This is a genomic window from Sphingobium olei (genome assembly GCF_042678845.1).
GTDB classification, from domain to species: Bacteria; Pseudomonadota; Alphaproteobacteria; order Sphingomonadales; family Sphingomonadaceae; genus Sphingobium; species Sphingobium olei.
Window position 1 is genome coordinate 1 of sequence record NZ_JBHTLS010000009.1, and the last position, 52,916, is coordinate 52,916.

Consider the following 52,916-nt stretch of genomic DNA (forward strand, 5'->3'; position numbering starts at 1 on the left):
GCGCGGCTATGATGCGCGCGGGCGGTCGGGTTCCACATGATGGTTTCCAAAGTTGGTGTCGCAACCCCTCGGAATCATATCGAAACTCGGCCGTCCACCGTTACGTCAGCGTTCTGACACAGCCTCTAAGGCAACGAGTGCGCGCATATTTTCAACGGCAAACTTCATATTGTGCTATCGGGCGTCGTCTTCAGCTAAACCCCTACGGCGGGTTTTCGCACTTAAAGGTTACGACGCCGCATACTCTAAAGTACTTCAGGACCGAGATGCGCCAATTGAAGACTGGACGTGGACCAGTCTAGCGGATGAGTGTGCTATGCGGCAGGGCTATCCGAGTTCTAAAGAGGCGAAAAAGAAACTTGGAGACTTGTTTGATCAGCTTGTCGGGGAGCTTGCGGTTGAACTTGCTCGCCGTGTGTTTCGAACTGCTGCGATTGGAGGAGGCGCAGGCATCAAGCGTCGTGATACTATCCTGCGGTCTCGAGCTACCCGCGATAGCGTGATGCAGCACCCAGGTGAAGATGTCGAAAATTTCTATATCCTGAATGGCGAGCAAATGATCTTTTATGAAGATCGATTGGTTGAAATTGATGGTATGACCGTTCCAGGAGAAATCATTACGGACGTATGGACGGATATTGGTTGGACTGGCATCGCGCGGGAAGGCGATGTCGAATTTAAAAACGGTAAGAAGCCCGAGGCTTTAATCAAAAGGATCCTCGAACTCGCGACCAATCCAGGTGATTTGATCCTAGATTCCTTTGGCGGGTCCGGCACCACCGGTGCCGTTGCGCATAAGATGGGCCGTCGCTGGATCATGGTGGAGATCGGGGATCACGCGGACACCCACATTGTCCCGCGCCTAATCAAGGTGGTCGACGGGAAGGACCAAGGCGGTATTTCCAAGGCGGTCGGTTGGGAGGGCGGCGGCGGGTTTCGCTATTTCACGCTCGCTCCCTCGCTGCTGGAGCGCGATGCTTATGACAACTGGGTGATCGCGCCTGAGTACAACGGACCAATGCTGGCGCAGGCGATGTGCAAGCATCTTGGCTTTACCTACGATCCCGCGCAGAGTGGCGACGGCGACGAACGCGACGCCGAATGGTGGCGTCATGGCCGATCGAGCGAGCGCGACTTCCTCTATGTCACCACGCAGGCGCTGACGCAGGATGCCTTGCGGCTGCTGTCGGAAGAGGTCGGGCCGGACCGCTCGCTGCTGATCTGCGCGCGCGCGTTCTCGGGCAACATCGACGCGTTCGAGAATCTGACGTGCCGCAAGATTCCGGCCAGCATCCTGAGCAAATGCGAATGGGGCCGCGACGATTACTCGCTGAACATCGCAGCGCTGCCGGAACGGGAAGCGGCCGACGACGCGCCGGACGCCGGACCGCTGTTCGCGGGAGAGCCGGCCAATGGCTGACCTCACTCGCGACGATCGCCTTCGCCGTCAGGTCGCGCAGCGCCTGAGCCTGCGCAAGCCGCAGGAAGAGGCGCTGCGGATCCTCGCCGACGTGGCGGGGCGGCTGGATTGGGATGCCGCGGCCGACCCGGCGGCGCTGCTTTCCGAGATCCGCGCGACCTACCCCTCGGTCGAGAGCTTCGAGCGCGCGTTCCCGTCGCTCGCCTTCGCGCTGGCGACGGGTGTCGGCAAGACGCGGCTGATGGGTGCGTTCATCGCCTGGCTGTATCTGACCGGCCGGTCGAAGAACTTCTTCGTCCTCGCGCCGAACACCACGATCTATGACAAGCTGGTCACCGATTTCTCGCGCCAGTCGTCGCCCAAATACGTCTTCCGCGGCATCGCCGAGTTCGCGCAGACCCCGCCGATCATCGTCACCGGCGACACGTGGGAGGAAGGCCGCGGCATCCGCGGCTCCGACCTGTTCGGCGGCGAGGCGATCATCAACATCTTCAACGTCGACAAGATCAACAAGGAGAAGGGCCGCATCCGCTCGTTCCGCGAGACGCTGGGCGAGAGCTATTTCGATTATCTGTCCCGCCTGCCGGACCTCGTCATGCTGATGGACGAGGCGCACCGCTATCGCGCCAAGGCAGCGGCGAATGCGGTGTTCGAACTCAACCCCCGTCTAGGTCTGGAACTGACCGCCACGCCGAAGACGGTCGGCGCGTCGCCGAAGGATTTCAAGAACGTCATCTATTCCTACGGCCTCGGGGAAGCGATGGCCGATGGCTACGTCAAGGAACCGGCGGTGGCGACGCGCGCCGACTTCCGGCCGGACGGCGTCGCTGCCGACGAGCTGGAGCGGATCATGCTCGCGGATGGCGTGACCTATCACGAGCACGTCAAGGTCGAGCTGGACCTCTACGCCCGCCAAAGCGGGCGGCCGAAGGTGCATCCGTTCATGCTCGTCGTGGCGAGGGACACCGCGCACGCGGGCGCAATCCGTGCCTATCTCGAAAGCGAGGACTTCCACGGTGGTGCCTATCGCGGTCGCGTCGCCGAGGTCCACTCCAACCAGACTGGGGAGGAGTCGAACGAGGCGATGGCGCGCCTCGTCGGGCTGGAACACGACGCGCAGACCGACATCGTCGTCCACGTCAACAAGCTGAAGGAAGGCTGGGACGTCACGAACCTGTACACGATCGTGCCGCTGCGCGCGTCGGCGTCGGAGATCCTGACCGAACAGACGCTGGGGCGCGGGCTTCGCTTGCCTTACGGCACGCGCACCGGCGTCGAGGCTGTCGACACGCTGACGGTCATCGCCCACGACCGTTTCGACGAGGTCATCAGGCGCGCCCGCGAGCCGGGCTCGATCGTCAAGCTGAAGGAGATCACGATCGGCGAAGGTGGCGACGTGACGCCGGACGCGCGCGAGGTGATGACGGTGCCGACCGTGGTCGAAGCGATGTTCACCGGGCGCGTTCCGATGGCAACCGTCGTGCGCGAAGGCGACGAGCCTGCGCCCTATACACCGCCTTCGCCGGAGCAGGTTGCGATCGCCGACGCCACGCTGGCCTTCATCCGCGAGCGCGAGCGCTCGTTGCCTGGCGGCCTGGCCGACCTCAAGAAGCCTGAGGTGCAGGCGGCGATCGCCGCTGATGTTCGCCGCGCGACGGCCGCGGCTCAGGGCAGCTTCGACGCAGTGATGCAGCCGCCCGCCGTCGAGGCGCTGGTGGCGGAGATCGCCGTCGGCATCGCTGCCAACACCATCGAGATCCCCGAGATCGTTGTGTTGCCGAGCCGCGAGGTGAACTTCTGGTTTGACGACTTCGACCTTGAGGGACTGGACGGCATCCGTTTCCGCCCGTCGAGCGACACGATCCTAATCCGCAACCTGCGCGACGACAGCCAGCGCGAACTCGCCCGTGAACGCGCCGGCCCGCGAGAGCGGCGGCCGGAGGATTACATTATCCGCCACCTGATCGACTATCCGGAGGTCGACTATGACAGCCACGCTGACCGGCTGTATAAGTGGGCGGGACAAGTGATCGCTCGGCTGCGCGGCTACCTTGCCACCGAGGAAGAGGTCGAAGCGGTTGCGCTGGAGCACGGTCGCGCGCTCGCCCGCTTCGTATTCGAGCAGATGCGCCGCCACTATCGCGAGACGCCGGTAGAATATCGCGCCAAGCGGGTGCGCTCGTTCAAGACGCTCAAGCCCCAGCAGCTCGGCGTGACGCTCGACAAGCGTCTGCCGCTGACAGAGGCGGCCAATCCACTATCCGCGACGCCGGGCATCCTGTTCTTCGGCTCGCAGAAGAGCCCGTATCAGTTCCACAAGTTCGACAGCGACCCGGAGCGCCGCTTCGCCGCGCTGATCGACAGCGACAAGATGCCTGCTGTAATCCGCTGGCTGCGGCCGGCGGCGGGGCAGTTCGATATCGAATATGATCGCGGACGCCGATACGAACCAGACTTCGTCGTCGAGTGCATCGACCGCAAGCTGATCGTCGAGGTGAAAGCGGAACGCGATCTTGCCGATCCGGTCGTCCAGGAGAAAGCCCGCGCGGCGCGGGCCTGGGTCACCAATGCAAACACATTCGCGGCCGAAGGAGATGGCAAACTCTGGAGCTATGCGTTGCTGTCTGAGCGGGACGTCACCGAAAGCCTCACCATGGCAGGGGTGATGGCGAAGGCGACGTGATCGTTCGTGCGCATCTTATCCGTCCATACAGGCGGCGACGAACATTATAGACATCGTGATCGTCACCTGATGCGGCTGCGGACCTGATCCAAGAAATTGTCCCAGAAATAGGCGGCGGCACCAGCGGCGTCGAGCGGTCCATCCGGTCGCACATGGGACATCGCATTACGCGCGCCGAACGCGAGACCGTGGGGGGTGTCCTCGATCGGCAGCCAGTCATTCATCGAGTTTCGCGTGCTCGTCGCCGTATCATAGCTCAGGCATAGCGCGTTCCGCCACATATCGCCGCCATGCCAGATGCTGACCTGGCCGACGCGCTTGCCATCAAGATAGGCGCTGGCCGCAAACGAACGGCTGTCGATCCGCTCGAAGTCCGTGTCGATGCGGGGGTCGGATGCCTTCAGTTCGGCGAGCTTCTGTTCGAACAGCGCTGCCGTTGTCTGAAACCCCTCACGCAGGAAGCGGTCGCGATCAAGGTCCGTCGGCTTAGCGGCGATGCCGAGCAGGTTGGAGGCGTTCGCTGGCCGGGGCGTGGAAATCGCGGTATTCGGCTGGAGCGTTCTCGCATCGGTGGTCCGGGCACTGCGCGCCCGATCAGCCTTCAGCATATCGCGGATAGCACCAACGGCGTTGTCGAACGCCGTGTCGGCATCGGGCCAGCTGATGACGGGCTTGCCGTCCTTAGGCAGCGCGACGAATTCCGACAAGGTTTGACCATCGCCGACCGGCACGCCTTTCCACTGGCAGGGTCGCAAGAAGATCGAAACCACGCGCGCCGTGCCGTCACGCTGGCGTGCGAAGGCGCGCATCATCTCCTGCTCGTAGCAATATTCGGACGCAACGAAGGCCGCCGACAAGAGCAGAATGACAAGATCAGAAGCGGCCAAGGCTGCCTGCACGGCTGGATCGAGATGCTCACCTGGGCGGAGCATCCCGTCATGCCAGATGTCGATCAGCCCCTCGCGCTGCAGCGGCGCGAGGTGTTGCACCAGTTGTTCCTTCAACGCGGTATCGGCGTGGGTGTAGGATATGAAGCCCGTCGTCATTTCCAAGGTTTAGCGTGTCAAGGCGTGCGAGACCACGCCCGCCGCACGGTCGATGATGATAGCGCCGCTATCGTTCATGCCGGCCGACAAAGTCGTGTCAGCGTTCATTTTGCTACGACCTTCTTGCGGATCGACGGCGCTTGTTCTAAATACGTTCCGTCCGGGTCCTGGAATGGGCCGGAGGTAGAGTCGATGCTCGAACCAAGCGCTGCGACGCTTAGAGCTGAGGATGGCCTCACCCGGATGTGCGGTGTCTGGTGCACAACCAGTGAAGGTGTAGGTGCAGCGCCTTCCTTGCGGGCCCCATGGTGGGGTGCAATGTCGGCAGCGGGGTAAATCCGCTCCTGGCTTGGGGTGTCAGACCTCCAGGTCGTTACGACAGTCGATCATGATCGACTGCTCGGGCGATTCTGGAGGAAACCGATGCCCGATCTTCTCTCTACAGATAATGTTGCGAACGATCCCGTCGTGCAGGGCAAAGGCAAGCCGGCACGTGTGGCCAAGGCGTCGAAGGGCGGTGCGAGCGCAACAGGCAGCGCGCGGAAACGCGGGAGTGGCCAAGCCGAACTAAAATACGGCGGCGCACTGACGTCGGCCCTCGCACAGGCGCTCGCGCTCGAACCGCAGACGAAGACCAAGGATCAGCTGGCCGCGAGCGTTCTCGCTGACGTGATCGCCGCGATGAACGCCTTCCCGGGCGTGAAGCTCAAGAAGCTGTGGCCGCTGCTCAAGGAACTCGGTGCCGAGAATGACGGGGCTACCTTCCGACGGGCGCTCGTGCGCGCGTTGAAGGAGGAGGCGGAACGCCAGCCCGTGATCGCGCTGTCCCTCCAGACCCGCGCGCCTCGCGTCGATGAGGCCACGCGAAAGTCGGCGAAGCCGGATGTGGCTGCGGCGAAGCAGCCCGTCGAACCGGCGGCCACGTCAGGCACATCCACGATCGAACAGGAACTGCGCGGCCTGCGCGCGCCTGGGTTCTGATCGCCAACCCGCAACCGCGGAACGCGGCAACAATCGTCCATTCAAAACGGATCGGCGGGGTAGCCCGCCCGAAAGGTATTCATCATGGTCATCAAGTCATTTCGCAGCAACCCGAACAAGCCCGGCACGGTCGGCAACGGCCCGCAGGCTGGCGGCATCGCAAAGTCAGCCGGCGTGATACAGTCCTCGGCCATCGCGCTGCTCGCCGGACTGCGGGTCGGGTTCATCGACGCCGACAGTACGACTGCGGCGACGTCGTCACTGGTCGATCAATCCCGTCACACCGTCCTCAAGCTCACCGACGATGCCGATTTCACCGACCTTGCGCAGCGGACCTTTGCCGGGTTCGACTTGGTGTTCATCGACTTCGGCGCCGCCCAGCTGTCGAACCCCGAGACGATCCTACCAACGCTCGGCATCATGGATGCGTTCGGCGGCGCGGCGAATTGCGCGCTCATCCTCAATCAGATCCCGCACAAGACCGGGCTGACGGCGGATCTCAACCGTATCGGCAGCTTCTTCTCGCCACGTGCCCAGATCCGCATTGCCCGACACAATATCGATGGCACGGGAAAGTTCGAGGACCTGCCCGCCGCGCTGGCGAGCTTTCCGGTTCATTACGTCGATAACTTCCCTCCCAATGTCGATGACCTGTGGCGTTCCCGCCACCTCCTCCCTTCTGACCTGATCGACGCGCCGCCGCCGGGCTATGAATTGGCGACAGCCAAGATTGCGCTGCATCTGCTGCGGATCGCGGAATCCGGGAACTTTGCGGAGTGGCTCGGCGCCAGTGCCGCGATCCCCAAGCTGCGAGCCGCTGCCGAGGACGCGCTCAAATACACCCCGCCGCTGCCCGCCGAGCAGCTCACCAATGCCGTGCTGACCGCATACGATGGATTGCAGCGCGCGATGCACAAGGTTCTGCACGCGCACTCCGACGTCGACTGCGTCACATCGGCAAGAGAGGCTCAGCACTACGATCGCGAGTACCGCGCGGCGAGAGCCTGACCCGAGCGCGTCGGCTCGCTGGTTTACCTGCCAGCGTCGTTCGAATCGGTGTCGTACGGCGCTGGCGTTCCAAAGCCACAAATGTCGGCGCTGCGCGTGATCTAATGTCAGATCTACCCGATCGCCTTTCTGAAGTCGGTGGAGGGGAAAAGTGCAGGATGGGCCCGGTTAACCGGGCCGGCAGGTCGCCATTCCGCGCTGCGCTTGTCACGGCGACCTGAGGAAGCAGATGATGGCCCTTAGCCCGAACAAATCTATCGCATCGTCGCCCCAGACCCTGACGGTCGGCGCACGCATGACGCTCGACGAAGTCGAGAAGATCGACGCAGCCGCCCGCGCAGCGCACCTCGACCGATCGGCCTATATCCGCCGCGTGCTGAAAGGGCGCGCCATCAGGTTCTACCCCATGGAGATGCTGCTCGCCGAGGCCGTCGCCTTGTTCTGCACGATGCGGATCAGCGTTGAGCTCGGCCGCCCGGATGGTCTCGCAGACGCGTTCGACCGGCTCGACGCGCTGCTGGATCGGTTGTGCGTCCTGAGCATGGAAGAGCCACGCCCGTGATCGGAAAGAGCATCGGCCTGAACAACCGGCGTGCGCGGCGTGCCATCGATCGTGAACTCAGACGGAAGGGATTGCCGGCGACGATCGTCTCGCCCGAGCAGGTGCGCGGTCGCGCGGCGGCCTTGACCGATTATCTCCGGGATGCAGATCCGACGCAGCTGCGCCGACTGGAACTGGCGGGTGAGGAAAGCCATGCTGCGCTGGTCTACATCGCCGACGTCGCGGCGACGATTGCTGAACTGCAGCGCGTCGAACCCGGCGAGAAGGTCGACGTCATCGGCTTCAGGAATTTCAGGAGCGACGACTTCGTTCGATGCCAGCGCGAGATGATCGCGACGATGATGCGCTCGCCCGGCATCGATCCGCTCGAGCATTACGTCCTCGCCTGGCAGGGCCATGAGCAGCCGACCGCTGAACAGGTCCACCAAGTCGCCGAGATCTTTCTCGACGCGATGGGCCTGAGCGAGAACCAGGCGATCTACGCCGCTCATTCAAATACGGCCAACTATCACCTGCACATCGCCGCCAACCGTGTGCATCCGAAGACGCACCAACGCATTGCGGCGGGCGGCGACTGGCAGGTCGATATGATTCATCAGGCGGTCGCCATGATCGAACATGAACAGGGCTGGGCATCTGAGCCGAACGCGCTCTATCGCGCCAATGAACACGGCGTCTTTCACAACGAAACCGGAATTCAGGTCCGTGATGTCACCGGAATCACCGGCCGATATCCCAGCAAGGAGCAGCGCGCCGAGAGCCGTGAAGCATCGGCGGCGGAGAAGGAGAAGCTGCCGATCGAGGAACAACTGTCGGAGGGTGCGCGCGCCTACGAAAGACGGACCCAGCTCGCTTCATTCGAGCGGCTCGCGAAGACGGTCGTCAAGCCGATCCTGAGGACGGCACGATCGTGGTTCGAGGTGCACCAGCGCCTCGCTGAGCAGGGCTTCGAATATGAAACCGGCGGATCCGGCGCGCGGATCCGGTGGGCCGACAGCACCCTCGCCGCATCCACCGCGGATCGATCCGCTGCGCTCGGACAGATGGAAAAGCGATCCGGCTTCGGACCCTTTATCGCTCGCGATCCATCGGTCGACGTTGTCGAGCGTCGCCCAATGTCGCTGACGCCGGACAAGGGGCCGGAGCGCTACTGGGCCGAACGACAAACCTATGCCACCGGTGTGGAAACCCTGAAGGCTCATCTCCAATCGCAAAGGGCTGCGATCGAACAGAGCCTCGTCACGATACAGGACTGCATGTCAGCCGACATCATCGCTGTAGGTTGGGCGAATACTGGCACGATGCTGAACGTCGCGCGTGGCGTCGTGGGGCATGAGCATCGACGTCTGACCACGGTCGTCGTCGAGCAGTTCCGGGCGGCTGCGAAGGCGTTGCCGACGCTTCAGAACTTTCCAACGCTGGCCGCCTGGTCTGCCGGGGCATCAGCACCGGTCCTGCCGTCCCTAGAAAACATGACCATGCCGACCATGCTCATGTCCCCGGGATATGGGTCGGCACCGCTACCGATCGATGTGCCCGGTTATCGTCGTGTTGCCGTTGGCCGCGCTTTTCATCACCTCGACGAACACGGAAACGCGGCGCTCCGCGACCTCGGCGACCTCCTCATGGTCGATCATGCGGACAAGCCGGAAGCAGTTCGGGCGGCATTGCTGCTCGCGCAGAAGAAGTGGGGATCGGTTTCGATCGTCAGCGGTGACGCGGCGTTCCGCGATCTGTGCGCCCGCCTAGCGATGGAGGAGGGCGTGACGCTGACCAATGAAGCAGCTCCGATCGAAGCCACGTCCGCATCGCGTGATGCGCAACTGCCGCTACCCATAGCGGAGAGTGGCCATTCAATCATACCGACGCCAGATCAACTCGGCAGCAAGCAAATGACGGCGGAACCGCGTATGCGCTCGCCGGATTTCGAGCCAGTCTCGATCTACGGCGACTTCCCGTTCCTTCATGATCCGCCTGACGACGCAGACGACCGAACGGCTCGGCAGTTCGTCGGCCTTAACCCGTTCGTTGACGCGTGGCTGATCGCACACGGGCGTGACGCTCAGGATTTCGTCAGGCTTCGACCGCTGGCCAGCCGGATCATGCATGATGACGAAGCCCGCGCGGTTGTGACGCAGATGCAAGCCGAAGGCTGCTCGGAAGCGGATCGTATCGCCCAGCAGGCACAGTTCCACCAACGTCAGCAGGCCGCGCTTCGTCAGGTCGCCATGCACAGATCGTGAGACTCACGTTGCCCGCCGGCCCCGGATCGAGCCGAACTTCTGCCATTCCGCCGGGCGCAGCCGCAGCGGCATAACGGGCAGCTCCGGCAGGAGGTCGCCCAGCGCGGTGACCAGCGGCAACAGCAGATCGAGACCCGGCTCCTCCTCGTACGACGCGGCGGTCTCCCCGTCGGGCACGTGACCGAGGAGATACTGGCGCAGCCCCGGATCGAACTTGCGGTCGCGCCAGAACGACGCCACGCGAGTGCGGATCGAGTGGACGTCGACGTCCTTGCGCCCGCGCTTCTGGCTGGTGCCGTTCGGAAAGTGGAAATCGCGCAGGGGCTCGAACACCTTATCGTAGAAGACGTGGTCGAAGCTCATGCTGGCCTTGGGATTGTAGAATTCCGGGAACAGCAGTTCGTGGCCAAGCTCGCGCATCGCGCGAACGTGGTCGAGGAAGCCAAGCCGGATCAGCGCCGGGCTGATCGGTACCTTGCGGTCCGACTGGCCGTTTTTGAGCAGGCGATAGGCGTTGTCACGGAAGTGGATGTAGGGAACCGGCGCGTCCTCAAAGATGTCGACCAGCATAAGGCCGGCCGGTTCCTCAGATCGCCCGCCGGTGCAGACGACCAGCGGCAGCCCCCAATACATGCCGTCGTGAATGACGACGTCGCCGGGTGCCAGCCGATTCCAAAGCCCCTTGCAGCCGGCCCAGACGGGCCCGGAAACGAGGGTGCGCAGGTCGGCCTCCGCCCAGGGCAGGCGCTTGCCGCCCTTACGGCCTTTTACTTTGCGGCGCAGCTTGCCGAGATCGACGTCAGGCGTGACGTAGCCGTTGGCGTCGGCGAACTTGAACAGCGCGCTGAGCCAAGTGACGTGCTTGTTGTGGGTGATGTCGCTGATACCGACGGTCGGCACCAGCTCGCGCTCGGCGGCGACCGGATCGCGCTTCCAGATCGCGCGGAGGGCGTCGCCGCGTTCGATGACGGCTGTCATGCCGCCCTCGATGTCTTCGCGGGTATGGCCGTAGCGGCTCGGCAGCCGCGGAAAGAGCGCGGTCATCGCGCTGCACGCCTGTTGGTCGATCTCCGACAGCATCAGGTCGCCGTTCGCGGCCAGGAACAGGTTGACAACGGCGTCGATGTCGCGCCGCCGTTCTTCGCGCCATTCGCGGTCATCGATCTTCCGTTGCAGGCACGTTGCGGCCAGCGTCGACAACGGCACGTCGATCTTCCCGGCCGATCGGACGGCGGCTGTAACGACGGGTGCCGTCACTGTCGCTGTCGGAGCCGGCGTTGTTGCCTGTGTGGTCTGGGGCGGCAGCGTCGGCTCCGCCGACGACGCCGCCAGCGCTGCACGAGCCGGCAGGTCGAGCAGCCGTCGCAGCGCGCCCGGCAGCGGCCAGACTTCGGCTTCGGGGTTGGGCAGGTCCAGCCCTTCAGTCGCGGCGAGGCAGGCGTTGCGATAGGCCGCCGCCGCGACCCGCGACATCGCGCGCAGATTGTCCTCGGTCGGCTTGACCCCGGCGGCCCGCAGGTAGCTTGCCAAATGGTTGTGGCCGATCGGCGACCCACCGTGATGCCGCGCCACCGTCACGAACAGGGCGTCTGCATCACGGGGCGACAGATCACTGTCGGCGAGCTGTTGCCGGAACGCCTCGTCCGCCTCGGGCGGCACGGGCGTCGAAGCGATCAGCGTGAAGTAACGCGCATAGGCAAGATTGATCGCGGCGTGTGCCTCGGCTCGAAACGGCGTCGCTGCCTGCTGGACGATGTAGCGGTCGAGCGTCGCCTCGAACGCCGTTTGGTACACGGCCCGCATGTCGTCGGGCGCGATCCGCGTCCTCAGCTCCTCGGCAATCACCGTCTCCACCGTCTTCATCTCCATCTCGAGGTACCCGGCACGGGCTCTGGCCTCGCGGGGGCATCGCGTTTTCAGCGACATCCGGATGGTTATAGGATCGTTGACGACGGCGACGAAGCGGACCGATCTACGCCACCACTGGGTGGTGCCGCGGGGATAGATGTTGGTGGCCATGCGCACTCCGGCTGGCATGGCGGGCACAGGCGCGCGCACAGCGGCTGGCACAATTCTGGCACAATTGTGCGAAACGATTCGCAACCAATTACCCGCCTCCTGAGAAAAGGCGGGCTTTTCGGTCGCTTTCGATTGACAAAGCCGAAAGTTGGTCGGGGAGACAGGATTCGATTTCTGCTCCTAGTGCTTTGTAAAACATTATTATTTCCCCTGAACAATCTGAAAATGCCTCCCGTTGTGTCTCCAGTCGTCGGGGCTAGTGGGGCGCGGAAATCTGCTCTTGGATCCAGCGTTCGATGTCGGACAGCAGCCATGCGACGCGCGAATCGGTGATCGCGTAGGAGCGCGGGAACGACTTTCCGCGTCGCCGATAGATGGTGGCGGTGCTGAGCGAGGTCCGCGCGCGCACTTCCTTTAGGCTGATGAGACGATCGCCCGGCGCGATCATGACGTGATCGTTCACGTTTTTCCTCTCTTTGCTTCTTCGTAGGCTGATGAAAGGCGATCCCATGCGGCGCGATCGCCGCCGGCATTGGGGTGCGCGTGCTTCGCGGCCGCCCGGTAGGCCGAATGGATTTGCTCGAGGGATGCGGTCGCGTCCGTGCGAAGCACCTCCCACCATGGCGTCGGGCGAGGCAGCGCGACATGGCCTGCGAAGGCCTGCCGCAGATCCGCGACCCCCCATCGCTCCTGACCGCGCAACGCATCGATGTGCGCGGCGATCGCGCCGATGTTGTCCTGAACGCTGTCCCACTTGTCGCAGGCGAGAACGTGCGGTTTCCGATCCAGGCTGAAGTAGAGCGCCACGCCAGGATCGTCCGGATCGCGTCGGCTAAATTTCTGATCGCGCCCGCCCGATGCCGTATAGCGGATGTTGGTGGTGACGATGATGTCAGTGGTCCGCCACGTCTGCCCTGGGCGCGTCATGGCGCTCAGCTGCTCGGTCAATCGCCGCCTCGCTGTAGTCATGGTCAGCGGACTGCCGCCGGCGCGAAACAGCGCCGGCTTGCGATCGGCGGTCCTGGGCCGACCATTGGGCCACTGGAGAGGGAAGCCCATCTGGACGTCGAGGCCCTTCATCGGCGCGCCTCCTGACGCGCTTTCCACTCTTCGAAAGCGGCGGCGTGGGACTGACAGAGGTGCTTGTTGGCCGCCGGCGACGTGGCACAGCCGGCGCAGATCGGGGCGTCGCAAGTGCCGCTTCGACGCTCTGGCACCTTCCAATCGCAAAGGAAGCGTGCCCTGTTGCCGCAATCGCAGCGTTTGGCGCGCTCCGATGTGCAAATGATGGCAGATCCGCCTGAAGGCAGGGCGACATGCTCGCATGTCATTGGACGCTGCTTCCTCCGGTCGCGCGAGACGCAATCAGCACCTGCATCGCCTGCTGGGTGCGCAGCTGCAGATCGGTCATCGCGGTCGTCCAGATCCGGACCGGTTCGGCGTGAGGATATTGGTCGCCAAGCAGGATGGTCGCTTTCGCCACCATCACGGCCGACAGCTGGAATGCGAGGGAAAGGGCGTCGTGATGGCGCTGGTCGCCAAGATCGGTTAGCGCCATGGTTCGGTCGAACGCGCTCTGCATCAAGGCATCGATCTGAGGCTCGATCTCCTCGCCAATTCGTATGACCTCTTCGGCCATGTCGCGGTGCATGTGATCGGTCGTCACGCCGGTTCCTTCCGACGGAAGTGCTTCAGCTGGTCGACCCATTCTTCTTCTGCGGCCGGTTCAGTGTCAGGTCGAACCTTGCGGAAGTGCGCGGCAAGCCAGTGCCGAGTGTCTGGCTTGCCCTCGAAATGCAGGAAAATACCGTCGCAACAGACATCCGAGACGCGAAGTAAATCGCCCTCCGCCGGATCAATGTTGTCACCGGCACCGCCCTTAGCCTCTATGCAGACGGCTAAATCGCCTTGGCCCCAATCCTCGGTCGAGCGGGGCAGGCCGGCGAGTATGAAAGCCCTGATGAAACCTATGAGGCTCATTCGGCGGCTTCCTTCAACTCGGCCAGCGCTGGCTTCGGCGGCGGTGCGAACTGCATCAGGGGGTGGACCCAATTGCGGGCCTTGCGCAGGGCGCGGGTGACGGGTGCGGTGAGCTCGCCCGCCTTCATCTTGCCCCATGTGCCGAACGCCATCTTGTCGACGTGCGGTTTCGCCAGCGCCAGGCGCTGTGCCTTGGGCAGGAGCTCGACGAGTTCCTCGGTAGGCTCGACGTATCCGCGCAGGGGGGCGTCGTTCAGACGCACGCCGGCGGCGAGGAGATCGTGCAGGGGCACCTGATAGCCCGGCGCATTCAGGCTGCGCTCGAGCAACAGGCCGGCGAGATATGCACCCGCCTTGTTCTTCCACAGTTCCGTCTCGTCGAGATAGGCGCGGAAGGCTGTGGCGAGATTCTTCTCGCTCATGCTTGCATGGGCGCGCAGCTGCTCGCCCTCCTTCGTCCAGCGCATGCCGGCGACAGATCGCTTCAGGTGAGGCTGGATGACCTGCCAGCTGCCATTGTTCGACTCATAGCCGCCGGCAAGGCGGCGGGCACCGAGCTCATGGCCGTAGCCGCCCGCCAGTTCGAAGCGCAGCAACGACCAGGTCGCATAGTCGCGGCCGTAGGTGCCGTCGTTCTCCGCGTCATCGAGGAGGGCGCAGCGGAGCACCTCGCGTCGCAGGCCGCGCAGCACCTGGACGCCGTCGGCCGTCAGGCCATGCTCATCCTTGATCGCGAAGTCGGCCTTCTGCCGTTCGCCGAAACCGTAGCTGCTATCGATGGCGACGCCGCCGCGGCCGGGCTTGGGCATGATGGCGCGAACGGCGGCTTCGGCCTCTACCTTTGGGATCGGCCTGGTCAGGGGAGCGCGGGCCGGTGCGGCAGGCTTTTCGGCGTCGCGCTTCGCTTTTCGGCTCGCCCACCAGAAGCGGGTTTCCAGCGTCCCGTCCTGCTCGATCTCCAGCGTCGCGAAGATGTCGCCCTCCGGAAGCGCCAGCGTCCGGCGGGAATCGATCTGCGCGAGCTCCTGCTCGAGCGGCTCGTAGTCGACGTCGATCGCGGCGATCGCCGCGTCCTTCTCTTCCTGGCTTAGTGCCGGATCGCTGAGCAGAAGTTCGGCCCGCTTCTCAAGCTCGGCCATTTCATTCTGCACATAAGCCGACCGGTCCGCGTCGTCGGGATGGACGTCGGCAGGGTCGGCGCTGATCTCGAGATCCTGCGCCCATCCGCCGTAATTTCCTTCCTTCGGCGGGCTGGCTTCGAAACGCAGCTTGCGGTCGGATGTATGGTTCGAAACCTGCTGGCGGATGAGGGCGCGGGCGCTCTCCAGCTTCGCCTCGACCATCTGCAGGAGGAGACCCTCGTCACATACGCGGCCGCGCTCCTCCGCCTGGTCCGCGAACAGGTCGAGCTCATAGCGGCCGCCGGCGTCACGATAGGCCTTCTCGCCGACGAAATGCAGCAGCTTGGTCAGTTCGCTGTCGCCGACCTTCAACAGCCGGCGAATGATGCTTGGCGCGTGGGATTGCTCGCGGTCGCCGCGCAGCATGAATGCGCGGAAAGCGTGCATCTGCATTTCATGATCGTCAGTCGCGCCGAACGCCATCGCGTGGCGCGTGCCGATTTCGCCTTTCTCGAGAGCCTCGAAGATCGGCTCGGCAAGATTGCCGAGGCGGTTCCACTGGCGAATGACCTCGACCGATTGGCCGTTGGTGTCGGCGATCTCCTGAAAGGTTCGGCCGTTGCGGTGCGCCAGGGCGACGGCAGCATATTTCTCATAATCGCGCAGATCCACACGGACGATGTTCTCGGCCAGGCTTAGTTCGCGCAATTCGCCTTCATCGGTGATGTCCCGGACGATGACGGTAATCGGATGGTCGGCAGGCAGCTTTCCCTGCGTGATCAGCAGGCTGAACGCGCGGTACCGACGGCCGCCCGCAAGCGCGCCATGGAGCTTCTTCTTTCCCGGCCTGGTCGGCATCGGATGAACGACCAAGGGATAAAGCTGGCCGCGCTTCAGGAGCGACTCCGCCATGCCGACGATGGCGGTGGCGTCGGCCTGGTTGGTGCGAACATTATATGGCGAAACACATAGCTCGCCGATCGTCATTGTCTTAAACATGGGACTTCTCCTGGGCAGATTCTCCTTGGTGGGGAGGTTTGGAAGGGAGGTTGCCCCGCGCCGGGACAGGGCATTCGCCCGGCGCGGGGTCGCATCGTCTGCCGGTTGCATTGGGGGGATGGCAGACGAGCGATCTTGGGCGGCCGTGATCAGCGTTGGCTCCGGGCACGTGACCAGAGCCAACTGATGGCCGTCATTCGGAAATTCGGCATCGAGCGCGCGACATTCGCCGCAGGCGCAGAGGACGGCTGCGGCGCTCATTGGATCACCTGATAAAAGGCGATGTCGAACTGCGATCCGGTGATCGCCCAGTTGCAGCCGGTCCGGCCATCGGCCGCCCAGCCCGGAGGGCTCATGGGATTGTCGTCACAGGAGCCTTCGCGCCCATGGACGAGCCAGACCCGGACCCGCTTGCCCTCGGCTTCCGCCGGGCAATATCCGGGGTTCGGCTTCATGGCTTTGCCACTCCGGCAGAAGCGCGGGCACGATCGTCGAGTTCCTCGATACCGAAACCCTTGCCGCCCCACCCGGTGCTGATCAGTTGCCAATCCGGCAGCGCCACGAGTTCAGGTGGCGGCGTGTATCGGCCTTTCAAATAGGCGTCGAAATCGACAAACGCGGGGTCGAAGTCGTCAGACATCGGCCTGCTCCTCATCCTGCAAGGGATTTTCGAGCCGTTCGAACGCCGCATAATGCGCAGCCTGGACTCGCTCGGACAGCGCGGGATCGGCCAGCCATTCGATAAGCCTGAGGCCGTTGCTCGCCTGATACTCCTGCAGGTCATCCAGGCTGGTGATGGCGTCCAAACGGGCCAGATAGTCGTCGAGCTCGGGCGATCGGGCGATATTATCCGCGATCAGCTTCGCCGCGATCTCCTTGGCGGGCGGACGGGGCGCGCGCGTCGGAGCGCTGACGGTGCGCTTCTCGTCGCGTTCGCGCATGACCTGACCGAACCACGAGACGATGAAGTCGAGGCAATCCGGGCAGAAGTCCGCGTTTGCGAAGCCGACCGGTCGGCCTTCCCGCTCGCCTGTGATCGTACCGGAACCCCACCGCGCGAAGGCATCGAGCTCGCGCGCTTCTACCTTCGCCTTGCAGCGATCGCATTCCCGCACCTCGATCCGGTCGCGGCTCATGCCGGCGCCCCATCGAAGAGGATCGCGCGCACGCGGTCCTTGGTCATGGAGCGGTCAAGGCGGTAGGCGCGGTTCGCGACCTGGGAGACGCTGTCGCCCTCCGCGAACATCGCGCGGAGTTCATCCGCCGAGTAGGGCCGACGTCGGATCCTCGTCGCGTAAGGCATTGCTACATACCCTCCATCTGCGCATCGATCGACTGCAGGCCAGCGATGATCCCGCGCAGGCCGCGTCGGCTGATCGCGATGGCGATGGCCTCGCCGGTCGGCGCGAAGGGATTGCCGCCCCATATCGAAATGAGTGCCTTGTTCATTTCAGGGATCGGCGCCCATCCCAGCGATGCGCCTTCGCCCACCGGGAGAAGACGAAAGCAGCCGGCCTGGAAGCCGTCCGGGATCCAGGCGCAGCCGTTGTCATCCAGCAGGATGGGGATCGAGAAGGGCTCGATCGGCTCGGCCGCGATTGGCGGAAGAAGGTCGATGGAGGCGACCATCACTCCATCCCCAGCGCTGCAAGGTAGGTGCGCAGGATCGCGTCCTGCTCCTGCCGGTCATGCGGCTGCATCTTCCGCAGCCGGATGATCTGGCGCATGATCTTGGTGTCGTATCCGGTCGCCTTACCTTCCAGGTAGACGTCCTTGATGTCGTCGCCGAGGCCCTTCTTCTCATCCTCAAGGCGCTCGATGCGCTCGATCAGGAGGCGCAGATGGTCGGCCGCGATGTTGCCCTCGCTCATGATGAGGATCCTTCGATGGCGGCCTGAATCTGGCCGGGGATGTTCGCAATCAGGCGGTCGCGCAGATCCGGCTGCAGGGTGCCGAGCGAGACGGCGAGGCCGTTGACGTGATGGTTCGCCATGCCGAGCGGCAGGGTGATGGGATTGAGGTTCGGCTCCGCGCAGAAAGGCAGCATGGCGTTGTGCTGCGCCGGGGTGCAGGCGAGCGTGATCGCATTGGCGATCTCCTGCGCCTTGGCGATATCGTCCGGCGAGAAGTCGGCATCCGGCATCAGCGGGTGAGCCATTCCGCGACGCCCGGCCCGAATTTCACCGTGGCGAGCATGCCTACGGTCAAAGCGCCAAGGATCAAGCCCGCGCGGGCGGCGGCGAGATCGGCGGGATCGACGACGTCGGGGACATAGGGCGTCGGCTTTGCCGGCCCGGCGCAGCGGTCGCAGGCGCAGGCCATGGGGTGGATAGCTTCATGCCGCATGGGGCAGATCCTTTCCGGTGCAGGAGGTGCAGGTGTCGGGGCCGGACCAGGCGCAGCCATGGCCGGTGGCTTGATCCAGGCAGGCGTCATGTTCGGTGCAGCCGCACAGGTGGCAGATGCGCGGCTCCTCGCCCGCGTCTGGACCGTAGCTGCGCAGGGTGATGAGTCGGAGCAGCACCTGTCGGGAGAAGCGGAAGGCGTCGGCGAGCGTGGCGATGACGTCGGGGCTCAGTGCAGCAATGTCGCGCTCGATGCGGTCGATCCATGCGACCTTGTCGATCTCGCCATAGCGCGGGTTGGTCGAGACCATCGCGGCCACGTCCATGAGGGTAAGGCCGGCGGCCACGCGGCGGAGTTTCAGGTAGGTGCCGGGGGTCATCATCAGCGCGCCTGCGCCTTCTGTTTGCGCGGACGTTCAAGTCCGTCCGCGCGGGCAACACAAAAGCCATCCCGAAAGCGCGTCAGACGCTACAGGCTGGCCGGTTAGGACATGGTTTTTGGTTGGTGGGGCGTCCCCCAGCGGGGGCTAGGGCGGGCTGCGCTGGCGGGCGCTGATGCCGGCGAGGATTTCGTCCACGTCCTGACGGACATCGATCAGCTGCTTGCGCGCGTTGGCGAGTTCGGCTTCGCCGGCGTCGGGTTTCGTCGCCTCGATCAGCGCAAGCTCGGCTTCGCCATTCTCGTGCATGAAGGCCATCGTCGCCTCGAGCAGGCGCTGCTTGTCGCCAAAAGCCTCGGCGGCGGCGATCTTCACGAGATCGGCATAGGCCTCAAGGATCGGCGCGCCGGTGCCGCCCGCCGCCTGAAAGGCGATATCGAGCTTCACGGCGGCGCGCATGGGGATGTCGCGCGCCTCGATGTCGCCTTCCTCGGCGATGTCGAATGCGCCCCATTTCTCGCACTGGCGCGGGTGCGCATATCCGGTGACGCGCGCGACCTCCGCCCAGCTGCCCAGCTGCGCCATCACGCGCGCGATCGCCGCGTCGATGGAAAGGGCGGGGCGCGGCCGCGTCATTGTCCGGCTCCCGCAGCACGAGGTGCGACCCGAAGGCGCGGGATAGACCTCGCGCCCGGCCAGGCAGCGATGGGTCCAGGGCGGCCGGAGCGCCCGAGAAAGAGAGAGCCCGCCGCCGGGTGATTGTTCACGTCATATCCGGCGGCGGCAGGTTGCCCGGCAATGGGTCCGCAACGAGTGGTGCCGGGGGTGAAGAGGTTTGGGGCGGCAGCGGCTGCCGATCGCCCGAGACGGTCGCCTGCGAAGCGAATAGCCGCGATGCATGACAGGATCATGGCCGCACGCCTTCGAGCGAATCGCCCTCGCGCAGGAGCGGCGCTTCGTCGCGCGGGTAGATGTCCGGGCGAAGATCGTGGCGGGAAATGCCGGTCGCTTCTTCGACGGCGAGGACGTGCTCGGCGGGGAGAGGACGGTTATCGCGAAGCCATCCGAAAATGACCGACTGCCGCTTTTGCAACAGACGACCAAAGGCCGACTGAGAGCCAGCGGCTCTTACCGCGAGACATAGCGGTGAATCGGATTCATGCTCTAACGCCATTCCGTTTAGCTAACGGCGGTTCGTTACCTCGTCAAACGGAAAATCGAAATTGCTGCTACCGTATTTTCGTTAGATATAATCAGCCATGACGTTAGGTGCCCGCATCGAACAGAGGTTGGGTGAAACCGGCATATCGCAGGCCGAACTGGCGCGTCGCGTTGGTATTCGTCAGAGCACCATTAACTCTTTGATCCGTGGAGAATCTCGCACTTCGCGAAGTCTCCTTAAAATCGCGCGAGAGCTCAACACCACGCCTGCATACTTAATCGGCGAGACTGACGATCCCGTGGGCGATGGACCTCCAACGCCTACGCTCGACTCTGAGTCGAAAGACTTGGTCGATTGCTTCAGCAGCCTCTCTCCCGCCGATCGGCGCGCCATCCTTCAAATAGCCCGGTCGCTGGCGGGAGGTGCACCGCCGTCCGAGACGGTTCACGCGCGCGGCGGAGGGGGAAAAGCCGCTCTTCATGACCGGCAGGAATTTAGGGGGGGAGGGTGAAGTTATTTTTCGGATTGGTGCTGCTCGCATCCGCCACGTCAGCGACCGCCGGCAAGTCACAGCAAGCGAAGGTGGACGTCGATGGGGTCATCTACCGCGTGAAGGTGACCGACAAGGGCACGCTGGTGGTCAACAAGAGCTTGGTGGTGGTCCCCACGCCGTGGGAACTCGACCAGCGACGCAAAGCAGTTGTCATGGTGACCGGCTGCCAGCTGGAAAATGCTCTTCTCTACAGGGGGGCTTTAGTCGGAAGCTTGAAGTGTCCGGAGGGAGTGCCGCCAACAGTTAAGGCGTCTAGCCCTAACATGAAGCCGTGATCGAAGCGCCCGATACCGTTGCAAATGCGCTGTCCGTGATACTGCTTTCGGATTGACCGACTCCATTATTGTTCTCCATATGTTCGCATATGGAGGATCGACGTGCGCTCGATTGGCAGCATTCTTGTGCCGGACACGATGTTCGAATGCGTGCTGCACCGGCAGGCGGTTCGTGTCGCGTGCCAGTGCGGCCATTTCAATCATTTCGATCCTGCCGGGTTGTGGTGGAAATTCCACCGGAAAGGCTGGCCGGACAGCTTCCGCGACGCGCGCGAGCGATTCTATTGTCGGCCGTGCCGCATCGGTACCGGCATGAAGCGGCGTCCCGTGATGATCGAGGCCAGCCAGGCATGGCCGATCGTCATTCTGCCAGTGCCGGACGAGCGGACGTGGAAGAACGCGCTCGCCCGGATGCGGTAAGGCGCGCACCTATCTTTCCCCCTAATTTACCCATATGTTTCAGCGCTTCAGGGAGGCATCATAGATGCAGGTCGAGGCGATCCGGCTGACGCCGACGATGGGCAGCCGCAAGGAGCAGCTGCTCGACTTCATCCGCGCCTTCTATGCAGCGCATGGGGTGGGGCCCACCATCACCGAAATGGCGAACGCCCTGCAATGCGCGCGATCGCGGATCCACGACGCCATCCGCAAGCTGGAGCGGGAGCAGCGCATCCACCGCGTGCTGGGCAAGCCGCGCGGGATCACGCCTATCAGCGGGCATGAGGAGGCGATCCGCCAGCTGCAGGCGATTGGCTATATCGTCAATCCGGGGCGGATGGAGCTCCTCGCGCCCCCGCCGCCACTGCTCGACCTGGACGAGGGCGGCCGTCTGAAAATCTGCTGAGCGGAACAGAAACGGCACTGCCGAACGCGCGCGCGCGCGTGCATCAGCGTCCGGATGATGATGCAGCCCATTCCCTCCGCGCCAACCAGCGCCGCCAACGTCCGCAAGCGCACCGATCTGGAGCAGCGCCGGTTGCGCAAGGATCGCGCGGATCTGCTGAAGCGCTGGTCGCACAAGCGGGAAGGGACGCCGGAAACGCATGAGGCGCACAGTCGCCAGCGCGCCGGCGCGATCGCGCGGCTGCATGCGTCGGGCTATCTGAGCGATGACGAGCTCGCCTGGTCGCAGGAGATCGCGGCCGCCGTCGAGCGCATCATGGCCGACGCCGGCGTGCGGACCGCCAGCCTCGAAACGCGGGTGGACACGTCCCGCCATGGTGACGCCTTCCACGAGGCGCTGTTCAGCGTGTGGATGGAGATGGCCTATTCCCGCTGGCGCGCGCAGATGGGGCCCGCCGTCGCAAAGATGGTGCTCGACATCATCGTGCGCGACGTCGGCCTCGCGCGCGCGGCCGCGCTGCATGGCATGCACCCGCGCCGCGCCCGCCGGTTGCTGACGGAAGCACTCGCGCGTTGGGCGCAGCTATTCCGCGAGGTGCGCAAGGAGGTGGACGCGGCCGACCTGGTCGCGGCCCATGCGGGACTGCTCTAGGCTGCCTGCTCCACGCGCATCCGCAGGCCGAGCGCCGGCAGCACCTTCAGCAGCGTTTCGAGCGTCGGGTTTCCCTGATCGCTGAAGGCGCGATAGAGCGCCTGCCGCTTGATGCCGGTTTCGTTCGCCAGTTCGGTCATGCCGCGTGCGCGCGCGACAATACCGATGGCAGCCGCGATCGCGCTGGCATCGCCGGACGCGAACGCATCCGCCAGTAGTTCCGCCTGATCTTCAGGATCGGTCAGATGTTGAGCCGCGTCGAACGGCTTGAGCTCTATAGTCATGGGCGGTTCCTTCCGTTCGGCGGCTCAGGGTATCTGAGCCGCCATTTCCTTTGCCCTTCCGATGTCCCGCTGCTGGCTGCCCTTGTCGCCACCCACCAGCAGGATGATCAGCTGCTGGCCCCGCTTCGTGAAATAGACGCGGTATCCGGGGCCAAAGTCGATCCGCAGTTCCGAAACGCCGCCGCCCACCGCCTTCACATCGCCCATCAGGCCGATCTGGACCCGAGCGATGCGAGCGGCGATCTTCGACTTGGCCTTGGTGTCCTTCAGGCCGTCGAACCACTTTGCGAAGGTCGGGGTTTGCTGCGTTTCCATGCCGTCACTTATATGTGACACCGGAGCAGGCGTCAACATATAAGTGACATCGGACCTGCAGAAAAATGGAGACCGGAACAATAACGGTACTCCCAAAGTGGCCACCGAAGCGGCAAAAACGACCCCGCGCTAATTGCGTCCTGAGCCCGCTGGTCCCCACGCCAGCGGGCTTTTTGCGTCGATGGAGGTTCGTCATGGCTGCTTTGCCTACCCGGCCTTCGATCCCTGACAGCCTTGAACATGCCAGCGATGCGCTGGACCGGCTGATCCGCGATGCTCGCCTTCCCCCCCGTGGCCGCCATGACCTTGCTCTGGAAGCCCTTGAAGAGCGCGCCCAAGCCATCGCGGCCTCCATCGTCGCCCCCTTTCGTGGTCAGCGTGCGCCGTCAGCGCCGCCGGTCGCCAGCGGGACGCAAGGCAACACTTCGTGGGCAGCCTGGTGAAGGAGCGGTGATGTGAACGAGGTCGATATTGCCGCGCTGGAAAGCCTAGCGCAGGGCAATGGCGAGTTGCGGGTGTCCAAGCGCCTGCTGCGAGGCATGCTCGCGAAATTGCGCGCGAACGAGGCGGCTGACCGCAGCCGCGCCATGGTTGACCGCATGATCGGGACCGTAGCAGCGTGACGCGCGTAAATGCGGCCGACACAGCGAGCGCCGGGCCCGGCGACGGCGTTGTGTCGCCGGCGAATGGCTGGCGCGAGATCGACGACAAGCGGTACTGGATCAATGCCGATGGCGGCTTGATCCCCGACGTCGCGGTCAAGGACGCCGACAAGCTGCAGGACGAACTGGTCCGCCGCATCATCGGCTTTGCTCTTCCGCTTTCCGCGCAGGTTGCGCGCTTCCGCCAGCACAGCTTCGATGACGTTGACGCCTTCGTCGCGCTGCTCGAGCAGGAATATGACGCCAAGCGCGGCGGATCGAAGGGCAATCTGACCTTCACCAGCTATGACGGGCTGCTGAAGATCACCGTGGCCGTCGCCGAGAATATCGAGTTCGGGCCAGAGCTTCAGGTCGCCAAGGGCATCGTCGACGAGTGCCTGCGCGAATGGTCGGCCGATAGCCGGGCCGAGATCCAGACGCTGATCACGCGCGCCTTTGACGTGGACAGCCAAGGCCGCATCAATCGCACCGGCCTTATCTCCCTGTTGCGCCTGCAGATCGCGGACGACCGCTGGCAGCGGGCCATGAAGGCGATCCGGGACAGCATGCGTGTCATCGGATCGAAGCGCTATCTGCGCATCCATTGGCGCGACAATGCCCAGGCCGCATGGCAGGCGATCACCATCGACGTTTCCGCCGGATGACCGGCTATCTCTTGGCCGGCGAGCGGCTGAAGCAAAGCCTCGGTCGCTCGGCCGAGGTCGCGGGATGCGCCATGCGGGTGACGGGAGAGGCGCACAAGCCTTGGGACGCCGCCATGTTCATGGGTGGCCTGCATGAGGTGACGATCGCCGTCGATGGTGAGACCGCCCGCTGGTGGCTCGATGGGCTGGACGAGTATGCCATCCATCTGCCCGGGTTCGTCCTGTCCAAGCTGGAGGTATCGACCGTCGAGGTCATCGCGGGCCAGCTGCTCGCCACGATCGAGGCCGAGACGGTGAAGGAGGCGTAGGATGCCCAAGGTCATCAAGGACGAGACCATCCATCGTCGTGACGTGAGGGTGTCGCTCGACTGGCTTGACCTCAAGCGAGCCATCATCTCCGCCAGCTTGGACGCTGCGAAGCTGACCGAGGACGAGATAGACGCAGCAACACTGGTTATCGAGCAAGAGACGCAGGGTTCACCAAGCTATTCGGTGCAGCGCTGGACCGCTAGGGTGGACCTAACCGTTGGCCTAGAGCCGAATGCCGGTTGAACGCCTGCGCGGTCGCGCCGGCCAGCGCCAGCGCCAGCGCCGCCTGAAGCGGACGAACGGGCTGTGCGAGATGTGCTTGGCTCAGGGCCGCACCGAGCTCGCCACCCGCGTCGACCATATCGACCCGCTGGCCCTGGGTGGCAGCGACGAGGACGACAACACCCGAAACCTCTGCGAGCCGCACCACAAGCAGGTCACGGCCGAGCAGTTCGGCCACGCCACCACGCCGCACCAGCGGGGCTGCGACGCGGCAGGTCGCCCCATCGACCCGACCCACCCCTGGGCCCGATGCAGGGCAGGTAGGGGGGGGTGAGGCGAAAGTCTGGGCGACCCGGGGGCGGACACCGCATCTCCGGTTCATGTGCGGCGAGAGCATTTCCAAAGTAAAAAGTTCGGGGGCTTGAGCGATGGCGCGGACGTCCGCAAAAGCAAAAGATCGGTTCCCCGAACCGGATTGGAAGGCGCTGTGCGAGGACAAGGTCGAGATCGCGGCCGCGAAAGCACATTGGGCGCGGATCATCGGTGAAATGCAGGCGCGGGAAACCTTGGCGGAAGCCAATGGTCACTCTGTGCAGCGCCTAGTGCTCGCCTACCTGAATTATGATCGCGCGGCCGCCAAGGTCGCCAAGCTCGGCGTGGTGGATGAGCCTGCAGACAATAACCCGCGCGCCATTTCCCGGCTGTCCATCCACTTCAAGGCCCAGAGCGAGGCCGAGAAGACTGCCGAACGACTGGAAGCGCAGCTGGGCCTGTCTCCGCAACGGCGCGGCAAGGTCGCGAAGGTGACGAAGAAACGGGAGCGCAGCGCTGGTGCCGACGCGTTCCTCGGGCCGAAGGGGTAAGGCCTCCGATCCCACAACCGCGTGGGCAGAGGCAGCCGTTCGTGGCGATTTCGTCGTTGGCGAATTGGTCCGTCATGCGGCCGATCGCCATCTTCGAGATTTGCGCGATCTGAAAGATTACCACTGGCGGCCAGAACTGGCGCAACGCGCGCTGGATTTCTTCCCGTCGGTATTCACCATCACGGACGGGCCAAAAGCAGGCCAGCCATTCCACCTGCTGCCTTACCACGTTTTCTGCGTCGGCTCATTGATGGGATGGGTGACTGCAGAAGGTCGCTGGCGGTTTCGTTCGGCTTACATCGAAACCGGGAAGGGCCAAGCGAAGTCGCCCATGATGGGCGGGCTGGGCATCTATGCGATGGGCTGGTGCGGCTTTCCGCGCGCACCGGTCTATGCGATCGGCGGCGACAAGAACACTGCGAACGTCCTGTTCAAGGATGCCGCCGCCATGTGCCGGGCGCAGATCCCGGGTTACGACGATGGGGAGACGCTCGAGAGTGAAGGGCATGTCGTCCTTCGGGGTGAAGGCGACAACGTCCACAAGATCGAGCATCCCACGTCTCAGTCGTTTTTCCTGCCATTGGCGAGCGGCGAAAATCAGTCAGGGCCTCGCCCGCGGCTGGTCCTGGCCGACGAGATCCACGAGTTCCGCACGGACTCGCAGCTGGTGACCTGGCGCCGAGCGATTACCAAGGTCGCGGGCTCGGCGATGCTCCTCATGGGGTCCAATACGCCGGCGACATCGCAGATCGTAGGCACGCAATATTCCGAGCTTTATCAGGCGATCGCCAAGGGCCTGAAGCGCGACGACACCGCCTTCTCATTCGTCGCCCGGGTCGACGAGAAGGACCGAAAGACTGTTCTCGAAAATGAGGCGTGTTGGATCAAAGCGCTGCCGGCGCTGGGCATCACCTACCCGATCGCCAACATTCGCGAAGAGGTTGTAACTGCCAAGACGAAGCCTTCCGAGGCGTCCTCGATCAAGCGCCTCTACTTCGGCATACCGACCGGCGCCGTCGATTTCTGGATTGCCGAGGATAAGTGGGCAGCTGTTCAGAAAGTCATATCGGCCGACGAGCTGGAAAGGCTGAAGAACTGCCGCTGCTGGCTCAGCCTCGACCTGTCGAAGAAGAACGATCTCACCGCACTTACCGCCACCTGGCTCGATGAGGACGGCAAGCTGTGGCAGAAGACCTATTACTTCACCGTCGAGGACCGGCTGAAGGAGCGAGCAAGCGCGGATAACGCACCGTATGAAGAATGGGTGGAGGAGGGCTGGCTGACGGCCACCCCAGGCACCACCATCGACTACACCTATGTAGCCGCGAAGGTCTCGGAGATCTGCGCCGGCCACAACGTTGTCGAACTGGTCTTCGACCCGGCGAAGATGGCGGACTTCGAAACCGCCTGCGAAAACATCGGCTTCGAGGTGTGGCGCTTCGAGGGCAAGGACAAACCTGCGGGCCGCGGCCTGATGCTGGTGAAGCATATGCAGGGTCCGAGGGTGAAATTCGAGGATCGGCAACTGTGTATGCCGCGGTCGATCGAACGGTTTGAGGACCGCATCCTCGACCAACAGATCGTCATCGATGCCTCGCCAATCACCTACTGGTGCGCGAGCAACGCCCACATCGCGGAAGATGGGCTGAAGAACCGCTGGTTCGACAAGAAGAAATCTCGGGGCCGGATCGACGGCCTGGTCACCAGCGCCATGGGCGCTGGCGCAGCCGACAATGTCGAGTTGGGCGGTGGCCCATCTGTTTACGAGGGCCGCGGCGCCCGCGTCCTCTGAGGAGAGTGCATGAATCTGTTCGACCGCCTCCTCGGGCGCTCGCCGGGGGCGGGTGTGCCGCGCGCGCAATCCGTGATTCCAGACGCCGGGATCGAGATCTCCACGCCCGAGCAGCTGGAGGCCGCGCTGCGGGGCGAGGCCGGGCTGACTGGTGAAGTGGTAACGCCGGAAACCGCAATGCGCATCGGAGCCGTTTTCGGCTGCGTCCGCCTGATCGCCGGCAAGGTCGCGACCTTGCCGATCGACGTGAAGCGGAGGGTTGATGATCGCACGCGCGTCGACGCATCCGACCATGCGGTTGCTCAGCTGATCCGGCGGAAGCCCAACAGCTGGCAGCGGCCAGCGCAATTCAAGCGCATGATGCAGGCGCACGTCCTGCTGCGCGGCAACGCTTTCGCGTTGAAATCTGTGTCGCGCGGTGAAGTCCGAGCGTTGATTCCTATCCATCCCGATCGGGTCACCGTCCGTCAGCGCGACGACCTGGCGCTGGAATATGATGTGGTTCGTAAAAATGGCAGCCGCATCACTGTCAGCCAGCAGGATATGTTCCACCTCTATGGCCTGACGCTCAACGGCTACAGCGGCGTGACCCCGTTGACCTATGCGAGAGAGACGATCGGCCAGGCGCGCGCGCGTGACCGGCAAGTCGCCGCCACCTTCAAGCATGGTGCGCGGCCGTCTGGCGCGGTGTCTATGCCGGATGGAAAAACGCTCAGCGACAGCGCCTATAACAACTTGCAGCGATCCCTGGAGGACTTCCGCTCGGGCGGCGACAAGGATGGCGGCGTGCTGCTGCTCGAAGAAGGGCTGAAGTGGGAGAAGATCTCGCTCAGCCCGACCGACATGCAGTGGATTGAAGGGCAGAAGCTCTCGCGCTCCGAAATTTGCATGTTCTTCGGCGTCCCGCCGAGCATGATCGGCGACAATAGCGGCTCGGACAGCAATTGGGGCACCGGCCTCGAGCAGAAGTCCAACGGCTTTGTTGCGTACACTCTCGATGATCACCTGGTCATGTGGGAAGAAGAACTGAGCGCGATGATCGCCAACCCGGAGATCTATGCGCGCTTCAATCGGAATGCCTTAGTCCGCGGCGACCTGAAGGCGCGGTGGGAAGCTTATGTGAAGGCGCTGCAGTGGGGCGTTTATAGCCCCAACAAGGTGCTGGAGCTCGAAGACGAGAACCCGCGTGAAGGCGGCGACATATACTACCCGCCGCCGAACACCGCCGGCGGCGACAGCAAGTCCAAAAAGGAAATCGAAGACGATGATGCGTAACGCGCCGCGCCTGTTCGCGAGCGCGCGCCCCGGCGCGCTCCCGCTTCCCGCCGACAAGAAGCTTCAGGCCTTCACGCCGGCGTCGGTTCTGGACCGGTATGGCGAGACTGCCGCCGGCGTCAGGGCAGTTGCCCAGGGCGACAACGTCATCACGATCTTCGACAGCATTGGTGAGGATTACTGGTCCGGCGGCGGGGTGACGGCGAAGAAGGTTACCTCACAGCTGCGCGCGATCGGCGACCGCGATGTGGAAGTCCATATCAACAGCTATGGCGGCGATCTCTTCGAGGGTTTTGCCATCTTCAACGTTCTTCGGGAGCATCCGAAAAACATCACTGTGAAGGTGATGGGAATGGCCGCGTCGGCTGCGTCGGTTATCGCCATGGCGGGAGACACGGTGGAAATCGGCGCCGCAAGCTTCCTCATGATCCACAATTGCTGGGTCATCGCCATGGGCAACCGGCACGATATGGCCGAGACCGCCGAATGGCTCGCCCCCTTCGACGCCGCCATGGTGGACGTCTATGCCGCGCGCTCGGGGTCGGACCCCGCAGATATCGGTAAGTGGATGGATGCCGAGACCTTCATGTCGGGCAGCACTGCCATAGAGCGCGGCTTTGCGAACGCGCTCCTCTCGGCCGACCAGCTTACCGTCGACGAAAGCGCCCAAGCCGAGGATCGGCGGATCAACGACCTTCGCGCGATGGAGCTCGCTCTCGTCGCCGCGGGCATGACGCGCACACAGGCGCGCGCCCGCATCAAAGCATTGAAGGGCACGCCGGGCGCTGCCCTCGAATCGGACGTCACGCCTGGCGCTGGCGACCCCAAGCTCAGCGAGGCCCTGAAGGGGCTCCTCGCTTCCTTCAAATAGGGAGTTTCCCAGCATGAAAATGACTTCTCTGGCGGGCGCCGTCGCCCGCACCGTCGTCGCGTCCGCCCGTCCTTCGGCGATCCCGGCGAACCCGCTGCCCACGCCCCGTGCCGTCATCGTCCTGCCCCGCGCGGACAACGAAAACCCGATGACGCTCATCCAGCAGATCCAGGCCGCCGTGACCGAACTGCGCCGCAAGCAGGACGAGGCCGACGAGGGCCGCACTACGCAGGCGGAAGTCGATGCGCTGATCACGCCGATCAATGCCGAAATCGACCGGCTGTCGGCCGCTCTTTCTGCGGCGCAGCTTGGAGGCGGCGCGAGCGACGGCCTCAGTGCCGACGAGCGTCAGCATAGCACCGCCTTTGCGACCTGGTTCCGCCGTGGCGATGTCGATGCAGATCTGGGCCAGCTTTCGGTCAACGCTGCCCTGACGACCCAGTCCGATCCAGACGGCGGTTACCTTGTTCCTGTCGATTGGGAGCAGGGCATCGATCGCGTGCTTGGCACCATGTCCGTGATGCGCCAACTGGCGCGCGTCATTTCCGTTGGCAGCGGCGGTTACCGCAAGCTGGTCAATGTCGGCGGCGCGACGTCGGGTTGGACCGGCGAAGAGGATGCGCGCGCCTCCACCAGCACGCCGACACTGCGTGAGCTCTCCATACCGTTTGGGGAAATCTACGCCGAACCGGCGGTGACCCAAACCTTGCTGGATGATGCGCGGTTCGACGTCGCGGGCTGGCTCGCGGACGAGCTCGCGATCGAGTTCAGCGAGGAGGAAGGTGCATCGTTCATTTCCGGCAACGGCAAGAACAAGCCGCGCGGCATCCTCGCTTATGATACAGTCGCCAATGCGAACTACGCCTGGGGCAAGGTCGGCTTCGTGAAGACCGGCGCAGCGGCGGCTTTCGCCTCGACCAATCCCGCCGATGCACTTATCGACCTGCTGTTCGCGTTGCGGCAGGGATACCGCAACGGCGCCGCCTTCCTGACTTCGGATTCCGTCATGGCCGAGATCCGTAAGTGGAAGGACGGGCAGGGCAATTATCTGTGGGCTGCGCCCACTGCCGCCGACCAGGTTGGCACCATCCTGGGCAAGCCCGCCTACACCGATGACTATATGGATGGTCTTGCCGCGGGCAAATTTCCTGTCGCGGTGGCCGACTGGAAGAAGGCCTACACGATCGCCGATCGCCGAGGAACGCAGCTGCTGCGCGACCCCTATACCAACAAGCCCTTCGTGAAGTTTTACACGACGAAGCGGGTCGGTGGCGGCATCACCAACTTCGAGGCCATCAAGCTCCTGAAGTGCTCCGCCTGATCAACTGATCGGGCCAGCTTTCTGGCTTTCTGGCTTTCTGGCCGCCGGCGCGCCGCCGGCGGCTTCCTGCTTCCTCAATTCTGGAGAAAATCCATGAAGGATCTTCACTCCGCCATTCTGGCGACCCTTGCGTTCGCGCCTGCTGTACTGACCGACGATCCTGTGCCGATCGCCATCGATCTTCTCGGATACGATGCTGCCGAGATCCTGCTGGCGGTCGGCGTCGGCGGCATCAATTTCAGCGGCACGAACAAGATCGAGTTCAAGCTGACGCATTCCGACGATGACGTCACCTACACCGCTGTCGAGCTCAAGGACGTGCTCGGCGTCGCGGCCGTGGCCAATGGCGGCATCATCAAGGCCCTTACCAGTGCGCACGCGGCCGCTGCCGCCTATCGCTTCGGGTACAAGGGTGGAAAGCGCTTCCTCAAGCTGCTGCCCGACTTCAGCGGCACCCACGGCACCGGCACGGCTCTGTCCGCCATCGTCCTGAAGGGACATGGCCACGACAATCCGCAGCCGAATCAGGCCTGATCTGGCGGGCGGGCTTCCTGAGCCCGCCCACTTCTAGGAGGCACGATGCCCGGCTTTATCGACCTCGCGGACGCCAAGCTGCATCTCCGGCTCGACGAGACCGAAGAGGACATGGAGATCCAACGGCTGATCGACGCCGCTGCCGCACATATCGGCTCGATATATGGGGTCGTGGCGGCGCAGGAGGTGAATTTCCAAATCGACCACTTCGCCGCTAATGTCCGCGTGCCCTATCGCCCGGTCGATGGCGAGACGATCATCGTCCGATATCTCGATGCGCTTGGCTCCGAGCAGGTGTTCGAAGACTTCCGCGCCTATGCGCGGGACGGATGGACATGGCTGCAGCCCAAGGTCAGCAAGGCTTGGCCCTCAATCGCGCCCGTCGAGGGAGCGATCGCCATAACCGCGACGGCAGGATATTCGCCTGCCAATGCACCCGCCGACTTGGTCCACGCTTCGCGCCTGCTGGTGGATCATTGGTACAATAATCGGGATGGAACCGATCTCCCTCCTGCCGTGGACAGCCTCCTCAACCATTATCGCTTTCGGCGCGTCTGATGGCGATCGCTCCCCTGAAGACTGGTGATCTGCGTCACAAGATCATCATTCGGCGCGTCATCGAGGAAGATAACGGCAAGGGCGGCTACACCAGCGAGTGGATCACGGTCGCTTCCCCCCGGGCCGAAGTGATTGGACTGACGGGCCGCGAGGCCGTGATGGACCAGGTGCTTCAAAGCATCACGGTCTATCGTATCCGCATCCGCTGGCGCGGCGACGTACAGGCTGCTGACCAGGTGCGGCACGGATCGGTGAACCTCAACATCACATCGGCCGACGATCCGGACGGCAAGCGGCGGCAACTCGTCATCATCGCCACGACTGAAGGGGTGAGGGCTGACGCTCCATGATGCAGCATTCGCGGCTGGAAGGGACGGAGATCCTTCTCCGCTGCTTCGACCAGATCTCGGACGCGGCTCGCGACCAGCTAGGCGTCGAACTGGCGATTATCGGCCGCGAGCTCCGCGACCGCCAGCGCGCGGCCGCGCCGGAGGACACAGGCGCGCTCCGCGGCGGGCTGGGCGTCTGGCTGATGCTCGAGCAGCTTCGGGTGCGCATCGGCGTCATCGGCCAGCGCAACCGGCGATCGCGCAAGCGCAGCTACGGCGATCTCTTCTACGCCCGGATCGTCGAATTCGGCCGCAGGGCGCAGACGGTCATCGTCCAGCGCCGGCGCCGGGTGAAGGTCGATATCGGCGACGGGAAGCAGAAGGCGATTCTGCGCACCTCGCGCCGGCGGAAGCTCGCGGCCGATATCGCCACGACCTATTCGATGAAGGTGAAGGCCCGCGCGCCGCATCCCTTCATCTTCGTCGAAGGCGCCCAGGAGACTGCCACCCAGCGCCTGGTCAACTTCTGGGACCAGACACTTTCGCGCGCCGGAGCCTGACGCATGACCGATATCGTCGACCTGATCACGCCAACGCAGGACGCGGTGATCGCCAAGCTGAAGGTTGGCGTGCCGGCGGAATTGGGAACCGTTCACCAGCATGTGAAGCAGGACACGCCGCCGCCCTTCGTGATGGTCGGGTCGATCGACGCGACCAACGAGGGAAGCAAGGGCGCGCAGTCCGAAAGCATGCAGGTCGAACTGCATTTCGTCACACGCGGTCCAAGCCGCGCGCCGTTGCTGGCGCTGATGGGCGCTGCCCGTGCCGCACTGGAGGGCGCGGACTTGGAGGCGGACGGCGTGCGCTTCGAAACGCCAAATTTTCTCGGGTCCACCGTCAGCAATGCCGGTCCGGACGGCGTCACCTACGCCGGCGTCAGCACATTCGAATTCATCGCAGAGCCGGCGTGACCGGTAAGGAGACAATATATGGCCAACGAATATGGTAAGGACTGGCGCGTTTGCATCGGCAACGCCGCAACCCCGACGGAGGTTTTCACGGCGCTGGGCGGTGAAACCGGCTTCAGCTTCCGCCGCTCGTCGCAGGAAATCGACCTGTCCGACAAGGACTCGGGTGCCTATGGCAGCACCAGCTACGGCCAGCAGCGTATTACGATCAGCCCTTCGGGCAACCTGAAGCTGCCGGATGCCGCCTTCAAGCTGCTGTCCGATGCGTCCAAGGCGTCCCCGCCCGAGATCAACATCCAGATCAAGAAGGGCAGCGTGATCAAATTCCATGGCCGCGTGGGCATCGGCAACTTCTCGTCCGAGCATCCGCAGACCGGCGCCGTCACCTTCAGCTGCGATCTGTCGAACATCGGCGCGCCGATCGTCGATGATCTGACCGCGACCGGCTCCTGATGGCGACGCGGAACAGGGCGAGCCGGCGCGCCGCCAACGCGCAGCGCGGCGAGCATGAGCTCGCGCTCGCCGGCGTCACCTATCGGCTTCGGCCGTCCCATGATGCGATCGTCGCCATCGAGGACGTCACCGGGCGCAGCGTCATGGATCTGTATCGAGCCGGCAATGTCGGCGCGCTCACCCTGACGCAGATGGGCCAGATCGCCGGCGAACTGATCCGCGCCGGCGCCGAAGACGGGGACGAGCTCACCTCCCAGGTCGATGACGAACGCATCGGCCAGCTGATCTTCGAGGAAGGCGTTTTTCGCGCGATGGCGCGCCTGACGCTTTGCCTGGTCGACGCGGCGTCGGGCGGTCGCACCGCATCGGGGGAAGCCAAGGCGGCACCAGCGAGCCCGAAAAGGACCGCTGGCGCCGCCTGATGGGCCTCGCCCTCGAAAATTTCGGGTGGAGCGCCGACCAATTCTGGTCGGCCACGCCCCATGAATTCTGGTCGATGATCGACGCGCGGATTGCCGCGAACAAGCAACGGGGGTAATTGGATGGCAGGCAGGGGAAACCGCCGCGATCTCTACCTTCAGGTGTCGGGGGACGTCAGCGGCCTGCGCACTGCGATGACCGCCGGCAAGACGGTCATCAACGACTTCAGCGGCGCTGCCATCAACGTGATCGAGCAGGTCGAGAAGGAACTGGCGAAGGTCGGCACGTCGGGCCTGCCCGGGCTGAAGCAGACGGAGCGTGCCTATCAGGACACGTTCCGTCGCATCGCCGATTCCGCCCGCAATGCGGCCAACGCGCCCAGCGATCAGGTGGCCGCGCAGATCCTCGACGCCAACGCGACGCGTGAGGCCGCTGCGGCGGCGACGGCGAAGGCGCAAAGCCTCCGCATCCTTGCGGAGGCGGCGGGCCGCGCCGACCAGGCCACCGGCGGCAATTCGGCCGCGACGCGCGCGTATGCCGTCGCCGCCGCCACCGCCGCGGTGAATGCAGAGCAGGAAGCCGACGCGCTGCGCGAGCAGCTGGCGGTGCTTCAGGCGGTGGAGCGCGAGCTCGGCGTCAACACCGCGGCCCATAGCAAGCAGGTGGCCGTGTCGGGTCAGGCCCGCGCCGGCTATCAGCAGCTGTCATACAATCTCGGCGATATCGCCACTCAGTATGCGGCGGGCACTTCCGCATCCATCATCTTCGCGCAGCAGTCCGGGCAGGTTGTGCAGGCGATCGGCCTCATCACCGGCGAGAGCAAGGGCCTGCTTGGGTTCTTGGGAGGGCCGTGGGGCATCGCCCTGACTTCCGCTGCCGTCATCATGACGCCGTGGGTCGCCAAGCTGCTCGAGGGCAATGATGCGCTCGGCGAGGCCATCGACAAGCTGAAGAAGGATGCGCAGGAGGCGGAAACATCGCGACAGGCACACGCGGCCTATTCATCCACCCTCGAAGGCCAGATCGACGTACAGCGCCGTCTAAATGAGGAATTGGAGCGCGGCCTAAAGAGTCAGCGCCAGATTAATCGTGAGAAGCTTCAAACCGGCCTGGATGACCAAGCGAAAGCGATCCAGCAACTTACCAAGGCCGAGAACCAGCTTGCCGCAGCGCGTACAGCCGCAGCAAAGGCCCGTGAAGATCGGAGCAACCCTGCTTACAAGGATCCGCGCCTTTCGGCTGCAGCCGATGCACGCGTCGAGGCAGCGGACGCGCGTATCAGGACTGCCGAGGCCAAGCTAGCGGCGGCCACCGAGCAGCGGGATCGGGCTGCTCGTGGGGTCAGGGCGGCGAACATCACGATCGCTGCGGACGAAGCGAGGGCGGCTGCCGATCCGATCGCCGCAATCAACAAGCAGTATGATGATATGGCCGACGCCGCCAAAGCGGCGGCGCTGGGGAATGACAAGCTAGCTGCCAGCATCCGGGGAACGCTTGACGATATCGAAAAGCAGCGCGCAGCTGCGGTAAAAGCAGAGCAGGACAAGCAAGCCGCGCAGAAGCGATCGGAGACCGACGCACGCAACGGCCGCTTCACGCCGAAAGAGATCGGCGGCCTCCTGACCGACAAATATGGCGGCACCATCACGTCGACCACCGGCGGGAAGCATGTCAACGGATCCTTCCACTATCGCGGCCAGGCCGTGGACTTCGTCCCCCGCGGCGGCATGGGCTCTGTCTCCAAAGAAGAGATCCGCGCCTACCTTCAGAGCCAGGGCGTCGACATCAAGGAACTGCTCGGCCCGGGCGACAAGGATCATGATGATCATTTCCATGTCGCGTTCGGCAAGACGCGTCGCCGCAGCGATGCGATCGCGCGGTCGGCCGAAAGCGCCGAAGATCGCCAGACCCGCAATGACGATGCCTATGCTTCGCTGCTGAGCCGGGTGAAAGACCAGCAGCTGCGCATCGAGCAGGGGCGGCTCGTCTCCATCAGCGAGATCGCCGCCAACGATCGCCAACAGGTCGACCTGGCACGGGAGGATATCAACCGCGCGGCGGACAAGGGCGTTGCCCTCGATCAGTGGACACAGGCGCAGGCGGATGCGGTCAAGCTGATCGCGGCGCAGAATGCCGAAACCGAAAAAGCCGGCATCACCGAGCGCGAACAGGTCGCGCTCCGCCAGCAGTCCCTCGACACCGAAATTGCCCAACTGGACGGGCAGGCGGAACTGCTCCAGCTACAGGGCCAGCTTGCCGGCACCGCGAAGGAACGCCGGCGCATCGCCCTGCAGCTGCTCGAGATCGAGGGGAAGCAGGCCCGCGCAGCCATCCAGCGTCAGCTTGAGGGCGAAAAGGATCCTGTCCGCCGTGCCCAACTGGCCGACGAATATAGTTTCCAGGCGCGATCCGAGGCGATGCGCCGCGAGGTGCTCAACCGGCAGAATGCCAGCCCCATGGATCGCTACCAGCAGGAGCTCGCCAATTTCGATATCGATGACGAGCTCGAGACGGCCGAAGTACGCTTCTTCGAAAATCTGAACGACGAGCTTGCCGAAAGTGCGACCCGGTTCCTGAAGCTGAAGGGTGTCGCCGGCGATTTCTTCAATCAGCTGATCGCCGACGTCATTCGCCTGCAGATCCGACAGGCGGCATCCGGTGGCGGGCTGCTTGGCGGCCTGTTGAAGCTGATCGGTGGGGCGTCCGGCGCGAGTGGTCTGGGCGGTGTGTCGGCCGAAGCGAGCTCAGCCATTGCGGGCCAGGCCGCGGCGATCGAGATCCGCAACCTGCGTGGCTTTTCCATTGGCGGATGGACCGGCCACGGCCGCGGCAAGGTCAAGGGCGTGGTGCATGGTGACGAATATATCTTCGACGCCGATTCCACCGCGCGGATTGGCGTCGGCACGCTCGACGCGCTGCGCGCCGGCACGTTGACGAACCAGGTGCCCGCAATGCCCAGCGTCGCGGCGGCCGAGCGCGCGCTGGCAAGCGCGCCGGCCTTCGTGCGCATCGAGGTAGGCGCCGGCCAGTTGTTCGAACCGACTATTGCGTCGGTCGCGGGTAACGTCTCTGCGCAGGTGGCCGCTTCGACCGCGCCGGTGATGATTGGCGCCGCCAGTGGCGACGCGCAGGTCTCCCTGGCTCGGAAGGCAAGGCGGCAGATCCGATGAGCATCCTCCTGCCGGCAAAGCCCGCGATCCGCCGCATGCGTCCGATGGTGGTTTCCTTCGGATCGACGTTGACGCCGTTCCTGGGCGGGCCCACGCAGCGTATCCTTCGCCTGGGCACCCGTTTCGCCATGCGCGTCACCATGCCGCCGATGCGGGCGGAAGTGGGCCGCCAGTGGACCAGCGCGCTCGCGCGCGGGACCGAGGCGGGCGTGCTCATGCCTATCGTGCAGGACATCGATGTCGGCAACCCGGGCGCGCCGCTGGCGTCGGCCGCGGTGACCGCCGGCATGCTGCTCCCGATCAAGGGGCTTACCCCGGGTTATGCGGCGAAGGACGGCCAGTTCCTGTCGATCGTGCATAATGGGCGCCGCTATCTGCATATTTTCGCGGCCGACCAGGTCGCGAATGGAAGCGGCGTGCTCAATGCGCTGATCTGGCCGATGATCCGGACGGGCCTGTCGGTCAACGACGTGATCGAGATCGCGCAGCCGAAGATCGAGGGCGGGCTCGACGAGGCGTTCGAATGGGACGTGCTCACCGAGCCGTGGATCCAGCTGCCCGACTTCACCATCCGCGAAGACGCGTAGGAGATATTCCTTGGACGCTGCCCTGAAAGCGGCGCTGGCACAGCCGGCGCCGACGCTCTTTGGCGCCATAAAGATCGAGTTCCCGGACTATACGCTGCGCCTGCTCGACGGATCTGCCCAGCTGCAGATCGGCGGCGAGATCTATGTGGGCATGGATCCGACCTTCGGCACGCTCGCCAGCATTTCGGAACTGAGCGAGGAACTGGACGATAGCGCGCCCGAGGTGACGATCGGCCTCTTCCCGCCCGATCTCAGTGCCACGGCCGAGCTCGCCCATCCGGAAATGCAGGGCAGTATAGTGACGGTGATGGTCGGCGCGGTCGATACGCTGAGCGGCGCGGTCATCGGCACGCCCGAGATCCTGTTCCTGGGCGAGATCGATGTTCCCACGATCGAGGTGGACGGGGAGGGCAAGCGCACGCTGTCCTACACCGTCGTGAGCGTGTTCGAACGGCTGTTCGAGACGGAAGAGGGGCAGCGAGCCTCCAACGGCTTTCATCAGTCCATTTATCCCGGCGAGCTCGGGCTCGAGTTCATGACCGGGACGGACGTCAATCTCTATTGGGGCGTGAAGCCGCCGGCGGGCCAGACGGCGCGCGGATGGTCGGCCGCCGGCGCGGCGATCGCCGCAGGCAATGCGGTGCAGCGTCGATGACCCCGCTTCAGCAGCGCCACGCCGCGATCGAGGCGACCATGGCCCGGTACCGCGATCAGGAATTCGCCTGGGGCCGCGTCGATTGCGCAAAGATCGCCGCCTTCCACCTCGGCCAGCTGGGGCACGTCATCCGCATTGCCAAGGCGGGCGGGTACAAGACGCCGCTCGGCGCCAAGCGTGCGCTCCGCCGCCTGGGCTATTCGACCCTTGCGGAGATGGCGGACGGCATCGGCCTGACGCCGATCGCGCCGGCGCGCATGCTGCTGGGTGACCTGGCCGAGCTCGAGGGCGACAACCCGATCGGGACGATCTGTCTCTACGCCGGCAACGGCAACCTCTTCGGCTTCCATCAGGACCATCCCGGCCTGGTCACCCTGCAGCCCGAGAAGATCCTGCGCGCCTGGAGTGTGCTCTAGATGTCCAAGACGCTTCGCACCGCCGCGTTCGTCGTGGGCGCGGTCGCCCTCGTCGCAGTAACCGCGGGTGCGGCCGCCGGGGCGCTGGCGCCGGCGATGGCAGGCACGGCATCGGTCGCGGGCGTGTCCGCCGGCACGCTGGCTGCCATCGGCACCTACGCCAGTCTTGCCGCCGGCGCGCTGTCGATCGCCGCGCAGGCGACCATGCCGGGGCCCACGGTCCAGGGCAATGCAACCACCTTCGCCACCAACCCGCAAAGCGGCCTGCCCTATGCGATGGGGCGGACGCGGATGTCGGGGCTGCGCTTCTTCGCCGCGACCAGCAACACGCCTGGCTACACCAAGGCCAGCGACTTGCTCTGGTTCGGCGCGCTGCTCAGCATCGGCGGACAGATCGAGCAGATCGAGACCTTCAAGGCCGATAACGTCGTCGTGACGTTCGACGCCGGTGGCAACGCGATCGGCACCTATCGCAACTATATGGCGCAGAAGGTCCACCTCGGGGGACCGCAGGCCACCGCCATCGACCTGTCGCTGAACGGCGGCGCTCCGCCGGGCTGGACCAGCCAACACCGGCTTTCGGGCATCACCCACGCGATGTGGGGCCTCCGCTTCAACAAAGACGGAGAGATGTACGGCGCCGGCGCTCCGGAGCCCGCGTGGATCGGCAAATGGGTGCGGGTCTATGATCCCCGGCTCGATAGCACCTACCCCGGCGGCTCCGGGTCGTGCCGCGCGCTCGACGAGAGCACCTATGTGTGGTCGCAGAATCCGGGCCTCCACGCGCTGACCTGGGCGCTTGGCCGCTGGCAGAATGGCAAGCGGACGTGCGGCATCGGCGCGCCGATCGCCAACATCCGCGTCGCTGAATTCGTCGAGTGCGCCAACATCTGCGACGCCAATGGCTGGAAGGTCGGCGGCGTCGAATGGACCACGGACAGCAAGTGGGCCACGATGAAGCGGATCCTGCAGGCGGGCGGCGCGCGGCCGACCAAGTCGCGGGGGATGATCGGCTGCCTCGTCTCGGCGCCGCGCACGGCGATCGCGACGATCGAGAGCCGCCACCTTCTCGACAAGCTGCAGCTGAATGTCACGAAGAGCCGGCGCGATCGCTTCAACACGGTCATTCCGCGATTTGTGGACGAGGCCAGCGATTGGGCCATGATCTCCGGTACCAGCGTGGGGGTCGCGGACTATGTGACGGCCGATCGCGGGCCACGGACCAAGGAGATCGATTATCCGCTGGTCCAGGTGTTCGCCGGCGAGGAAGCGAAGCAGCCGGCGGAGCTTGCCGCCTACGATATCGTCAACAGCCGGGAGGCCGGGCCGTTCACCTGGTCGACCGGTCCCGAATGGATCGGCATCAAGACCGGCGACGTCGTCAACCTGAACGTGCCGGAAGAGGGGCTGGTCAACCAGCCCATGCTCATCTCCAAGGCATCGCCGGATCCTGCGACCGGCAAGATCATGTTCGCCGGCGACACCGAGACGCACAGCAAGCATGATTTCGCGCTGGGCCGCACGACTACACCGCCGCCGCCTTTCACGCTCACCGCTCCGGACCTGAAGCCGCCGGTGCCGGCGGCATCGGGTTGGGCCGTCACCGGCGCGACGACGGGCGAGGGGCTGCCGGCGATCATCGTGGTCGGAGCGAGCGAAATGCCGTCGGCCGACGCGATCCTGCTCGAATATCGCAAAGCGGGAGACGAGGCTTGGAGCCGTCCGGCGATCCTGTCGGCGACGGGTCAGATCCTGCACGTCATATCGCCGCTCGAGTCCACCACGGTCTATGAGGTGCGAGCCGGTTATCGGGTCGGGACGATCGATGGCGACTATGCCGTGATCGGCACGGTCACGACGGGAACCGGACGGCTGACCACGATCGGCGACGATGTGGATCAGATCAAGGATGACTTCGACGTCATCCAGCAGGACATGAATCTCAACAGCTTCAACTGGCACGATCTGTCGATCCTGACCGAGACGCGCGACCAGATCATGATGTTGCGGACGACGCTCGAAGGCAAAGCGATTGGCACCGTTATCACGGAGTTCAAGGCGGAGTTTCAGGACGAGAAGCAAGCGGCCGTCGAACGGCTAGTGCAATTGGGGGCCGTGTTCGGGCCGGGCGGCGCGCTGACGCTAAACCTCTCATCGGCGAAGGTCACGTCGACGATGAGCTTTGCCCAATATGTCGAGGGCGTTTCCGCGCGCTTCGGTGATATCGAGGGCGCTTACACCGACCTTACATCGGCCACGGTCGATGAGCATGGCAATGTGCTGGTTAAATCCATGCAGGTGTCGAACGCCGCTGGCCATATTGTCGGAAACTACAGCGTCAATGACGGAACGGTCGGCAAAGCCACCTACATATGGGACGCGGTGGAGTGGCTGCGTCCCGACGGAACATTCATCTTCGGCTATGACGAAACCGAAGACGTGCTGGTCATCCCGCGCGCGCGGGTCGACACGATCGAGATCGGGTCGCGTTACACGCTGAATGGCGGCGAGGGCGTGACCGCATCGTCCACCATCACCGGAACCGGCGTCTCCAATTATCAGACGATCCTTTCCATGCCGGTGACGCTGGCAAAGCCGGGATGGGTCCGCGCCTCGGTCAGCGTGGCCCAAAGTTTCCCTTCCGGCGACGACACATGGAACATGCATCTCCGCATTGATGGCGCTGTCGTGTTCCCCGGAGGCGGACAGAAAACGCAGGATGTCGTCACTATGGTCGGTTGGCGGCCGATGCCTGCGGGCACCTACACGGTGGATGTGCTGTGGGCCGCGCCCTCCGTCGTCTCCCTCAGCTATCGCACGCTTGAAGTTCAGGTAAGTTACTGATGCTGACTGCTGTCATCTACGATCCAGAGACGGGCGCAATTCTCCAGACCTATTCGGGGCGACGCGAGAACCTTGAGGCTATGGGCGTCGCCTGGCTGGAGGTGGAGGAATATCGCTTCGACTATGACAGCACGCATCGCGTGGTGGACGGCCAACTGGAGCCGATCGCATGACGACGCTCGCCGAGGCGGTGAACCAGATGATCGAGGTCATCGGCCGGTTTCGCCAGCTGCTGACCGATCTGGCGTCATGGGCCATGGGCACCGCGACGGGCGGGCCGAACGCTGACGGCAATTACCCCTTCAAAATGCCCGATGGCACAACCATTCCGGTGCCGTCCCCGGCATTGCTGAAGGTGACGGCCAAGTCCGCGCGGGACTACAGCACTGACAACTGGCTTTATCTGTCGGAGCCGGCGGAGCGCATCCAGATGGCGCTGGAAGCCGCATTCGACGATCGCAAGGATGTGTGGATACCGCGCAAGGAAACGCCCTACGTCTTCGAGCATGAGGGCCTCTATTACCCGGAAGAGGACGGCGAGTGGCGGCGGGCCATGATGAAGCTGCGCAGCGGCGTGTCGATCCGCTCCAATGGCGCGACGCTGAAGCTGACCGAAGGGCGCACCAACCCGCCGGGCTTCTTCATGCAGCGCTATGCCGATGATGAAATTCTGACGGACATCGACCTGATCGGTTTGAGGTTCGATGGCGGGTGGCGACAGATCGACCCCAACATCATCGACCTGAAGGAACGCTATTCCTTCGACAATTATGCACAAAAGGTCGACACCAGTTCGGACACGCCCTGGGACGTGACGCAAATCGCCCATGCGGTTTCGATCTGGCGCGGGCGTAACATTCGCGCGGCCGGATGCGAATTCAAGCGGGTGTTGGGCTATGGCCTGGCGCTCGGCCAGACGACATGGGCGGGCATCGCCGGAATCACCTATCCCCGCTATCACGGTGTGGAAAATGCCCAGGCATGGTTCAACGACTTCGAAGACTGCTATCATGGCGGCGTCTTCCTGCCGACGACATGGGGCGGCTCTTCGGTGCAGTATAACAAGGCGCGAGGCGACGGCTATTATGTCGCCTTCGTCGATGTCGAGCGGCACCACACGAACGACGAAACGACCGATGTCACGATTGCCCATAATGATGTCGATTTCAGCGGCGGCTATTGCCCGATCGCCTACGGTCACGACGCGAAGGGCAACCCTATCCCCGATGCCTACGGCCGCACCTTCCTCGCGCGCTATCGCCGGGCCGTATCGCTGGGGTCGTTCCAGCCCACGACCACCGCGCTCTCCCGTGGGCATAACGTCCTTTACAACCGTGTCCGGCAAGGGATGCTGGAATGCTATGGGCATCGCGACACGATTGTCCACGGCAACGACATCGAAACGCTGATCTACGAGGATTTGTCGGAAGCCGAGGAATATCCCGCCTACTTCAACCTCATCACCCCGCACGCCATCCGCTTCTATGCGAACAACAATGCGGATGACCTGTCCGGCTGCCGCATCACCGGCAACAAGGTCAAGGCCGACATCGCCGGATATGGCGGCCATATCTACCGTTACGAAAATATCGTAGAGCGTGACAATCAGATCGAGGGGCCACGATCCGGCGCCTGGCGGCTCCAGCATACCAGCGGCCAGTATGGCGGCGGCAAGGTCAAGAATATCGGGCTGGAGGCCGCGCCAGCTCCGGTCTACCAATTGGAGGGTGGGCGCGGGCCGGTCATCATCACGGCACCCAATGTCGAGGACAATCGCGTGGTGGTGATCCCCGGCCCCGGCCCGACCGACCCGCCCGCCGCGATCATTCCGCATTATGGCACGGCCAGCCTCGCGCGGCTGGTCGGCGCGATGAGTCAGCCGGTCAAGATTACCGGCTATTCGGGCTTCCGCGATTTCACGTCCGACAAGATGTTCGAAACAGAGTCGCAGAATGCCGCCCGGCTGGAAGAATGGGGCAATGGCAACGGCGGCTTCCAGACGCCGGGCATTCAGGTTGGCGACGGCACCGGCTCCCTGGCGCAGCATTTTGTTTCCGGCATCGATCAGGCCGCCTTTATCGACTTCTGGAACGGGTCTTTTGAACAGCCCCGCCTTTTCGTGGGGGTGCCTGCTGGCGATCGATACGGCTTCGTCATGCTGGCTTTCAAGCCGAGCGGCACAGCCGATCTGGTGGCGCAATTCAACGGCGTGACCCGCGCGTGGAATTTCCTCGCCGGCAGGTTCAACATCCGAGGCGACTGGCAAAATCCGCTGGGCTTCGTCGGCGGGCGCAAGCTCTGGATGGACGCTGATGGCATGATGAAGCTCAACTTCACCGATCCGACCTGGGGCGGCGACGGGGACACCGTCATGCTGAAAGTTCCCGTGCCATCCGCATACAATGCGCCGGGGCTTCCTGGGATGTATGCGGTCGGTGGCGGATGGGAATATACCTGCACCGCCAAGGACACATGGGTGCGCAAGTCGGTCGGAAGCACCTGGTAGTCACCTCAGCCAAGCCTTTCCCGGCGGCCAGCGGCCGCCTTTTTCATGTCCGGATCCATCCATGAACATTCATGATCACGACGCGGCGCGGTACGTCGCGGACGGCCTTTCCTTCGGCGTCCTGGTCGGCACCATCGCCAACATGCTGCCGTCGATCGCCGCCGGCATGACGATCATCTGGACAGCAATCCGCATCTGGGAAACCGAAACCGTCAAGCGCCTGACCGGGCGAAAGGACTGACATCATCATGAGCAAGGGCAAGATTGCCGCCGCAGTCTCGGCCGCGGTGTTGAGCATCATTGCGTCCACCATCGGGCTGGAAGGCGGCTACGTTAACGACAAGCGCGACCCAGGCGGCGAGACGAACAAAGGGGTCACCAAGAAGGAGGCTGTGTCCTACGGCTATACCGGGCCGATGCGCACCATTCCCGACGAGGTGGTGCACAGCATCTATTATGAGAATTACCTTATTGGCCCGGGCTACGAGCCGCTGCTCAAGCTGGATGTCGCGGTCGCTCAGGAGCTCTTCGACACGACGGTGAACATGGGCCCGGCGCGACCGGGTCGGTTCTTCCAGGAATCGATCAATGAGATCTGCCCGACCGTGAAGCTGAAGGTGGACGGGAAGGTCGGACCAGCGACGATCGCCGGCTTCGCTCGCTGCCAGCGCACGCTGCTGTGCCTCGCCATGATCCCCCGCCTCGATGCGAAGCAGCTGGCCGAATACGACCGGCTCGTCCGGGTCAACCCTCGCCTCAAGGTCTTCCACCGCGGCTGGATCAACAATCGCATCGGCAACGTCCCTCTGGAGAAATGCGCATGAAAATCCCCCTGAAGCCGATCCTGAAGTGGGTCGGCACCACGCTCGTCACCGCGGCCCTGCAGGATGCCCTCGGCCGCCTCACGCGCGCAGGAACGCGCGCCCGCACAGATCCCGATCCGGCGCCCATCGCGTCGGCCGACCCCGTCTCTAAAACTCCGGAGGCATCATGACCACCAGCCTTGCCAACATCGCGCTTACCTCCGCCGACTGGACGGATGTGTGCGCGGTCTATCCATCCACGGCGAACGCCGACGTGGTGGTCCGCTACCTGTCCGCCACCGGAGCGCGGATCGTCCACGGCGGCCCCAAGCCCGCCACCCTGAACGAGGGTGACGCCCTCAATCCTAACGGCGCCAGCTACGCGAACACCGATCACCTGTGGGTGACTGGCGTGGGCGCGATGTCCGTCACGCTGATCTGAGGAAGGAGTTTCAATATGGGACTCGACATCGCTGCCCTGGCCTTGGCGCTTAAAGGCAAGGCTCCGCCTGCCGCCCGCAAATCCCTCTTCCAGCAAGCGCCGCGTGATCTCGTCATGCCCACGCGCTCGGTTCTCACGCCCGAGGCCCGGCTTATTCTGCGCGAACTGCACTATGAAAGCAGCGATCCTGGCAACACGCCGAGCCTGCAGTGCGCGCCGCTCATGCAGGAATTCCTCAATTCCTGCCACTTGGTTGCGCTCGCGCTGGGCGGCACCGGCCTGAATAACCTGATGTTCCGGGCGGCGGTGCGTGCCGTCTTCCCCGTCGGCTATTACGGCCTCAGGGATGCGCTGGTCATCCCGCCCTATGTGGAGGTCGATTTTCGGGGCAAGGTCGTACGCCAATGTCCCGCTGGTGGCACGATCTCGACAAGCTGGGATGGCACCTATCAGGACAGCCTGAGCAACAGCTATCGCCCCGCGATCATCATGTCGTCTGTCGGCATGATCGACAACCTCAACCTCTATCTTTCCAATAGTGACACGAACCTCGCTGGCGTCGGTGTCGCGGTAGGTAAGAACTGGAACGTTGCCTCGGTCACGATCAATGATGGCGGCACCGGCTACACGGTCGGCGACACGGTCTACACGGCGATCGGACTGCCCGCGCCGTATATCGGCGCGAAGCTAACCGTCTCTTCCGTAGATGGTTCGGGCAAGATCACTGGTCTTACGCTGGAGGACAAGGGAGCGTATGGTTTCCCTCTTCAGATCCAGAAGGCGATCTGGACGGCTGCCAATGGCTTCAACGTCTTCACCGGAGATTTCTCGCACAATCTTACCGGGGGAACCGGCGTTGGCGCCTCTGTCGTCGCAGCGTGGGAGGCCGACTATCAAAACGGCACCTATCGTCCGCTGAAGAACCTCACGGGCGATACGTACATCCACAAGCTGCGGACGCATGGCGGCGGGATGCAGTCGGGCGACGCGACGTTCGGTAGCAAGTTTGCGATCGGCTACTTCGGCCTCAATCACACCTTCAATGAAATTCAAGTCGTCGGCGGATACTTCGGATTCCACACCTACTTTGCGAACGACATTCGCGGGAACATTCTGAACACGGTCCTTTGCGGGACAGCGGTCAATCTGTTCGCCGTCGGCTCGATGCAGTGCGACAAGGTCGTGACCGACAGCAGCCGGGACGCTGATTTGCGAATGGACCGGTGCAGCAGCATCGATCTGACGATCACGTCCTTCTTCGCCACCGGGAACACAGCCTATGTCAGCCCGCTGGGCGCACCGCTGCGCATCGGCGCGCAATCGAGCGGCCAGGGGCAGATGAATGACAGCTGCACCATCCGAGCCAAATTCATCGACCGCGGAGCATCCAGCACCGGCACGCAACGCTTGGCTACGCTGGCCTATTCCCGAAACTGCACTTTCGACTTGGAGGTGTCGAACGGAAGTCGGAACAGCGGCGCGGTCTTCTCGATCAATGAGGTCGCCCAGATCGGCACCTATCTCGAAGCAAGCAACACGATTCGAGGCCGGGCGGACAAGATCACTGGCCCCCTGTTCACCGGCGCGGGCCTAAAGGCAAACGACACCGGGCCGCGCTGCAACGTCGAGTTCTGGGACGAGAGCATCGGCGCGAAGATGGGATGGGGCGGTCGCTATGATATCAAGGCTGAGACCGCTCCGGTAAGCGGGAACGCGTCGATCGCGGCGACCGGCAATACGTCGCTGGATAGCTCTGTCATCAGCGGTCTCAGCAGCACTGCCGGCATCGTGGTCGGGATGACGGCGCAAGGCAACAATGTGCGCGGCGGCGCGCGCGTCCAGTCGGTCGGTGCGGGGACGGTTACGCTGGACGCGCCAGCGACCGCCACGGCCAACGGCGTCAATCTGACGTTCAAGGCGACGGGCCTTGGCAAGACGCCGGTCGGCTCGAAGTTCACCGATGTCGCCAACGGAAACGAGTATATCAACGTCGGCCAGCCAGCCTCTCCAGACTGGAAGCTACTCACGCGAGCGGCGTAATCAGCGGCCCGCTCCTTATCGGGGGCGGGTCGCCTGCTTCGACGCCGCTGCAGTGGCCTGCGAGAAGGTGGTGATCCACAGATCTCGTTGATGCTGCCCCAGCCAACGAAGCAGATCGTCATGCGCTGCAAGGCTCGTCTGACTGTGATCGCCGCCAACGCCGTGGAAGACGAGCACAGCGAGCCCGTGATTGCGTTCGGCCTCTTCGATGTACTCGATCATCCTTCCGGCGCTCGACGTCTCGGCAAAAACCCTACCGGGAACATCCATTCGGTCGAATGATGAGCGACAAATCTGCGCCGCGCTGGAAGATGCCGCTACTCCTCGACCGGATGTGACCATGCCTGTGTGCCGCAAGGGCTCAAGATAGTCTTTGCCGCCGCTTATCCAGTTCCCACAAGGAGCAGCGAAGCTATGCTTCGGCTTGCCGTCGATCTTCGCAAGCCTTCTCTCCTGATCGCCTATCTCGCCAATCATTTCCGAGACGGGATAGTTGTCGGTGAAGTGCCCGGGGACAGCAGGCGTGTAGCCAGTGGGGCACGGGTGAAATCGAGTGTGGTTGCCAATCTCGTGCCCGCGCTTGGCGATGGCCCGCCAAGCGGACAGCCGGCTGTCAGGCACGTCGATCAGAAAGAAGGTAGCTTTGAGGCCAAGTTGGTCGAGCGCCGGCACAACGTTCATCATCTGGGATGGCAAGCCATCGTCATAGGTGAGAACCACTGCGGCCGACGCGCCACCGGGCCACGAAAAACCCTCGCACCTGTGACGCACCGCCGCTGCAACAGCAATGGCAACCGAAGCAGCACCAAATCCTAAAATGAACCACTTAATCTTCATCTACGGTTCCGGATCAAAGCTATGATGCAGGGACGTGGCAATCCTTATAGATTAGCGCGAATCGCGGCCGAGGGGGATCGGTTTCAACCGCGATATAGGCGCGACGGGGGCATAAGTGGGCGAAAAACCGCACGGCATCAGCTATCGGTCGGACATTGACGGTCTTCGTGCCGTCGCAGTCGTTCCGGTAATCCTTTTTCATCTTGGCCTGACGCAGTTCAGTGGCGGCTTCGTCGGGGTCGACGTTTTCTTCGTCATCTCCGGCTACCTCATCAGCGCCGGCATCCAGAAGGATATCGCGGCCCGGCAGTTTTCGCTCATCGACTTCTATGAGCGCCGCTCGCGACGCATCCTGCCAGCCCTGTTCGTCATGGTCGCGTTCACGTTGCTCGCTGGCTGGATCATGTTCCTGCCCGACGATTACAAGGACGTCGGGTCCAGCGCCGTCGCCGTCGCAGCATTCTCCTCGAACATCCTCTTCTGGCTTCAGACGGATTATTTCGCTGGTGCGGCCGAGTTGAAGCCTTTGCTTCACACCTGGTCGCTGGCTGTGGAGGAGCAGTATTATATCGTGCTCCCCATCTTTCTGTGGGGCGTGATGCGCTATGCCAAGGCGCGCTTCATCCCATGGACGCTCGGTCTCGCGGTACTGTCTTTCGTGGTCAGCATCGCCATGGTGAAGCTGGCGCCGAGCGCTGCGTATTACCTGCTTCCAAGCCGTGCTTGGGAGTTGTTGTTGGGCGCGCTCGTCGCCCAAGGGGCAGTGCCGGCCATTCGGAGCAATACGTCAGCGCAGGTCGCATCGGCCGCAGGGCTCGCGATGATCGTGGCGTCCGTGTTCCTTCTGACGGAGGAGAGCAGCTTTCCCGGCTTGAACGCTCTATGGCCCTGCCTGGGGGCTGCTCTGGTTATCCATGCTGGGGCGTCTCACTCCAACACGCTCGCGGCGCGCGTGCTATCCGTCCAACCAGTCCTGTTCATCGGCCTGATCTCTTATTCCTTGTACCTCTGGCACTGGCCGCTGATCGTCTTTACGCGCTACTTCTATCTGACCCTGACATTGTCGCCAGGAATGATGGCGGGCGTTGCCGCAGGTACCTTCGCCGCGGCAGTACTGTCTTGGCGTTTTGTGGAACGTCCTTTCCGATCCCGAGAACGCGTGAAGAAGAAGGCAATTTTCGTTGGAGCGGGCGCGGGCATCGCCGCGTTCGGGGCTTTCGGGCTTGCACTGTTCGTCACGGCTGGCGTGCCCCAAAGGTTCGATAGCTCTGCTCCAGCGATTGCCCGCGCCGACAAGCCGCTTCCCGGCGAACCTGTCTGCCTGGTCAAGGAGGGCGCTCTACATTGGGAGGAAGATCGCTGCTTCCTGTCACGGAAGAGCGGTCCAGTCACGCTTGTCTGGGGGGATTCACACGCCTACCAGTACCGCCGGGCAATCAAAGAGATCATCGCGCCCAAGGCGGTCGGCAGCATTCTCATGTACGCTACGGCCGGATGCCCGCCAATCTTCGGTGTCACGGTGAATGACCGGCCTTACTGCCGTCCAGGCAACGACCGCGTACCTGACATCATCAAGACCTATGGGGTCAAGCGTGTCGTAATGTTCGGTCACTGGCGGCCGATGATGGAGGGTGGGCAGACCAGCCTCGAAATGCTGAAGGCTACAATTGCGCAGCTTAGAGCAAAAGGGGTGACGGTCGCGCTGGTGGGTGACAACCCAGAATATGACTTTAACAATATGCCTCTACTCTACCAGCGCATCGAAGGCCTAACGCACGGTGAAGCGCAGGATTTCGCCTTGCCGCCCAAGTATGACGGCGAGTGGAACCGTGCCGCCAGCAAAATCGTGCCAGCGGGAGCATTTGTCGATCCGATGGAAGTGCTTTGTGCGGGCCACGGCAAAGGTTGCATGGTCTATGGCAATCTGAAGCCGCTGATGTCCGAGAGCAATCATTTGAGTTACGAAGGGGCGGAGTTGGTCGCACCCAAACTAGCACCCCTGTTCGGTACAGTTCTTTAGCTCTCGGCACCTACGGAGAATAGCTCCGGGGCGTCGCTCGAATTCGAAGAGCCTCACCAGAATATCAGGGGTATCGCGTGGGGTACCTGCCCCACGCGGCACGCTTCAAAAATCACGATTATCCGGGGTTTTGCCGGATTAGTCGACGGAGGGGTTGTCCGTCGTCAGGCCCGCCCCCCAAAGGTGGGGAAGGCTGCCCGCTCACTTTCCTCATCGGTGACCCGCTCGATCCAGGCACAGCCGTACTCCTGTCGGAAAGGCGCTAACTCCGCCTCGGTGATATCATCGCCCCAAGCGATCACTTTGCGCTTCCCCTGGACGATCGCGACAATGCGCTGAGTGCCGCCCTGGTAGCCATAAATCTGCATCGTTCCGACCTCTCAAATCGGGTCGGTACTGCGGTCGTTTGCGCCCGCAAATCAAGTCCAGAAACTTAAACGGAGCCCCTATGGCCCTCTCCAACGCCGCGGTGAAAGCCGCGCGGCCGTCGTCGCGCGCCTATAAGAAATTCGACGAGCGCGGGCTGTTCCTGTTCGTGAAGCCCAACGGCCTGAAAAGCTGGCGTCTCCGGTACCGGATGGGCGGACGCGAGAAGCTGCTCACCCTCGGCCAGTGGCCGGACCTGCAGCTGGTCGACGCGCGCGATCGCGCCGAGGAGGCGAGGGGGCTCGTCGCCCAGGGCGTGGATCCATCGATCCGGAAAGTCGCCGTGCAAATTCGCACGTTCGAATCGGTGGCGCGGGAATGGCATGCGGTGCAGCTGGAGCGCTGGACTGCGCGCCACGCGGCCGACGTCATCGACAGCCTGGCGCGCGACGTCTTCCCCGAATTGGGCGCGTTGCCGATCGGCGCGATCGGCGCGCCGGCGGTGCTGCAGATCCTGCGTGACGTCGAGGCGCGCGGATCGATCGAGACGGCGCGCCGAATCCGCCAGCGGATCTCGGCCGTCTTTTCCTTTGGCATAGCCGAGGGCCTGGTCGAGCAGGATCCCGCCGGCCTCGTCTCGCGCGCGCTTCGGCCGACGCCGATAGCCCGCCGGCAGCCGGCCCTCACGGATCTTGCAAATTTGCACGCGCTGCTTGCCGCATGCGAGCGCGCTGGCGGGCCGCCGATCGTGCGCCTGGGTTCGCGCTTTCTTGCCCTGACGGCTGTCCGCTTGGGGGCGCTGATCGGCGCAACCTGGGGCGAGATCGAGGATCTAGACGGAGACGCACCGCTGTGGCGCATTCCGGCGGCGCGCATGAAGCTGAAGCTGGCGAGGAAGTCCGATTCCGCGAACGACCATCTGGTACCGCTCAGCGCTGAAGCCGTGGCGGTGCTGAAGTCCGTCCGCGACAATGGGTATGATACCCATTCTTCGCATGTGATCTTCCCGATTAACGAGGCGGCAATCGGTCGGCTCTACAAGCGGGCAGGCTTCGAAGGCCGGCACGTTCCCCATGGATGGCGCGCCGCCTTCTCCACGGTGATGAATGAGCGCTTCCCGGCGGAGCGATCCGCGATCGACCTGGTGCTGGGCCATGCCCTCAAGGGCGTGACCAGCGAAAGCGAAGCTGCCTACAACCGCGCGCAGATGCTCGGCCAACGCCGCAGCCTGCTGGCGCGCTGGGGAGAAATGCTGATCACATGATTTAACGTGTTTCCTGCCGCGCATGGCGCCGATCGGCGCCGGGAGCGGGGGTTGCCGGTGGTCTAGACCGGAAACCGACGAGAACAGAGCTCGCCACGACACAGCTGGCCGACTGGCCGTCCCGCACCCGCGCATACGGGTGGCGGGCTTGTGGAGAGCCTCCATGCATTCGTCAAACGATTCTGCCTGCATTTCAAACAAATGCGCCGCGTGCCGCGCATTGCTTTTCAAGTCCGCTGTCGACGCGATCGCCGGCACAATCGAGATCAAGTGCCGCCGCTGCGGCTCTTTCAACTGCTTCAGGCCCATGAGCCCTCCAAGATCGCCGGCGGAGCGACCGTTTGGAGCTGAACATTGTGGATCTACGTACCGAACCTAACGACCTTCGCGGCATCTCTCTCTGCGCAGGATATGCAGGCCTCGATCTCGGCCTGCATATCGCAGAGCCCGGATATCGCACTGTGGCTTTCGTCGAGCGGGAAGCTCATGCGGCGGCCACTCTCGTGGCGAGGATGGAAGACGCGTCCCTGGCACCAGCGCCTATTTGGGACGATCTTAAATCCTTCGACGGCCGACCATGGCGCGGCCGCGTTCATATCGTCTCTGCCGGCTATCCATGCCAGCCCTTCAGCTTCGCCGGCGCAAGGCGAGGGGAAGAAGATCCCCGGCACCTGTGGCCCGAAGTCGCCCGCATCGTCGACGAGGTGCAACCAGAATGGGTGTTCTGCGAAAATGTCGAGGGACATATCAGCCTGGGACTTGCCGACGTCGCCGCAGAGCTTCGCGGCATGGGCTACACACCAAAGGCAGGCATGTTCTCGGCGAGAGAAGCGGGCGCAAGCCATGTGCGCCGGCGGGTCTTCCTGCTGGCCCA

General features: G+C 63.7%; 68 protein-coding genes (1 of these 68 running past the window's edge). 46 read left to right on the plus strand and 22 right to left on the minus strand.

Translation table 11 applies throughout. From position 1 onward, the window contains the following. The first annotated feature begins 316 nt into the window (after positions 1-316). Together ACFQ24_RS01895 and ACFQ24_RS01900 are read left to right on the plus strand one after the other, a co-directional pair. Positions 317-1,420 carry a DNA methyltransferase gene (locus ACFQ24_RS01895; RefSeq protein WP_380908655.1) on the plus strand — a complete coding sequence of 368 codons (1,104 nt, stop codon included), beginning with the start codon at positions 317-319 and terminating at the stop codon, positions 1,418-1,420. After that, positions 1,413-4,103, plus strand: a complete 2,691-nt coding sequence (locus ACFQ24_RS01900; RefSeq protein ID WP_380908657.1) for a DEAD/DEAH box helicase family protein — start codon at positions 1,413-1,415, stop codon at positions 4,101-4,103. Before ACFQ24_RS01895 ends, ACFQ24_RS01900 begins: the two co-directional genes overlap by 8 nt. Before the next feature lie 62 nt (positions 4,104-4,165). On the opposite strand, the gene ACFQ24_RS01905 is transcribed toward ACFQ24_RS01900, so the two are convergent. Next, positions 4,166-5,149 (minus strand): toll/interleukin-1 receptor domain-containing protein, encoded by a 984-nt coding sequence (locus tag ACFQ24_RS01905; RefSeq protein ID WP_380908659.1) that lies wholly within the window; start codon positions 5,147-5,149, stop codon positions 4,166-4,168. A 423-nt stretch (positions 5,150-5,572) separates the two neighbouring features. On the opposite strand from ACFQ24_RS01905, the gene ACFQ24_RS01910 reads away from it, so the two are divergent. The 4 genes from ACFQ24_RS01910 to ACFQ24_RS01925 all read left to right on the plus strand — a co-directional run bounded on the left by ACFQ24_RS01910 (position 5,573) and on the right by ACFQ24_RS01925 (position 9,943). Continuing rightward, positions 5,573-6,130 (plus strand): hypothetical protein, encoded by a 558-nt coding sequence (locus tag ACFQ24_RS01910; RefSeq protein ID WP_380908661.1) that lies wholly within the window; start codon positions 5,573-5,575, stop codon positions 6,128-6,130. Between the two features lie 84 nt (positions 6,131-6,214). Beyond that, the gene (locus ACFQ24_RS01915; RefSeq protein ID WP_380908663.1) at positions 6,215-7,138 is read left to right on the plus strand and encodes a ParA family protein; all 924 of its coding nucleotides are present in this window, start codon (positions 6,215-6,217) and stop codon (positions 7,136-7,138) included. A gap of 232 nt (positions 7,139-7,370) precedes the next feature. After that, positions 7,371-7,700 (plus strand): plasmid mobilization protein, encoded by a 330-nt coding sequence (locus ACFQ24_RS01920; RefSeq protein WP_380909032.1) that lies wholly within the window; start codon positions 7,371-7,373, stop codon positions 7,698-7,700. Beyond that, positions 7,697-9,943: a relaxase/mobilization nuclease domain-containing protein gene (locus ACFQ24_RS01925; protein ID WP_380908665.1), complete on the plus strand. Its 2,247-nt coding sequence runs from the start codon at positions 7,697-7,699 to the stop codon at positions 9,941-9,943. The genes ACFQ24_RS01920 and ACFQ24_RS01925 overlap by 4 nt, the downstream gene beginning before the upstream one ends. A gap of 3 nt (positions 9,944-9,946) precedes the next feature. Here the strand turns inward: ACFQ24_RS01925 and ACFQ24_RS01930 are convergent, their stop codons facing one another. From ACFQ24_RS01930 to ACFQ24_RS02010, 17 genes are all read right to left on the minus strand, one after another. Then, the gene (locus ACFQ24_RS01930) at positions 9,947-11,962 is read right to left on the minus strand and encodes a hypothetical protein (protein ID WP_380908667.1); all 2,016 of its coding nucleotides are present in this window, start codon (positions 11,960-11,962) and stop codon (positions 9,947-9,949) included. A gap of 256 nt (positions 11,963-12,218) precedes the next feature. Further along, complete coding sequence (locus ACFQ24_RS01935; RefSeq protein WP_380908669.1) at positions 12,219-12,425, minus strand: helix-turn-helix transcriptional regulator; 207 nt, start codon at positions 12,423-12,425, stop codon at positions 12,219-12,221. Further along, on the minus strand, positions 12,422-13,042 hold the full coding sequence (locus ACFQ24_RS01940; RefSeq protein ID WP_380908671.1) for a J domain-containing protein: 621 nt from the start codon (positions 13,040-13,042) through the stop codon (positions 12,422-12,424). Before ACFQ24_RS01940 ends, ACFQ24_RS01935 begins: the two co-directional genes overlap by 4 nt. A gap of 247 nt (positions 13,043-13,289) precedes the next feature. Then, positions 13,290-13,628, minus strand: a complete 339-nt coding sequence (locus tag ACFQ24_RS01945) for a hypothetical protein (RefSeq protein ID WP_380908673.1) — start codon at positions 13,626-13,628, stop codon at positions 13,290-13,292. Beyond that, positions 13,625-13,942, minus strand: a complete 318-nt coding sequence (locus tag ACFQ24_RS01950) for a hypothetical protein (protein WP_380908675.1) — start codon at positions 13,940-13,942, stop codon at positions 13,625-13,627. Before ACFQ24_RS01950 ends, ACFQ24_RS01945 begins: the two co-directional genes overlap by 4 nt. After that, positions 13,939-16,062 (minus strand): ParB/RepB/Spo0J family partition protein, encoded by a 2,124-nt coding sequence (locus tag ACFQ24_RS01955; RefSeq protein WP_380908677.1) that lies wholly within the window; start codon positions 16,060-16,062, stop codon positions 13,939-13,941. Before ACFQ24_RS01955 ends, ACFQ24_RS01950 begins: the two co-directional genes overlap by 4 nt. 257 nt (positions 16,063-16,319) lie before the next feature. Then, on the minus strand, positions 16,320-16,517 hold the full coding sequence (locus ACFQ24_RS01960; protein ID WP_380908679.1) for a hypothetical protein: 198 nt from the start codon (positions 16,515-16,517) through the stop codon (positions 16,320-16,322). Next, a complete protein-coding gene (locus ACFQ24_RS01965; protein ID WP_380908681.1) occupies positions 16,514-16,702 on the minus strand; it encodes a hypothetical protein in 189 nt (62 codons plus the stop codon). Before ACFQ24_RS01965 ends, ACFQ24_RS01960 begins: the two co-directional genes overlap by 4 nt. Next, positions 16,695-17,198: a hypothetical protein gene (locus ACFQ24_RS01970; protein WP_380908683.1), complete on the minus strand. Its 504-nt coding sequence runs from the start codon at positions 17,196-17,198 to the stop codon at positions 16,695-16,697. The genes ACFQ24_RS01965 and ACFQ24_RS01970 overlap by 8 nt, the downstream gene beginning before the upstream one ends. Then, positions 17,195-17,365: a hypothetical protein gene (locus ACFQ24_RS01975; RefSeq protein WP_380908685.1), complete on the minus strand. Its 171-nt coding sequence runs from the start codon at positions 17,363-17,365 to the stop codon at positions 17,195-17,197. The genes ACFQ24_RS01970 and ACFQ24_RS01975 overlap by 4 nt, the downstream gene beginning before the upstream one ends. Before the next feature lie 2 nt (positions 17,366-17,367). Next, positions 17,368-17,691 carry a hypothetical protein gene (locus ACFQ24_RS01980; RefSeq protein ID WP_380908687.1) on the minus strand — a complete coding sequence of 108 codons (324 nt, stop codon included), beginning with the start codon at positions 17,689-17,691 and terminating at the stop codon, positions 17,368-17,370. After that, positions 17,691-17,933, minus strand: coding sequence for a DUF2312 domain-containing protein (locus ACFQ24_RS01985; RefSeq protein ID WP_380908689.1), 243 nt, complete (start codon positions 17,931-17,933; stop codon positions 17,691-17,693). Before ACFQ24_RS01985 ends, ACFQ24_RS01980 begins: the two co-directional genes overlap by 1 nt. Continuing rightward, positions 17,930-18,220, minus strand: a complete 291-nt coding sequence (locus tag ACFQ24_RS01990; RefSeq protein WP_380908690.1) for a hypothetical protein — start codon at positions 18,218-18,220, stop codon at positions 17,930-17,932. Before ACFQ24_RS01990 ends, ACFQ24_RS01985 begins: the two co-directional genes overlap by 4 nt. Continuing rightward, positions 18,205-18,408 (minus strand): hypothetical protein, encoded by a 204-nt coding sequence (locus tag ACFQ24_RS01995; protein WP_380908692.1) that lies wholly within the window; start codon positions 18,406-18,408, stop codon positions 18,205-18,207. Before ACFQ24_RS01995 ends, ACFQ24_RS01990 begins: the two co-directional genes overlap by 16 nt. Beyond that, entirely contained in the window at positions 18,398-18,790 is a 393-nt protein-coding gene (locus tag ACFQ24_RS02000) for a helix-turn-helix domain-containing protein (RefSeq protein WP_380908694.1), read from the minus strand. Before ACFQ24_RS02000 ends, ACFQ24_RS01995 begins: the two co-directional genes overlap by 11 nt. A gap of 144 nt (positions 18,791-18,934) precedes the next feature. Further along, the gene (locus ACFQ24_RS02005) at positions 18,935-19,423 is read right to left on the minus strand and encodes a hypothetical protein (RefSeq protein WP_380908696.1); all 489 of its coding nucleotides are present in this window, start codon (positions 19,421-19,423) and stop codon (positions 18,935-18,937) included. Between the two features lie 271 nt (positions 19,424-19,694). Beyond that, positions 19,695-19,961, minus strand: coding sequence for a transcriptional regulator (locus ACFQ24_RS02010; protein WP_380908698.1), 267 nt, complete (start codon positions 19,959-19,961; stop codon positions 19,695-19,697). A gap of 85 nt (positions 19,962-20,046) precedes the next feature. Between ACFQ24_RS02010 and ACFQ24_RS02015 the strand changes: the two genes are divergently transcribed. The 5 genes from ACFQ24_RS02015 (at position 20,047) to ACFQ24_RS02035 (ending at position 22,272) form a co-directional block, all read left to right on the plus strand. Continuing rightward, positions 20,047-20,460, plus strand: coding sequence for a helix-turn-helix domain-containing protein (locus tag ACFQ24_RS02015; RefSeq protein ID WP_380908700.1), 414 nt, complete (start codon positions 20,047-20,049; stop codon positions 20,458-20,460). Next, on the plus strand, positions 20,457-20,777 hold the full coding sequence (locus ACFQ24_RS02020) for a hypothetical protein (RefSeq protein ID WP_380908702.1): 321 nt from the start codon (positions 20,457-20,459) through the stop codon (positions 20,775-20,777). The genes ACFQ24_RS02015 and ACFQ24_RS02020 overlap by 4 nt, the downstream gene beginning before the upstream one ends. A 102-nt stretch (positions 20,778-20,879) precedes the next feature. Next, positions 20,880-21,197 carry a hypothetical protein gene (locus ACFQ24_RS02025; protein WP_380908704.1) on the plus strand — a complete coding sequence of 106 codons (318 nt, stop codon included), beginning with the start codon at positions 20,880-20,882 and terminating at the stop codon, positions 21,195-21,197. A 64-nt stretch (positions 21,198-21,261) separates the two neighbouring features. Next, complete coding sequence (locus ACFQ24_RS02030) at positions 21,262-21,621, plus strand: LexA family protein (protein WP_380908706.1); 360 nt, start codon at positions 21,262-21,264, stop codon at positions 21,619-21,621. A 54-nt stretch (positions 21,622-21,675) separates the two neighbouring features. After that, complete coding sequence (locus tag ACFQ24_RS02035; RefSeq protein WP_380908708.1) at positions 21,676-22,272, plus strand: hypothetical protein; 597 nt, start codon at positions 21,676-21,678, stop codon at positions 22,270-22,272. On the opposite strand, the gene ACFQ24_RS02040 is transcribed toward ACFQ24_RS02035, so the two are convergent. After that, positions 22,269-22,556, minus strand: a complete 288-nt coding sequence (locus ACFQ24_RS02040) for an addiction module antidote protein (protein ID WP_380908710.1) — start codon at positions 22,554-22,556, stop codon at positions 22,269-22,271. The genes ACFQ24_RS02035 and ACFQ24_RS02040 overlap by 4 nt on opposite strands. Before the next feature lie 24 nt (positions 22,557-22,580). Then, positions 22,581-22,871 carry a type II toxin-antitoxin system RelE/ParE family toxin gene (locus tag ACFQ24_RS02045; protein ID WP_380908712.1) on the minus strand — a complete coding sequence of 97 codons (291 nt, stop codon included), beginning with the start codon at positions 22,869-22,871 and terminating at the stop codon, positions 22,581-22,583. A gap of 194 nt (positions 22,872-23,065) precedes the next feature. Here ACFQ24_RS02045 and ACFQ24_RS02050 point away from each other — a divergent pair, with 194 nt between their 5' ends. The 31 genes from ACFQ24_RS02050 to ACFQ24_RS02200 all read left to right on the plus strand — a co-directional run bounded on the left by ACFQ24_RS02050 (position 23,066) and on the right by ACFQ24_RS02200 (position 47,555). Beyond that, positions 23,066-23,314: a hypothetical protein gene (locus ACFQ24_RS02050; protein ID WP_380908714.1), complete on the plus strand. Its 249-nt coding sequence runs from the start codon at positions 23,066-23,068 to the stop codon at positions 23,312-23,314. A 12-nt stretch (positions 23,315-23,326) separates the two neighbouring features. After that, positions 23,327-23,494: a hypothetical protein gene (locus ACFQ24_RS02055; RefSeq protein WP_380908716.1), complete on the plus strand. Its 168-nt coding sequence runs from the start codon at positions 23,327-23,329 to the stop codon at positions 23,492-23,494. Next, positions 23,491-24,177, plus strand: coding sequence for a DUF3164 family protein (locus ACFQ24_RS02060; protein ID WP_380908718.1), 687 nt, complete (start codon positions 23,491-23,493; stop codon positions 24,175-24,177). The genes ACFQ24_RS02055 and ACFQ24_RS02060 overlap by 4 nt, the downstream gene beginning before the upstream one ends. Continuing rightward, positions 24,174-24,485: a hypothetical protein gene (locus tag ACFQ24_RS02065; protein WP_380908720.1), complete on the plus strand. Its 312-nt coding sequence runs from the start codon at positions 24,174-24,176 to the stop codon at positions 24,483-24,485. Before ACFQ24_RS02060 ends, ACFQ24_RS02065 begins: the two co-directional genes overlap by 4 nt. Before the next feature lies 1 nt (position 24,486). Further along, on the plus strand, positions 24,487-24,729 hold the full coding sequence (locus tag ACFQ24_RS02070; RefSeq protein ID WP_380908721.1) for a hypothetical protein: 243 nt from the start codon (positions 24,487-24,489) through the stop codon (positions 24,727-24,729). A gap of 70 nt (positions 24,730-24,799) precedes the next feature. Further along, positions 24,800-25,042, plus strand: a complete 243-nt coding sequence (locus tag ACFQ24_RS02075; protein ID WP_380909034.1) for an HNH endonuclease — start codon at positions 24,800-24,802, stop codon at positions 25,040-25,042. 94 nt (positions 25,043-25,136) lie between these two features. Next, positions 25,137-25,571, plus strand: coding sequence for a P27 family phage terminase small subunit (locus ACFQ24_RS02080; RefSeq protein WP_380908723.1), 435 nt, complete (start codon positions 25,137-25,139; stop codon positions 25,569-25,571). Further along, the gene (locus tag ACFQ24_RS02085) at positions 25,540-27,363 is read left to right on the plus strand and encodes a terminase large subunit (RefSeq protein WP_380908725.1); all 1,824 of its coding nucleotides are present in this window, start codon (positions 25,540-25,542) and stop codon (positions 27,361-27,363) included. Before ACFQ24_RS02080 ends, ACFQ24_RS02085 begins: the two co-directional genes overlap by 32 nt. Positions 27,364-27,372: 9 nt before the next feature. Next, positions 27,373-28,638, plus strand: coding sequence for a phage portal protein (locus ACFQ24_RS02090; protein ID WP_380908727.1), 1,266 nt, complete (start codon positions 27,373-27,375; stop codon positions 28,636-28,638). Then, complete coding sequence (locus ACFQ24_RS02095) at positions 28,628-29,509, plus strand: head maturation protease, ClpP-related (RefSeq protein WP_380908729.1); 882 nt, start codon at positions 28,628-28,630, stop codon at positions 29,507-29,509. The genes ACFQ24_RS02090 and ACFQ24_RS02095 overlap by 11 nt, the downstream gene beginning before the upstream one ends. Positions 29,510-29,522: 13 nt before the next feature. Then, entirely contained in the window at positions 29,523-30,830 is a 1,308-nt protein-coding gene (locus tag ACFQ24_RS02100) for a phage major capsid protein (RefSeq protein ID WP_380908731.1), read from the plus strand. A gap of 93 nt (positions 30,831-30,923) precedes the next feature. Further along, entirely contained in the window at positions 30,924-31,364 is a 441-nt protein-coding gene (locus ACFQ24_RS02105) for a hypothetical protein (RefSeq protein WP_380908733.1), read from the plus strand. Positions 31,365-31,409: 45 nt separating this feature from the next. Then, positions 31,410-31,922, plus strand: a complete 513-nt coding sequence (locus tag ACFQ24_RS02110) for a head-tail connector protein (protein WP_380908735.1) — start codon at positions 31,410-31,412, stop codon at positions 31,920-31,922. Then, positions 31,922-32,272: a phage head closure protein gene (locus ACFQ24_RS02115; RefSeq protein WP_380908737.1), complete on the plus strand. Its 351-nt coding sequence runs from the start codon at positions 31,922-31,924 to the stop codon at positions 32,270-32,272. Before ACFQ24_RS02110 ends, ACFQ24_RS02115 begins: the two co-directional genes overlap by 1 nt. After that, positions 32,269-32,811, plus strand: coding sequence for a hypothetical protein (locus ACFQ24_RS02120; RefSeq protein ID WP_380908739.1), 543 nt, complete (start codon positions 32,269-32,271; stop codon positions 32,809-32,811). Before ACFQ24_RS02115 ends, ACFQ24_RS02120 begins: the two co-directional genes overlap by 4 nt. Positions 32,812-32,814: 3 nt before the next feature. Then, positions 32,815-33,222, plus strand: a complete 408-nt coding sequence (locus ACFQ24_RS02125; RefSeq protein ID WP_380908741.1) for a DUF3168 domain-containing protein — start codon at positions 32,815-32,817, stop codon at positions 33,220-33,222. Positions 33,223-33,240: 18 nt separating this feature from the next. Then, a complete protein-coding gene (locus ACFQ24_RS02130; protein WP_380908743.1) occupies positions 33,241-33,672 on the plus strand; it encodes a phage tail tube protein in 432 nt (143 codons plus the stop codon). Continuing rightward, entirely contained in the window at positions 33,672-34,094 is a 423-nt protein-coding gene (locus ACFQ24_RS02135; protein ID WP_380908745.1) for a hypothetical protein, read from the plus strand. The genes ACFQ24_RS02130 and ACFQ24_RS02135 overlap by 1 nt, the downstream gene beginning before the upstream one ends. Beyond that, positions 34,094-34,210, plus strand: coding sequence for a phage tail assembly chaperone (locus ACFQ24_RS02140; RefSeq protein WP_380908747.1), 117 nt, complete (start codon positions 34,094-34,096; stop codon positions 34,208-34,210). Before ACFQ24_RS02135 ends, ACFQ24_RS02140 begins: the two co-directional genes overlap by 1 nt. Before the next feature lie 4 nt (positions 34,211-34,214). After that, complete coding sequence (locus tag ACFQ24_RS02145; RefSeq protein WP_380908749.1) at positions 34,215-37,262, plus strand: hypothetical protein; 3,048 nt, start codon at positions 34,215-34,217, stop codon at positions 37,260-37,262. Continuing rightward, entirely contained in the window at positions 37,259-37,849 is a 591-nt protein-coding gene (locus ACFQ24_RS02150; RefSeq protein ID WP_380908751.1) for a hypothetical protein, read from the plus strand. The genes ACFQ24_RS02145 and ACFQ24_RS02150 overlap by 4 nt, the downstream gene beginning before the upstream one ends. Positions 37,850-37,859: 10 nt before the next feature. Beyond that, positions 37,860-38,504, plus strand: a complete 645-nt coding sequence (locus tag ACFQ24_RS02155) for a hypothetical protein (RefSeq protein WP_380908753.1) — start codon at positions 37,860-37,862, stop codon at positions 38,502-38,504. After that, the gene (locus tag ACFQ24_RS02160) at positions 38,501-38,920 is read left to right on the plus strand and encodes a DUF6950 family protein (protein ID WP_380908755.1); all 420 of its coding nucleotides are present in this window, start codon (positions 38,501-38,503) and stop codon (positions 38,918-38,920) included. Before ACFQ24_RS02155 ends, ACFQ24_RS02160 begins: the two co-directional genes overlap by 4 nt. Next, complete coding sequence (locus ACFQ24_RS02165; RefSeq protein ID WP_380908757.1) at positions 38,921-41,764, plus strand: hypothetical protein; 2,844 nt, start codon at positions 38,921-38,923, stop codon at positions 41,762-41,764. It abuts the gene before it with no gap. Continuing rightward, positions 41,764-41,937, plus strand: a complete 174-nt coding sequence (locus tag ACFQ24_RS02170) for a hypothetical protein (protein ID WP_380908759.1) — start codon at positions 41,764-41,766, stop codon at positions 41,935-41,937. Before ACFQ24_RS02165 ends, ACFQ24_RS02170 begins: the two co-directional genes overlap by 1 nt. After that, the gene (locus ACFQ24_RS02175; protein WP_380908761.1) at positions 41,934-44,270 is read left to right on the plus strand and encodes a hypothetical protein; all 2,337 of its coding nucleotides are present in this window, start codon (positions 41,934-41,936) and stop codon (positions 44,268-44,270) included. The genes ACFQ24_RS02170 and ACFQ24_RS02175 overlap by 4 nt, the downstream gene beginning before the upstream one ends. Before the next feature lie 61 nt (positions 44,271-44,331). Then, positions 44,332-44,511: a hypothetical protein gene (locus ACFQ24_RS02180; protein WP_380908762.1), complete on the plus strand. Its 180-nt coding sequence runs from the start codon at positions 44,332-44,334 to the stop codon at positions 44,509-44,511. 7 nt (positions 44,512-44,518) lie between these two features. After that, a complete protein-coding gene (locus ACFQ24_RS02185; protein WP_380908764.1) occupies positions 44,519-45,094 on the plus strand; it encodes a glycoside hydrolase family 108 protein in 576 nt (191 codons plus the stop codon). Next, complete coding sequence (locus tag ACFQ24_RS02190) at positions 45,091-45,264, plus strand: hypothetical protein (protein WP_380908766.1); 174 nt, start codon at positions 45,091-45,093, stop codon at positions 45,262-45,264. The genes ACFQ24_RS02185 and ACFQ24_RS02190 overlap by 4 nt, the downstream gene beginning before the upstream one ends. Then, a complete protein-coding gene (locus ACFQ24_RS02195; RefSeq protein WP_380908768.1) occupies positions 45,261-45,515 on the plus strand; it encodes a hypothetical protein in 255 nt (84 codons plus the stop codon). Before ACFQ24_RS02190 ends, ACFQ24_RS02195 begins: the two co-directional genes overlap by 4 nt. A 15-nt stretch (positions 45,516-45,530) precedes the next feature. Then, positions 45,531-47,555 carry a hypothetical protein gene (locus tag ACFQ24_RS02200; protein ID WP_380908770.1) on the plus strand — a complete coding sequence of 675 codons (2,025 nt, stop codon included), beginning with the start codon at positions 45,531-45,533 and terminating at the stop codon, positions 47,553-47,555. 15 nt (positions 47,556-47,570) lie between these two features. Here ACFQ24_RS02200 and ACFQ24_RS02205 read toward each other — a convergent pair whose 3' ends face one another. Further along, positions 47,571-48,392 (minus strand): polysaccharide deacetylase family protein, encoded by an 822-nt coding sequence (locus tag ACFQ24_RS02205; RefSeq protein ID WP_380908772.1) that lies wholly within the window; start codon positions 48,390-48,392, stop codon positions 47,571-47,573. 115 nt (positions 48,393-48,507) lie between these two features. Between ACFQ24_RS02205 and ACFQ24_RS02210 the strand changes: the two genes are divergently transcribed. Then, positions 48,508-50,412 (plus strand): acyltransferase family protein, encoded by a 1,905-nt coding sequence (locus ACFQ24_RS02210; protein WP_380908774.1) that lies wholly within the window; start codon positions 48,508-48,510, stop codon positions 50,410-50,412. Between the two features lie 164 nt (positions 50,413-50,576). Here ACFQ24_RS02210 and ACFQ24_RS02215 read toward each other — a convergent pair whose 3' ends face one another. Next, complete coding sequence (locus ACFQ24_RS02215) at positions 50,577-50,780, minus strand: hypothetical protein (protein WP_380908776.1); 204 nt, start codon at positions 50,778-50,780, stop codon at positions 50,577-50,579. 38 nt (positions 50,781-50,818) lie between these two features. Between ACFQ24_RS02215 and ACFQ24_RS02220 the strand changes: the two genes are divergently transcribed. From ACFQ24_RS02220 to ACFQ24_RS02230, 3 genes are all read left to right on the plus strand, one after another. Next, a complete protein-coding gene (locus tag ACFQ24_RS02220; RefSeq protein ID WP_380908777.1) occupies positions 50,819-52,042 on the plus strand; it encodes a tyrosine-type recombinase/integrase in 1,224 nt (407 codons plus the stop codon). 163 nt (positions 52,043-52,205) lie between these two features. Then, entirely contained in the window at positions 52,206-52,421 is a 216-nt protein-coding gene (locus ACFQ24_RS02225; protein ID WP_380908779.1) for a Com family DNA-binding transcriptional regulator, read from the plus strand. After that, positions 52,384-52,916 carry the 5' portion of a DNA cytosine methyltransferase gene (locus ACFQ24_RS02230; protein WP_380908781.1) on the plus strand. Its footprint extends 406 nt past the window's final position, so only the first 533 of its 939 coding nucleotides appear in the window; its start codon is at positions 52,384-52,386; its stop codon lies off the right edge, out of view. The genes ACFQ24_RS02225 and ACFQ24_RS02230 overlap by 38 nt, the downstream gene beginning before the upstream one ends.

Coding starts and splice junctions, on each gene's coding strand:
- ACFQ24_RS02185 (WP_380908764.1), top strand. CDS start 44,519: ATGAGCAAGGGCAAGATTGCCGCCGCAGTCTCGGCCGCGGTGTTGAGC.
- ACFQ24_RS01950 (WP_380908675.1), bottom strand. CDS start 13,942: ATGAGCCTCATAGGTTTCATCAGGGCTTTCATACTCGCCGGCCTGCCC.
- ACFQ24_RS02005 (WP_380908696.1), bottom strand. CDS start 19,423: ATGACGCGGCCGCGCCCCGCCCTTTCCATCGACGCGGCGATCGCGCGC.
- ACFQ24_RS02215 (WP_380908776.1), bottom strand. CDS start 50,780: ATGCAGATTTATGGCTACCAGGGCGGCACTCAGCGCATTGTCGCGATC.
- ACFQ24_RS02095 (WP_380908729.1), top strand. CDS start 28,628: ATGATGCGTAACGCGCCGCGCCTGTTCGCGAGCGCGCGCCCCGGCGCG.
- ACFQ24_RS02030 (WP_380908706.1), top strand. CDS start 21,262: ATGCAGGTCGAGGCGATCCGGCTGACGCCGACGATGGGCAGCCGCAAG.
- ACFQ24_RS01975 (WP_380908685.1), bottom strand. CDS start 17,365: ATGCCTTACGCGACGAGGATCCGACGTCGGCCCTACTCGGCGGATGAA.
- ACFQ24_RS02090 (WP_380908727.1), top strand. CDS start 27,373: ATGAATCTGTTCGACCGCCTCCTCGGGCGCTCGCCGGGGGCGGGTGTG.
- ACFQ24_RS01985 (WP_380908689.1), bottom strand. CDS start 17,933: ATGAGCGAGGGCAACATCGCGGCCGACCATCTGCGCCTCCTGATCGAG.
- ACFQ24_RS01905 (WP_380908659.1), bottom strand. CDS start 5,149: ATGACGACGGGCTTCATATCCTACACCCACGCCGATACCGCGTTGAAG.
- ACFQ24_RS02150 (WP_380908751.1), top strand. CDS start 37,259: ATGAGCATCCTCCTGCCGGCAAAGCCCGCGATCCGCCGCATGCGTCCG.
- ACFQ24_RS01940 (WP_380908671.1), bottom strand. CDS start 13,042: ATGAAGGGCCTCGACGTCCAGATGGGCTTCCCTCTCCAGTGGCCCAAT.
- ACFQ24_RS02225 (WP_380908779.1), top strand. CDS start 52,206: ATGCATTCGTCAAACGATTCTGCCTGCATTTCAAACAAATGCGCCGCG.
- ACFQ24_RS02050 (WP_380908714.1), top strand. CDS start 23,066: ATGGCTGCTTTGCCTACCCGGCCTTCGATCCCTGACAGCCTTGAACAT.
- ACFQ24_RS02040 (WP_380908710.1), bottom strand. CDS start 22,556: ATGACTATAGAGCTCAAGCCGTTCGACGCGGCTCAACATCTGACCGAT.
- ACFQ24_RS02200 (WP_380908770.1), top strand. CDS start 45,531: ATGGGACTCGACATCGCTGCCCTGGCCTTGGCGCTTAAAGGCAAGGCT.
- ACFQ24_RS02180 (WP_380908762.1), top strand. CDS start 44,332: ATGAACATTCATGATCACGACGCGGCGCGGTACGTCGCGGACGGCCTT.
- ACFQ24_RS01980 (WP_380908687.1), bottom strand. CDS start 17,691: ATGGTCGCCTCCATCGACCTTCTTCCGCCAATCGCGGCCGAGCCGATC.
- ACFQ24_RS02075 (WP_380909034.1), top strand. CDS start 24,800: ATGTGCTTGGCTCAGGGCCGCACCGAGCTCGCCACCCGCGTCGACCAT.
- ACFQ24_RS02015 (WP_380908700.1), top strand. CDS start 20,047: ATGACGTTAGGTGCCCGCATCGAACAGAGGTTGGGTGAAACCGGCATA.
- ACFQ24_RS01965 (WP_380908681.1), bottom strand. CDS start 16,702: ATGTCTGACGACTTCGACCCCGCGTTTGTCGATTTCGACGCCTATTTG.
- ACFQ24_RS02125 (WP_380908741.1), top strand. CDS start 32,815: ATGACCGATATCGTCGACCTGATCACGCCAACGCAGGACGCGGTGATC.
- ACFQ24_RS02105 (WP_380908733.1), top strand. CDS start 30,924: ATGAAGGATCTTCACTCCGCCATTCTGGCGACCCTTGCGTTCGCGCCT.
- ACFQ24_RS02145 (WP_380908749.1), top strand. CDS start 34,215: ATGGCAGGCAGGGGAAACCGCCGCGATCTCTACCTTCAGGTGTCGGGG.
- ACFQ24_RS01895 (WP_380908655.1), top strand. CDS start 317: ATGCGGCAGGGCTATCCGAGTTCTAAAGAGGCGAAAAAGAAACTTGGA.
- ACFQ24_RS02190 (WP_380908766.1), top strand. CDS start 45,091: ATGAAAATCCCCCTGAAGCCGATCCTGAAGTGGGTCGGCACCACGCTC.
- ACFQ24_RS02165 (WP_380908757.1), top strand. CDS start 38,921: ATGTCCAAGACGCTTCGCACCGCCGCGTTCGTCGTGGGCGCGGTCGCC.
- ACFQ24_RS02135 (WP_380908745.1), top strand. CDS start 33,672: ATGGCGACGCGGAACAGGGCGAGCCGGCGCGCCGCCAACGCGCAGCGC.
- ACFQ24_RS02045 (WP_380908712.1), bottom strand. CDS start 22,871: ATGGAAACGCAGCAAACCCCGACCTTCGCAAAGTGGTTCGACGGCCTG.
- ACFQ24_RS01960 (WP_380908679.1), bottom strand. CDS start 16,517: ATGAAGCCGAACCCCGGATATTGCCCGGCGGAAGCCGAGGGCAAGCGG.
- ACFQ24_RS01995 (WP_380908692.1), bottom strand. CDS start 18,408: ATGCGGCATGAAGCTATCCACCCCATGGCCTGCGCCTGCGACCGCTGC.
- ACFQ24_RS02080 (WP_380908723.1), top strand. CDS start 25,137: ATGGCGCGGACGTCCGCAAAAGCAAAAGATCGGTTCCCCGAACCGGAT.
- ACFQ24_RS01920 (WP_380909032.1), top strand. CDS start 7,371: ATGGCCCTTAGCCCGAACAAATCTATCGCATCGTCGCCCCAGACCCTG.
- ACFQ24_RS02035 (WP_380908708.1), top strand. CDS start 21,676: ATGATGATGCAGCCCATTCCCTCCGCGCCAACCAGCGCCGCCAACGTC.
- ACFQ24_RS02010 (WP_380908698.1), bottom strand. CDS start 19,961: ATGGCGTTAGAGCATGAATCCGATTCACCGCTATGTCTCGCGGTAAGA.
- ACFQ24_RS02170 (WP_380908759.1), top strand. CDS start 41,764: ATGCTGACTGCTGTCATCTACGATCCAGAGACGGGCGCAATTCTCCAG.
- ACFQ24_RS01955 (WP_380908677.1), bottom strand. CDS start 16,062: ATGTTTAAGACAATGACGATCGGCGAGCTATGTGTTTCGCCATATAAT.
- ACFQ24_RS01915 (WP_380908663.1), top strand. CDS start 6,215: ATGGTCATCAAGTCATTTCGCAGCAACCCGAACAAGCCCGGCACGGTC.
- ACFQ24_RS02070 (WP_380908721.1), top strand. CDS start 24,487: ATGCCCAAGGTCATCAAGGACGAGACCATCCATCGTCGTGACGTGAGG.
- ACFQ24_RS01900 (WP_380908657.1), top strand. CDS start 1,413: ATGGCTGACCTCACTCGCGACGATCGCCTTCGCCGTCAGGTCGCGCAG.
- ACFQ24_RS02100 (WP_380908731.1), top strand. CDS start 29,523: ATGAAAATGACTTCTCTGGCGGGCGCCGTCGCCCGCACCGTCGTCGCG.
- ACFQ24_RS02140 (WP_380908747.1), top strand. CDS start 34,094: ATGGGCCTCGCCCTCGAAAATTTCGGGTGGAGCGCCGACCAATTCTGG.
- ACFQ24_RS02130 (WP_380908743.1), top strand. CDS start 33,241: ATGGCCAACGAATATGGTAAGGACTGGCGCGTTTGCATCGGCAACGCC.
- ACFQ24_RS01970 (WP_380908683.1), bottom strand. CDS start 17,198: ATGAGCCGCGACCGGATCGAGGTGCGGGAATGCGATCGCTGCAAGGCG.
- ACFQ24_RS02205 (WP_380908772.1), bottom strand. CDS start 48,392: ATGAAGATTAAGTGGTTCATTTTAGGATTTGGTGCTGCTTCGGTTGCC.
- ACFQ24_RS02115 (WP_380908737.1), top strand. CDS start 31,922: ATGGCGATCGCTCCCCTGAAGACTGGTGATCTGCGTCACAAGATCATC.
- ACFQ24_RS02120 (WP_380908739.1), top strand. CDS start 32,269: ATGATGCAGCATTCGCGGCTGGAAGGGACGGAGATCCTTCTCCGCTGC.
- ACFQ24_RS02110 (WP_380908735.1), top strand. CDS start 31,410: ATGCCCGGCTTTATCGACCTCGCGGACGCCAAGCTGCATCTCCGGCTC.
- ACFQ24_RS02175 (WP_380908761.1), top strand. CDS start 41,934: ATGACGACGCTCGCCGAGGCGGTGAACCAGATGATCGAGGTCATCGGC.
- ACFQ24_RS02000 (WP_380908694.1), bottom strand. CDS start 18,790: ATGATGACCCCCGGCACCTACCTGAAACTCCGCCGCGTGGCCGCCGGC.
- ACFQ24_RS01910 (WP_380908661.1), top strand. CDS start 5,573: ATGCCCGATCTTCTCTCTACAGATAATGTTGCGAACGATCCCGTCGTG.
- ACFQ24_RS01990 (WP_380908690.1), bottom strand. CDS start 18,220: ATGGCTCACCCGCTGATGCCGGATGCCGACTTCTCGCCGGACGATATC.
- ACFQ24_RS01930 (WP_380908667.1), bottom strand. CDS start 11,962: ATGGCCACCAACATCTATCCCCGCGGCACCACCCAGTGGTGGCGTAGA.
- ACFQ24_RS02160 (WP_380908755.1), top strand. CDS start 38,501: ATGACCCCGCTTCAGCAGCGCCACGCCGCGATCGAGGCGACCATGGCC.
- ACFQ24_RS02065 (WP_380908720.1), top strand. CDS start 24,174: ATGACCGGCTATCTCTTGGCCGGCGAGCGGCTGAAGCAAAGCCTCGGT.
- ACFQ24_RS02195 (WP_380908768.1), top strand. CDS start 45,261: ATGACCACCAGCCTTGCCAACATCGCGCTTACCTCCGCCGACTGGACG.